Below are 55,932 nucleotides of genomic sequence, written 5' to 3'. Positions count from 1 at the left end.
GAACGAGGCGCCACCGGCCACCGGGTCCTCGTTCTCGCCGATCTTGGTGGAGCCCTTGTAGAGGGTCGTCTTCACCGACGTGTAGAGCGAGGAGCCCGCGTGCGTCTTGCCGTCGGCGAACAGCGGCAGGGAGCCGATGATCTCGTTGCCCTGGCGGAAGACGCCGTACTCGCCGCCGACGCGCGGGCCGAAGACGGCCGTGTTGAAGGTCTTCTCGTAGCTCTTGCCCGCCGCGAACTTCTGCGCCGCGCCCAGTGAGTAGCCCGCGTCGATCTGCGGCCAGCCCTCGTCGTCGACCCCGAACTGCTGCTCGAAGGTCATGCCCCACTTCACGGCGCCCGCCGTGGACAGGTACAGCGTGCGGCTGCTCGGCAGGGCCTGCGGGACGCTGATCGCGGAGCCGCCGGAGCTGCCGGGGAGGTAGCCGAAGGCGGTGATCGTGCCCTTCTTGTCCTTGGCCGCCGCGCCCATGTCCACCGTGACCGTGGCGAGCTCGGACGCCTTGTAGTGCTTGGTGTAGCCGGTCGCGACCTGCTTGACGCCGCCGCCGGCCACGGTGTCGTACTCGGCGTCGTCACCCTTGGTCCAGTGACCGCTCCACTGCTGGTGCAGCGAGCCGTCGGTGACCTGCGGCCCCAGGTGCGCGGACCGGAAGTTGGTGTACCCGCCGTCGAGGAACCAGCCGAAGGAGTAGCTGCCGTAGGCCAGGTCGACCGTGTAGTCGGGAGCGGCGAAGTAGGGCTTGGCGTCCGCCGACGGAACGGTGATGTCGACCGGCTTCGTCGTGCGCGCGTCCAGCGTCACCGTCGTGTCCTTGGTGATGCTCAGCTTCGGCTGGGCGATCCAGTCGGCGCCCTTGGTGAAGTCGGTCGGGTCGGCGTACATGCCGCTGTTCAGCAGGTAGCCGCCCTTGGGGACACGGAGCTTGACCGTGCCGGACGCGTCGAACGGGTCGAAGGACTTCCGGGCGGCGAGCCCCGAGACGCCCTCCAGGTCGGTGTCGTAGTACTTCGGGGCCTGCCCGTCGCGCCCGACGTGCTTCAGCGTCAGCTCGTACGACTCGATCTCGCGCTCGACCGCGGCCGCCGTGCGCACGGACTGCCCGCCGCCGGTCGCCACGACGTACGCCGAGTACGCGCCGTCGACCGTGCCGCCCAGCTTGGTGTCGATGGTCAGGTCGACCGCGGCGGTGCCGCCCGCGGGGACCTGCACCGTCTTGGCGCCGAGCGTGAAGAAGCCCGCGGGGGCCGGGGCGCCCTTGGGGTTCGTGCCCGCCACGGTGAGGTCGAGCGTGACGTCGTCCTTGCCGAGGTTCTTGTACGTCACCTTCTTCGTGGCCGGCTTGTCGTCGGTGTGCGGCCACTGCTGGGTCTCGAAGGTGAGGGAGACCGGCTCGGCGACGACCGTCTGCTTGATGGCCTTGTCGACGGCGATGCGTCCCGAACCCTGCTGGAACGGCGTGTACGCGCCGCCCTTGGTGGACGCGGTGAGCGCGCCCTTGAGCTCGGCGTACTTCCAGTCCGGGTGCTGCTGCTTCAGGAGGGCCGCGGCGCCCGCCACGTGCGGGGTGGCCATCGACGTGCCGGAGATCGTCAGATAGCCCTCGGGCCGCTGGCCGACCTCCTGCTCGATGACGCTGCCCGGCGCCGCGGCGGCGGTGATGTCCACGCCGGGGGCCGTCACGTCGGGCTTGATGGCGCCGTCGCCGACGCGCGGGCCCTGGCTGGAGAAGTCGGCGAGCTTGTCGGCGTCGTCGACCGCGCCGACCGTGAGGGCCGCGTCCGCGCTGCCCGGGGAGCCGACGCTGCCGGGCTCTCCGTCGTTGCCCGCCGCGATCGCGAAGAGGATGCCCTTCTCCGCGGAGAGCTTGTCCACCTGGGCTTCGAGCGGGTCGACGCCGGGGGTGTCGCCGCCGCCCAGGCTCAGGTTCACGATGTCGGCGCCCTGTTCGGCCGCCCACTCCATGCCCGCGAGGATCCCGGAGTCGTCGCCGTAGCCGGTGTCGTCGAGAACCTTGCCGTTCAGGAGCTTGGCGCCGGGCGCCACGCCCTTGAACTTGCCGCCCGACTTCGCGCCGGTGCCGGCCGCGATGGACGCGACGTGGGTGCCGTGGCCGTAGCGGTCCTTGGCGTCCGCCGCGCGCGTGAAGTTCTTCTCGCCGACGACCTGGTCCTTGAGGTCGGCGTGCGTGGCGTCGACGCCGGTGTCCAGGACGGCGACCTTGACGCCCTTGCCGTCGAACCCGGCCGCCCAGGCCTTGTCGGCGCCGATCTGCTTGACGCTCTTGTCCAGCCGCGCCTTGCGGACGCCGTCCAGCCACACGCGGCTGACGCCGGACGCCGTGGCGCCGCCCTTCTCCGCGATCAGCGCGGACCACAGGTCGCCGGCGTCCCGCTTCGGGGTGGTGATGGCGTCGGCGTTGAGGGACTTCAGGGTCCTGCGGACCGTGGTGTCCCCCGCGGCGCGCACATCGGCCCTGGCCCCTGCCGCGGCGCCCCGGTAGCCGACGATCAGCTTGAGGCCCTTCTGCTGGGCCCTGCGGTTGTCCTTCTTGCTGAGCTCGGTGATGTCGAAGAGCCGCTGGTCGAGCTTGCCGTCGGCTATCAGACGCCGGGCGTCGGCCGGGATCGCGAGCGTGTGCCCGCCCACGCGCTTGGTCAGGACGGGTATCTTCTCCCGCCCCTCGGCCCGCTCGAAGCCGACGACTCGGCCCTTGGAGTCGGCGGTGACGCGGTCACCGGTGATGAGGGTGATGCGGTGCGTGGCCGCTCCGGCGCCCTGGAGGCCGCCCCCCGACGACGCGGCGGGCACCGGCGCGTCCGGCGACTGCTTCGCCGCCGACGCCGGGCTGGTCATGCCCGCGGCAAGGGCCACGGCCGCCGCTGTGGCGATCGTGGCCCCATAGGCTCTCTTCACTTTTCTGCGCAAGTCTCCCCCTGGAGGTCAAGGGGCTCCCGCCCCTGAGCGAGGAAGTATCGCCCAAGGTCGAACATTTGCTCAATAGTGCGGCAGGAGTGAAGAGTTGCTCACTGAGGGGTTCGCTCGGTGACCTTGATGCGGCCGCGCCGGATCGTCGCCAGGCGGGGTGCCTTGCGGGCGATGGCGCTGTCGTGGGTGACCATCACGAACGTCAGGCCGTGCTCCGTCCAGAGCCCTTCGAGCAGGTCCATGATCTCGTCGCGCATGGACTCGTCGAGGTTGCCGGTCGGCTCGTCGGCAAGGAGTACCTTCGGCCGCTTGACCAGGGCGCGGGCGATGGCCACGCGCTGCTGCTGGCCGCCGGACAGCTCGGCGGGCAGATGGCTGCGGCGTTCGCCGAGGCCCACGGACGCCAGTGCGTCGGCGGCGCGTTCACGGCGGTCGGCGGCGCCGAGCCCCAGCGGGACGAGCGCCGTCTCGACGTTCTCCTGGGCGCTGAGCGTGGGGATCAGGTTGAAGGACTGGAAGACGAAGCCGATGGACTCGGCGCGCACCTTGGTCAGGCGCGCCTCGGGCAGCGCGGCCAGGTCGACGCCGTCGAGCTCGACGCTGCCGGACGTCGGCCGGTCGAGTCCGCCGAGCATCTGGAGGAGCGTGGACTTGCCGCCGCCCGTGGGCCCCTGGATGACGAGCCGGTCACCGTCGCCGATGGCCAGGTCGACCCCGGCGAGCGCGTCGACGGTCTCCTTGCCCCTGCGGTACTGCTTGGTGACGTCCTTGAGCTGGTACATGGTGTGACTCCTGCGATACGTGAGGGGGTGGGCGGCTCGGGCGGGGTCGCTGGAGCCGCCTACTCGACGCGGCGCAGGGCGTCCGCCGGCCGCAGCCGCGAGGCGCGCCAGCCGCCGAAGGCGCCCGCGACGAGACCACCGGCCACGGCGAGGCCGACGGCGAGCGCGATGGTGGTGGCGCTGACCGGAGCGGTGAGGGAGATGTCCAGGGCCTTGGCCGCGGACTCACGCATCGCGCCGCCCGGACCGCCGCCGGGGCCGCCGCCCATGAGGCCACCGGACTGCCCGCCCGCCGAGCCGAGTTCCGCCGTCAGGGTGGGGCTGACCGCCGTGACCGCGTACGCGCCGCCGAGGCCGACGACTATGCCGAGCACACCGCCCACCAGGCCGTTGACGACCGCCTCGCCGACGACCTGCCGGGTGACACGGCCGCTCTTCCAGCCGAGGGCCTTCAGGGTGCCGAACTCCCGTACGCGCCGGCTGACCGCGGACGACGTGAGGAGGCCCGCGACCAGGAAGGCGGCGACGAGCACGGCCACGGACAGCCAGGTGCCGACGCTGGAGGCGAGGTCGGAGGCGGTGGAGAGGGAGCCCGAGACGGTGTCGGCGAGGTCGGCGGAGGTGGTCACGGTCGTCCCGGAGACGTTCTTCTGGATGGCGCTCTTGACGTCGTCGATCCGCTGCGAGTCCGCGGCCTTGACGTACACCGTGGTGATCTTGTTCTTCGCGTCGGCGAGGGTCTGCGCGCGCTCGAGCGGCAGATAGAGGTTGGCCGCGGCGTCCCCGCTGTCGGGGGTCGCGATGCCCACGACCTCGATCTTGGTGCCGGAGATCGTGACGGTGTCCCCGACGGCGAGCTTCTTCTCCTTGGCGTACGAGGCGTCGGCGACGGCCACCTTGGCGTCGGACTCCGACCCCGTGAACGTACGCCCCTTGCTGATCTTCGAGGACGTCAGCGGACCGAGGCCGAGCTTGCCGACGTCCGTGCCGTAGACGCTGTAGGAGTCGACGTCGAAGTCGGCGCCTCCGCCGCGCACCCGGCCCTGCTGCTGCCCGCCGTCACCGCCGCTCCCGGGCGGCTGCGCCTTGCCGGTGGCTTCGGGCGCCTGCTCGAACTCGCCGCGCTCGAACCGGCCGTCGACCTTCATGACCTGGAGGCTCAGACCGCCGACGGCGTCCGCGACCCCGCTCTGCCCGCCGACCTCGGCGACGGTGGCCGAGGACAGCGTCTGGAAGCCCTGCACCATGACGCGGTCGCTGCTCTGCTCCTCGCTGCCGCCGCCGTCACCGGGGGCCTTGGCGTCGAACTTGAAGCGCGGGCGGCCGCTCTGCCCGCTCCCCTCCTTCGGGGGCGTCGCCGCCTTGGTGACGGTCATGTCCGTGCCGAGCCCGTAGAGCGACTCCAGGACCTTGCCCTGCGCCTGCTTCATGCCGGACGACACGGAGCTGACGACGATGACCAGCGCGATGCCGAGCGCGAGACCGGAGGCCACGACGAGGGCCGCTTTTCTGCGGCGGCGCAGCTCGCGCCTCAGGTAGGTGAAGAACATGTGCGTGAAGCTAAGTACGCGCCGTGATGAACGGATAAGGGCGGCATAAGAGAACCATGAGAAGCCCGAACGGCGGTGGCCCGCACCCCCCGTGGGGGGTGCGGGCCACCGCCGTTCGCTCCGGTGCGTCCCTGAGAGTCCTCAGACGGCCGAACCGGCCTTCCACTGCGCCCAGTCCATGACCCAGCCGTTGAAGCCGTTGTCGGGCTGGACCGTCTTGTCGCCGGTGTTCCGGACGTCCACGACGTCACCGACCATCGAGTTCTCGTAGAACCAGGCACCCGGGGTGCTCTTGTCGTTCGCGCCCTTGGCGTCTTCCAGGCCGACACAGCCGTGGCTGGTGTTGGCGCCGCCGAAGATGGACTTCGCGCCCCAGTAGTTGCCGTGGATGAACGTGCCCGAGTTCGACAGACGCATGGCGTGCGGCACGTCCTTGATGTCGTACTCGCCCTTGCCGTCGTCGTCCGTGAAGCCGACCGTCGCGCCGTTCATCCGGGTCTCCTTGAACTTCTCGGAGATCACCATCTTGCCGTTGTACGTCTTGTTCTCCGGGGAGCCCGCGGAGATCGGGATGGTCTTGACGACCTTGCCGTCCCGCATGACCTTCATCTGCTTCGTCTTGGCGTCGACGACGGAGACCTGGTTACGGCCGATCTTGAACTGGACCGTCTTCTCCTGGACGCCGGTGACGCCGTCCGCGCCCTCGACGCCGTCCAGGGACAGCTTCAGGGTGACCGTGGAGTTGCCCTGCCAGTAGTCCTGGGGGCGGAAGTCGATGCGGTTGTTGCCGAACCAGTGGCCGACGACCTCCTGGCCGCTGCTGGACGACACCTTGATGTTGGACTGGACGTCCTTCTTGTTGGTGATCGCCTTGTCGAAGTTGATCGACACCGGCATGCCCACGCCGACCGTGGACCCGTCCTCGGGCGTGAAGTTCCCGATGAAGCTGTTGGCCGGCGAGACCGTCGTGAACTTCGAGTTCTCGTGCGCCTTGCGGCCCTCGGAGTCCTTGGCGGTGGCGGAGATCTTGTACGTGGTCGCGCGCTCCAGCTGGCCGGTGGGCTTCCAGCTCTTCTTGTCGGCAGCTATCTGCCCCTCGACCGCGGTCCCCTCGGCCGACGTCATGGTGACGTCCGTCAGGGAACCCTTGCTCACCTTGACCACGGCAGCGCTGTTGATGCCCGCGTTGTCGGAGCCGTCCTTCGGCGCGATCTTGATGTCCGCGTCGGACGTCTTCTTGGCGGCTGCTTCGTCGACCTGGTTCTGCGACTCCTTGCCGCCGCCGGCACTGTTCTTGTCGCCGTCGTCGCTGCTGCAGGCCGAGAGCACCAGGACGCCGCCGACCAGAGCGGAAACGGCCGCAAGACCCTTGCGACGTCCGCGCTGCCGCCTACTGTCCGTCATCACACGCTTCTCCATCGTTGCCGAAATCCCCAACACGCCATGAACGTCGAGAGTCCCCGTAGTCCCGCATAACGTCCTGCCCGGTTCATCCCGTTCCACTTCTGCGGAAGATGTGGGGAACACCACGTCCCGCGATGTACCGGTGACACCCGTGCACCACTGAGACGACGGAACCCCGGGCGGCGGTTGCCGTCCGGGGCTACGGGTTCCGTTTTTTCCGTCCGGCAGACGTACTACTTTCCGTCCACCGCCTACAACCCCCGGCTACCGGCGCCGCCCCCGACGACAGCCTCTCCGGCCGCGTCATCCTCGTCGTCGTCATCATCCTCGTCGGGGTCCCAGTCCGGCGAATCGGGGTCGTAGTCGATCTGCTCGCTGCTCCAGGAGGCCTGCGCGAGCTCCACCCCGGGCACCTCGCTGACCAGGTCGAAGGGATCCACCAGATAGGCGAGTGCCTCGGCGTCGTCCTCCTTGACGGCCGCCTCGGCGTGCTGCCGCTCCTCGGCGGGCATGTGCTCGTCCTCCGCGATCCGGCGCAGGGCGGAGGACGCCAGTTCGCCGGAGTCGTCGACCTCGACCACCAATTCGACGCGGAGGCGTACAAAACGTGATGTCTCTGATGTGCTCATGCGTCGGAGCGTACGACCCATGACCCCCGCGACTTTCCCGCGACCCGCGCCTTTCATTACCATCGCCCCACACGGCCAATTCGCCAGCACCACAAGGGGGATCCGATTCCGTGTCCGCACGTCGATCGTTGCTCACCGCCACTGCCGCAGGGGCCCTCCTCGGGGGCCTGTGGTTCGTTCCCTCCGCGAATGCGTCGGCGACCTTCAGATCTCCCGAGGCCCCCGAGGCCCCCCGGGTGGTCCACACCGAACAGCACCGCGCGACGCTGAACTCGAAGGACACCGCAGACAGCGCAGCTGCCGCAGCCACCGCCACCAGCGCCTCCGCCACGCAGGACCGCCTCGCCGACACCGGCGCCGGCGTGGACACGACGCCCTATCTGATCGGCGGAACGGCGTTCCTGGGCCTCGGCGCGGGCTTCGTCGCGTACTCGGTGCGCCGCGAACGTCAGGGTCCCGCTTACTAACGTCAGGGTCCCGCTTACTGAGGGGCGCTCGCCGCGGGCCGCGCGCCCGGACGCCGGGGGCCCGCCCCCGTACGCGCCGGGCACTCGGGTGACCCGGCCGCGCGGCACCGCGGCCTGATCCGGGGCGAGGGCTAGGCATGCGGGTATGAGATTCGAGCCCCGGAACAAGAAGCCCGGCACCCTCCGCTCCCGCCACCTGCGCCTCGTCGGCGCCCTGTGCGCCGTCGCGGCGTCGGCGGCGCTGGTGACGGGCTGCGGGTCGGACGGCGGCACCTCGTCCGCCGGCGACGCCACCTCGGAAGCGGCGAAGTCCGTTCCGCGGGAGGCGCCCTCGGAGAGCCCCACGGGCGGCGCGTCCCTCACGCAGGACCAGCAGGAGCGCAAGGCGCTGCTCGCCGCCACCAAGGTCACCTGGGACAAGGCCGCCGCCACCGCGGTGGACAAGGTCCCGGGCGGCAAGCTGACCGACCTCGATCTGGAGGGCGCGGACGACGGCGACGACGGCGACGACGACGATGACGACGCCGCGAGCCAGAGCCCCGGCTCCAGCCCGAGCCCGAGCGGCAGCGCGGGGGCCCCGCAGTGGGTCGCCGAGGTCGCCGAGAAGGACGGCACCGTGCACGACGTCCGCGTCGACGCGGTCTCGGGCAAGGTGATCAGCTCCGCGCCCGACGGCGACCAAGAGGCCGACGACAAGAAGGAGACGGCCGACCGCCTCGCCCGCGTCGAGCAGTCGCCGGAGCAGGCCGCGAAGGCCGCGACCGACAAGAAGAAGGGCACGGTCACGTCGATCGGCCTGGACGACGACGACAGCGACAAGCTGGTCTGGTCCGTGGACGTCGTCACCAAGGACTGGAACAAGACCGACTTCGAGATCGACGCGGTCAAGGGCGACATCACGCACGAGCACGTCGACCGCGACTGACGCGCCGTCACCACGTGTGCGGGGCCGCCGTCAGCAAGCCCGAGGGGCGCCGTCACGGGTGACGGCGCCCCTCGTCGGCGTACGGGATGCCGGGGTCAGGCCAGCGGGCCCGTGATCGGCTCGACCGCGGCGAGCAGCGCGCCGGAGCGCACGAACGCGTCGGCCGCCGCCAGGTCCGGTGCGAGGAAACGATCCGGCCCCGGGCCCTGGACGCCGGCCTTGCGGATCGCCTCGATGACCGCACGGGTCGCCGGGGCGGGCACGAGGCCCTCGCGGAGTTCGACCGCGCGCGTCGCCGCGTACAGCTCGATCGCGACGATGCGGGTCAGGTTGTCGACCGCCGTGCGCAGCTTGCGGGCCGCGGACCAGCCCATCGAGACGTGGTCCTCCTGCATCGCCGAGGACGGGATCGAGTCGGCGGACGCCGGGACGGCCAGCCGCTTCATCTCGCTGACGAGCGCCGCCTGCGTGTACTGGGCGATCATCAGGCCCGAGTCCACGCCCGCGTCGTCCGCGAGGAACGGCGGCAGGCCGTGCGAGCGGTTCTTGTCGAGCAGCCGGTCCGTGCGGCGCTCGGCGATGGAGCCGAGGTCCGCCGCGGCGATCGCGAGGAAGTCCAGGACGTACGCGACCGGGGCCCCGTGGAAGTTGCCGTTCGACTCGACGCGGCCGTCGGGCAGGACGACCGGGTTGTCGACGGCGGCGGCGAGCTCGCGCTCGGCGACCGTGCGGGCGTGGGCGACGGTGTCCCGGCCCGCGCCGGCGACCTGGGGCGCGCAGCGCACCGAGTACGCGTCCTGCACGCGCGGCGCGTCGTCCTGGTGGTGGCCGGTGAGGCCCGAACCGGCGAGGACCGCGAGCATGTTGGCGGCGGAGGCGCCCTGGCCCGGGTGGGGCCGGATGGCGTGCAGCTCGGGGGCGAGGACCTTGGCGGTGCCGAGGAGCGCTTCGAGGGTCAGGGCCGCGGTGACGTCCGCGGACTTGTAGAGGGCGTCGAGGTCGGCGAGGGCCATGACCAGCATGCCGAGCATGCCGTCGGTGCCGTTCAGGAGGGCGAGGCCCTCCTTCTCGCGCAGCTCGACCGGCGTGATGCCGTGCGCGGCGAGCAGCTCGCCGGCCGGCTTCAGCTCGCCGTCCGGGCCTTCCGCGTCCCCTTCGCCCATGAGCGCGAGGGCGCAGTGGCTGAGCGGCGCGAGGTCGCCGGAGCAGCCGAGGGAGCCGTACTCGTGCACGACGGGCGTGATGCCCGCGTTGAGCACGTCGGCCATGGTCTGGGCGACCTCGGGGCGTACGCCGGTACGGCCGGAGCAGACCGTCTTCAGGCGCAGGAACATCAGGGCGCGCACGACCTCGCGCTCGACGCGCGGGCCCATGCCGGCCGCGTGCGAGCGGACGATGTTGCGCTGGAGCTGGGCGCGCAGGTCCGGCCCGATGTGCCGGGTGGCGAGGGCGCCGAAGCCGGTCGAGACGCCGTAGACGGGCTCGGGCTTGGCCGCGAGGGCGTCGACGATCTCCCGCGCTGCGGCGAGGGCGGTGACGGCGTCGGCCGACAGCTCGATGCGGGCGTTGCCGCGTGCGACGGCGACGACGTCCGCCGCGGTTGTCCCGGACGTCCCCAGGACCACGGTGTGCATATCCATATTCAGCAGAGTACGGATTGAATCGCCGAGTGTCACGGTCGGATCCGGGGTTGGCCACTTACTCCCCTCGCGTCCCCTGGGCCCGGGATTCCTCAGCGCGTCCCCCGCCCGTCCTCCCGGGTGGGGTGCGGGTCTGGTCCCCGGCCCCGGAAGTGGCGCCTTTCGCCTGCCGGGGGCGCGTCCGCCGAGTTGGCGAGGCGCACCACCGGGTCGTCCGCGCCCTCGCGGCCCGCGACCACCGGCTTCGGCGCTCGCGCCGCCTTCGCGCGGTACTGGGCCGCGTCCGCGAGGCGGAACAGGCGGCGGGCCGAGCGGACCTCGCCGATCGGGTCCTGCGTGGAGGCGACCCCGCACGCGACCCCGTCCCCCAGCTCCAACTCGGCGGCCCGTACGCACAGTTCGTCCGCGACCCGCACCACCTCGTCGGCGGAAGGACCCACGGAGAGCAGGCAGAACTCGTCCCCGCCCAGCCGCGCGGCCAGCGTCCCCGGCAGCATCGCCCCGCACAGCGAGAGCACCGAACCGAAGCGTTCGAGGAGGCGGTCGCCGACCGCGTGGCCCCGGGTGTCGTTGACCCACTTGAGCCCGTTCACGTCGCACACCACCAGGCTCACCACCGTCCCGTCCGCCCGGTGGCGCTCCACCGCCTCCTCCAGGCGCAGATCGACCGCGCGCCGGTTGGCAAGACCCGTCAGGGCGTCGGTGAAGGCGAGCCTGCGGGCCTCCTCCAGGCGTTCGGTCTGCGCGATGCCCGCCGCGACGACCGAGGCGAGCACCGTCGCGAAGTCCGCGTCCGCACGGCCGAAGGGCGGCGCCCCCACCGGCCGCGCCACGTACAGCTCGCCCCACGCCCGCCCGTGCAGCACGATCGGCGCGACCACGCAGCAGCCGCGCCCGCGCCTGCGCAGGGCGGCGACCCGCTGGTGGCAGTAGCCGGGGGCGGTGGCCTCCGAGGGGCCCCGGGACGTCTCGACCCAGGCGTGCGGCTCACCGCCGCCCGCCCACCGCTCGTGCAGGAACTCGGTGATCTCCGGGAACTCGTTCACGGGGTACGCCTCGCGCTCCGGGAACTCTTTCTCCCCCTCGGCCCGTTCGCCCACGTTCACGAGCACCCTCAGCCGCCCGAGGTCGCGCTCCCAGACGGACAGGGCCGCGAAACTCCCGGACAGCGCACGGCACGCGCCGCGCGCTGCCGCCCGCCAGGACTCACGCGGAGTGTGCGCGGCGGCCATCCCCTGCGCCAGCACGACCACGGCCCGCAGCCGGACATCCTCTCCCATCTCCCTAGGCTAGGAGATTTACGACAATTTGGGCGTTTGGAACATTACACAGCGTGTGGGGCGGGCGCCGGCTTCACTCCCCGGGCCACTGCGGCGTGCGCTTCTCGTTGAACGCCGCCACCCCCTCGGCCCGGTCGCCGGAGAAGGCCACCGAGCGCCAGGCCGCGTCCTCGACCTCCAGACCGGCCCGCAGGTCAAGGCCGTGCCCGAGCCGCAGGGCCCGCTTGGCGGCGCGCAGCCCCACCGGGGAGTTCGCGGCGATCCGCCCGGCGAGCGCGAGCGCCTCCGTACGGTCCTCGCCCTCGCCCACGAGCTGGTCCACGAGGCCCAACTCCCGCGCCTCGCCCGCCTCGAGGCGCCGCGCGGTGAAGATCAGCTCGGCGGCCCGCGCGGCCCCCACGCGGCGCGGAAGCAGCTGCGTGCCGCCGCCGCCCGGGATCACGCCGACCGACACCTCGGGGAGGCCGACCACGGCGGTCGGGTCGGCGACGATGAGATCGCAGGCGAGCGCGAGCTCGAAGCCGCCGCCGAGCGCGAAGCCGTGCACGGCCGCGACGGTCGGCATGGGCAGCTCCAGTACGCCGGTGTAGGCGGCCCGCGCGGTGGGGCGCTGGCGCACCAACTCGGCGTCGGTGAAGGAATTGCGCTCCTTCAGGTCCGCCCCGACGCAGAAGGCCCGCTCATGGGTGGAGGTGAGGACCACGACCCGGGCGTCGCGGTCATCGGCGAGGGCCGCGCAGGCCGCGCCGATGGAGCGGGCCATGTCCGTGGACACGGCGTTCATGGCCTTGGGCCGGTCGAGTACGAGCTCGGCGACGTAGGCATGCCGCCTGACACCGACGAATTCCCCGAACCGCTGCTCGCCACCCATTGCATTCCTCCACGTCCGGTTAACGCTCGTTACCGCATTGCAGGAGGATCATGTCATCGCGGCACGGCGCCGGGAGGGGCGTGCCGGAAAATTCCGTGCCGCGCACGGGATGCGGGCAGGGCTCAGCCGCGGCGGGCGAGCAGCCAGGGCTCCACGACGCCAAGGCCGCGCACGGGCCGCTGCCACATCGGCTGGAGGGCGAAGCGGTAGGAAGGCGGCTCGGTGCCCTCCTTCTCGGCCAGCTCGGCCGCTTCCGCCGCCTCGGTCTCCGAGGCGGGGGCGTCACCGGTCCGCGTCAGCTCCTCGGCGAGCGCGCCGTCCACCAGGACGGCGTCCCGCGGCGCTATCGACGTGAGGCGGCTCGCGAGGTTCACCGTGGTGCCGAAGACGTCGCCCATCCGGGTCGTGACCGTGCCGAAGGCGATGCCGACGCGCAGCTCGGGCATCGTCTCGTCGTTCGCCATGGTCTCGATGAGCCGCAGCGCGATCTCCGCGGCGACACCGGCGTTGTCGGCGGCGTACAGGACTTCGTCGCCCAGCGTCTTGATGAGCCGGCCGCCGTGCGCGGCCACGAGGTCGGCGGCCGTGGTCTCGAAGGCCTCGACGAGTTCGCCGAGCTCCTCCTCCTCCATGCGCCGGGTCAGCCGCGTGAAGCCGACGAGGTCGGCGAACCCGACGGCGAGGCGCCGGTCGACCATTTCCTCGTCGTCCGCGGCCTGGACGACGCGGCCGGTGGCGGCGGCGAGCTGGCGCCGCCAGACATAGACGAGGAACTCCTCCAGCTCGGGAAGGAGCAGCTCTATCAGCGGATACGTGACTTCGGTCCGCGTCATGCCCGGCTCGGGCGGCTCCGTCAGGCCCTCCAGGAAGGAGTCGATCTGCCATTCGGCCAGGCGGGCGGTGGTCTGCCCGGTGGACCGGGCCACCTGCACCGCCATGGCCTCGCTGAGCAGGCCCGCCTCGACCAGGCCGGCGAGGCGGCGCAGGGCGAGCACGTCCGCCTCGGTCAGGGCCTTGGCCTGGCCCACGTCGGGGAAGCCCATGGCCCGCCAGAAGCGGGAGGCGAGCTCCATGGAGACGCCGGCGCTGCGGGCCGCCTGGAACGGGGTGTAGCGGCGGTCGGCGCCGAGGATCAGCCCTTCGAGGCGCAGCGCGAGGGGGTCCTTGTCCGGGTCTCCCGGTTTCTCGTCCCCGGAGTCCATCGAGTCGAACGCGTGGCTGACGGAGCCAGCTGTTCGCCCGGGCTCACCGTCGGGCGATGCACCCGTGCCGGAGCCCGTGTCGTCGACGGTCACGCCTGCTGCCCTTCCGATCTGCCGCGGTCAGGTATCGACCGGCGCCAACTTTACGGCAGGTGTGCCGCAGCTCACGCCTTTCCCGGCGGGGCGCCTCGGACTGTGGGTATCCCGAAGCCACCTCGTCGAACACCCACCCGCCCATTTGCCCCGCAACCTCACCTGAACGAACACCCTCCCCCACGCAATCCCCCGTCCTCGAACCACCCCTGCCACCCGTCGCCCGCCCGCACTCCCGCGCACCCCTACGCGCCCCGCAAATGCACCACGTCCCCCGCCCCCACGGGCTCCTGCACCCCTTCCCCCGTGGCCAGCACCAGGCGGCCGTCCGCGTCCACCGCCACCGCTTCCCCCGTGATCGAGCGGTCGCCCGGGAGTTGCGCGCGGACCTTGCGGCCCAGCGTCGCGCAGCCCGCCGCGTACGTCTCCTGGAGGCGGGAGGCCGCGGGGTCGCCCTCGGCGGTGCGCCAGTCCCCGTACCACTGCTCCAGGGACCGCAGCACGGCCCGCAGCACCGTGTCCCGGTCCGTCGTCGCCGCCCCGGCCAGCGCGAGGGACCCGGCCCCCGGCACCGGCAGCTCGATCGCGCGCAGGGTGACGTTGATGCCGATGCCGACGACCACGCCCCCGCCGTCGGCGGACCCCGCCCGCTCGGCGAGGATCCCGCCGGCCTTGCGCTCCTCGCCCGCCACCGTCACGAGCAGGTCGTTGGGCCACTTGAGGGCCGTGTCCACCCCGGCGGCGCGCGAGAGGCCCGTGGCGACGGCGACCCCGGTCAGGAGCGGCAGCCACCCCCAGCGCTCGACCGGGACCGCGGCCCCCGGCTTCAGGAGCACGGAGAAGAAGAGGCCGGAGCGCGGCGGCGCCGACCAGCGGCGGTCCAGGCGCCCGCGCCCCGAGCTCTGCTCCTCGGCGACCAGGACCGCGCCCTCGGGCAGCTCGTCCGCGCGGGCGGCCAGATCCGTGTTGGTCGAGCCCGTCGCGGGCACCACCTCCAGAGAGGTCCACAGCCCCCCGTCGCGGACCAGCGCCCGCCGCAGCGCGGCGGCGTTCAGCGGCGGCCGGTCGAGATCGGACCAGCGCCCGCCGCCGGGAGAGCCGGAGGGCGCGCCGGAAGAGGTGCCGGAGGGGTCGCCCGAAGGCGTACCGGAAGGAGTGTCCGAGGAGTCGTCTGAAGCATCTCGCGGCGTCATGCAAGCCACCTTAGGTGTGGTAAACGCCGCACTGCCGATCCGTAGGCACGCCGATACCCTACGAGTCAGTAGCAAGCGAGTCACCAGCAGCCGCAAGCCGCCAGTCGCCCCTTTGAGCAGGCAGGGAGCCGCATCCCTATGTCCGAGCCGGAAGAGCCCAACGTGCCCGTGCCCAGCGCCGCAAGCGATACCCCCACCACCCCCGACACGGGCGACGCGGGGATCGACATCCATACGACTGCGGGAAAACTCGCCGATCTCCGGCGCCGCATCGAGGAGGCCAAGCACGCCGGTTCGGCTCGCGCGGTCGAGAAGCAGCACGCCAAGGGGAAGTTGACGGCGCGTGAGCGCATCGAGCTGCTCCTGGACGAGAGCTCCTTCGTCGAGTTCGACGAGTTCGCCCAGCACCGCTCCACCGACTTCGGCCTGGAGGCCAACCGCCCGTACGGCGACGGGGTCGTGACCGGTTACGGCACCGTCGACGGCCGCCCGGTGGCCGTCTTCTCCCAGGACTTCACCGTCTTCGGCGGCGCCCTCGGCGAGGTCTTCGGCCAGAAGATCGTGAAGGTCATGGACTTCGCCCTGAAGACCGGATGTCCGGTCATCGGGATCAACGACTCCGGCGGCGCCCGCATCCAGGAGGGCGTCATGGCCCTGGGGATGTACGGGGAGATCTTCCGCAGGAACACCCACGCCTCCGGTGTGATCCCGCAGATCAGCCTGGTCGTCGGCCCGTGCGCGGGCGGCGCCGTCTACTCCCCCGCGATCACCGACTTCACGGTGATGGTCGACCAGACCTCGCACATGTTCATCACCGGGCCCGACGTCATCAAGACGGTCACCGGCGAGGACGTCGGCTTCGAGGAGCTGGGCGGTGCCCGCACCCACAACAGCACCTCGGGCGTCGCGCACCACATGGCGGGCGACGAGAAGGACGCGATCGAGTACGTCAAGTCCCTTCTCTCCTACCTGCCGTCGAACAACCTCAGCGAGCCGCCCGCCTTCCCCGAGGAGGCGGACCTGGAGCTGACGGACGAGGACCGCGAGCTCGACACCCTCATCCCGGACAGCGCCAACCAGCCGTACGACATGCACACGGTGATCGAACACGTCCTGGACGACGCCGAGTTCTTCGAGACGCAGCCGCTGTTCGCGCCGAACATCCTCACCGGCTTCGGCCGGATCGAGGGCCGCCCGGTGGGCATCGTCGCCAACCAGCCGACGCAGTTCGCCGGCTGCCTGAACATCGACGCATCGGAGAAGGGCGCCCGCTTCGTGCGCACCTGCGACGCGTTCAACGTCCCGGTCATCACCTTCGTCGACGTGCCGGGCTTCCTGCCGGGCGTCGAGCAGGAGCACACGGGCATCATCCGCCGCGGCGCGAAGCTGATCTACGCGTACGCCGAGGCGACGGTCCCGCTGATCACCGTCATCACCCGCAAGGCGTTCGGCGGCGCGTACGACGTCATGGGCTCCAAGCACCTGGGCGCCGACCTCAACCTCGCCTGGCCGACCGCGCAGATCGCGGTGATGGGCGCGCAGGGCGCGGTCAACATCCTGCACCGCAAGACCATCGCGGCGGCCGAGGCCTCCGGCGACGTGGAGGCCACCCGCGCCCGCCTGATCCAGGAGTACGAGGACCGCCTCCTCAACCCGTACACGGCCGCCGAGCGCGGTTACATCGACGCGGTGGTCATGCCGTCGGAGACCCGCTCCCACCTGGTGCGCGGCCTGCGTCAGCTGCGCACGAAGCGGGAATCCCTGCCCCCGAAGAAGCACGGCAACATCCCCCTCTAGACCGTGCCCCAGCGAGGAGAGCGAGGAGAGCGTTCATGATCAAGGTCGTACGGGGCAATCCGACCCCTGAGGAGCTCGCCGCCGCGCTCGCGGTGGTCCAGGCGCGCGCCGCGGCGGTCGCGAACCAGCCGTCCGGCGCGCCCGCGGTGCTCGACGCCTGGGCGGACCCCGCGCGCGTGGCCCGCGACCGGCTGCCCGCGCCGGGACCGACGTCGTGGGGCCGCACCTACTGGCCCGGGTGAGACTGATGGGCCCTGATGAGCCCTGACGGGGCCCACTGCGAATGAGTGGCATGGGCCGGGGCGCCTGAGTACGCGTACTCAGGCGCCCCGCGCCCGCCGCGCGCAGTATCGGACTCATGCTGTGGTCCGACCCTGAGAACAACCCGCCCAAGGACATGCGGGACATGCAGGCGAAGATGCGCCGTGCCGGTCTCGTCCTCGCCCTGGCCATGGTCGTGGCGATGTTCGTCCTGGGCCTGCACTGAGGATTCGCCCGCCGGGGCTCGCTACGCTGACCGCATGAGTGATCAGCCCCGCCGTCTCGTCCTCGCCTCCCAGTCCCCCGCCCGGCTCGGCCTCCTGCGCCAGGCCGGTCTCGCCCCCGACGTGATCGTCAGCGGGGTCGACGAGGACGCGATCTCCGCACCGACCCCCGCCGAACTCGCCCTCGCGTTGGCCAAGGCCAAGGCGTCGGTCGTCTCGGCGCGCCCGGACGCCAAGGGCGCCCTGGTGGTGGGCTGCGACTCGGTGCTCGAACTGGACGGCGAGGCGCTGGGCAAGCCCGCCGACGCCGAGGAGGCCACCGCCCGCTGGAAGGCCATGCGCGGGCGCGCGGGCGTCCTCCAGACCGGGCACTGCGTGTACGACACCGCGAGCGGCCGCCACGTGGCGGCGGTGGCCTCGACCGTCGTGCGCTTCGGCGATCCCTCGGACGAGGAGATCGCCGCGTACGTGGCCAGCGGCGAACCGCTGCACGTGGCGGGCGCGTTCACCCTCGACGGCCGCTCGGCGCCCTTCGTCGACTCCATCGAGGGCGACCACGGCAACGTCATCGGGCTCTCGCTGCCGCTGCTGCGCCGCCTTTTGTCCGAATTGGGCGTGGGCATCACGGAGTTGTGGGCGAAGTAGGCCCCGCCGGCACCCGGACGCGGGGCCCGCGAGGGCTCAGGCGGGCTGTGGGGCGCCGTTCTCCGGCGCGCCGCCGCCCGCTGCCCCGTCGCTCCCGCGAGCCGCGTCGGCGCCCTCCACGGGCTTCTTGTCGTACGCCACGAGCGTCAGGACGATCAGGCCGAGCACGACCATCATGAAGACGAAGGCGGGCCAGCCCACCAGGCCGACGGAGAACGCCCCGAGCAGCGCGTGCACCACGGCGGCGCTGATCAGGAGCAGCCGGCCGATGCGGCCCGGCGCGCGGTCGCGGATCGCCGAGCGCAGCATGACGACGGCGCACAGCGCGAGGTAGAGGCCGAAGAGGCCGCCCGCGATCCACGTCGACACGGACATCGCGTGCGGGTCGAGGCCGGCGAGCGACATGTCCTGGTTGCTGACGACGAGTCCGAGGAACCAGTTGAGCCACGCGATGCCCACCGCCTCCACCAGGAGCACGATCGCGCCCACCCAGGCAACCGGTCTACGCGCCACGGCGCCCACCCTCTTCCGCTGTTACCGCCAGTACGTGCCAGACATCGTGAACGCTACTAACGGGTAAACCGGGGGACAAGGGCTCGGCCCAAGGCAAAGAATCATTGGGCCATTCGTAGGGACTCGACAAAGAATGCCGCCTCGCCGCAGCGCGCTCTCACAGAGACCTTGACCACATCGGCGCGTTAGTCTGCCCGCAAGGGACCCTGCACACCGTGGTGCGACAAGGGATTTCGCGGACGGGCAGGCCCCGGATCACGCTCCGTGTGGGCAAGCTCACCATTGGGGACGGGTCGAAAGGTCGTGTCGGCAGTCCCTAAACTCGGCTTGTTTCAAGGAGGGAGCCATCGTGCGCAAGGTGCTCATCGCCAACCGTGGCGAAATCGCTGTCCGCGTTGCTCGGGCATGCCGGGATGCAGGGATCGCGAGCGTAGCCGTCTACGCAGATCCTGACCGGGACGCTCTGCATGTACGTGCGGCAGATGAGGCGTTCGCGCTGGGCGGTGACACTCCGGCCACCAGCTACCTGGACATTTCCAAGGTTCTGGCAGCGGCCAAGGACGCGGGGGCGGACGCGGTCCACCCCGGTTACGGCTTCCTTTCGGAGAACGCCGACTTCGCGCAGGCCGTCCTGGACGCGGGCCTGATCTGGATCGGCCCGCCGCCGCAAGCCATCCGCGACCTGGGCGACAAGGTCGCCGCCCGGCACATCGCGCAGCGCGCGGGTGCCCCGCTGGTCGCCGGTACGCCGGACCCGGTCAGCGGTTCCGACGAGGTCGTGGCGTTCGCCGAGGAGAACGGCCTGCCGATCGCGATCAAGGCCGCCTTCGGTGGCGGCGGACGCGGCCTGAAGGTCGCCCGGACCCTCGAAGAGGTGCCGGAGCTGTACGACTCCGCGGTGCGCGAGGCCGTCGCGGCCTTCGGCCGCGGCGAGTGCTTCGTGGAGCGCTACCTCGACAAGCCGCGGCACGTGGAGACCCAGTGCCTGGCCGACCAGCACGGCAACGTGGTGGTCGTGTCGACCCGTGACTGCTCGCTCCAGCGCCGCCACCAGAAGCTCGTGGAGGAGGCGCCCGCGCCGTTCCTGAGCGAGGCGCAGAACGCCGAGCTGTACGCGGCGTCCAAGGCGATCCTGAAGGAAGCCGGCTACGTCGGCGCCGGCACCGTCGAGTTCCTCGTCGGCATGGACGGCACGATCTCCTTCCTGGAGGTCAACACCCGTCTCCAGGTGGAGCACCCGGTCACCGAAGAGGTCACCGGCATCGACCTGGTCCGCGAGATGTTCCGCATCGCCGACGGCGAGGAACTGGGGTACGGCGACCCGGAGATGCGCGGTCACTCCTTCGAGTTCCGCATCAACGGCGAGGACCCGGGCCGCGGCTTCCTGCCCGCCCCCGGCACCGTGACCGTGTTCGAGCCGCCGTCGGGTCCGGGCGTGCGCCTGGACGCGGGCGTGGAGTCCGGCAGCGTCATCGGCCCGGCGTGGGACTCGCTCCTCGCCAAGCTGATCGTGACCGGCGCGACGCGCCAGCAGGCCCTCCAGCGGGCCGCACGCGCCCTGGACGAGTTCACCGTGGAGGGCATGGCCACGGCCATCCCGTTCCACCGCACGGTGGTCAGGGACACGGCCTTCGCCCCCGAACTGACCGGCTCCGCCGACCCGTTCACGGTCCACACCCGGTGGATCGAGACCGAGTTCGTCAACGAGATCCCGGCGTTCGCCGCGGCGGCCGACACCGAGACGGACGAAGAGCCGGGCCGCGAGACGGTGGTCGTCGAGGTCGGCGGCAAGCGTCTTGAGGTCTCGCTCCCCTCCTCGCTGGGCATGACCATCGCCCGCACCGCGGCGGCGGGCGGCGCCCGCCCCAAGCGGCGCGCGGCGAAGAAGTCCGGCCCGGCGGCCTCCGGTGACACCCTCGCCTCCCCGATGCAGGGCACGATCGTCAAGATCGCCGTCGAGGAGGGCCAGGAGGTGCAGGAGGGCGACCTGATCGTCGTCCTGGAGGCCATGAAGATGGAACAGCCCCTGAACGCCCACCGGTCGGGAACGATCAAGGGCCTCACGGCGGAGGTGGGCGCGAGCCTGACCTCCGGCGCGGTCATCTGCGAGATCAAGGACTGACCCTGCCGCTTGTCGCGTGACCGCCGGGCGGGCTGGGGACTCTCCAGCCCGCCCGGCGTGCGAGGACGGGAGCGGCGGAGCCGGTGATCGGCGGTATGCGGGCTTCGGGCAGACTTGAGGCACGCGTAGGCACGCGTACGTTCGGGTCGGGTCAGGGAGGCACGCCATGGCAGAGGCAGTGAGCCCGCAGGAGCGCCACCGCTCGAAGAGAGCGGATGCGCGCCGCAACTACGACCGGCTCCTGGCGGAAGCCCGTGCCGCCTTCGCGGAGCACGGCACGGACGCCTCCCTGGAGGACATCGCCCGGCACGCGAACGTGGGCATCGGCACCCTCTACCGCCACTTCCCCAACCGGCACGCCCTGATGAGCGCCGTCTTCGAAGAGGCGGTGAGCGACCTCCTGGACCGCTCCCGCGCGCTGCTCCAGGATCCGCAGCCCTGTTCGGCCCTCGTGACGTGGCTGCGCGCCATCATCACTCATGCGGGTGAGTACCGCGGGCTCTCCCGCGCCCTCATGTCGGCGTCGCACGACGACAGTTCGGCACTCTCCCGATGCAGCCGGCCCATGCGTGAGGCGGGCACGGCCCTGCTCGTACGAGCACAGCGGGCCGGTGCCGTACGCCCCGGTGTGTCGATCGGCGATCTGATGCAGCTGACCAACGCGATCGCGCTGGCCGCCGAAGAGACCCCGGAGGAGCCGGAGTTGGCCGACCGTCTCCTGATGCTGACCCTGCGCGGCCTGAAGGCCGAGGGGTCGGCGCCCGATGAGCCCGGCGAACCGGGCCCGACGGCCGGCTCAGCGGCGGCGTAGATCCGCCACCCGCGCGGCCCGCTCCCCGGGCTGCTGCTCCCCGAGCACCGCACTGCGCAGCTGCGCCCCGGGACTCTGCCCGTGACCGCCGTGGTTACGGCGCTGACCCGGCAGTGGCACGTCCCGGCGCGGCTGCCGCGCCGGGACGGGATCCACCCCTGGTCCGGAGCCCGCGCCCGCGCTCCCGCCCGCGACGGCGATCTGCACGCCCTGGTCCGCCAGGGCTTGCAGTTCGGTCGCCGCACGGTCGTCGTGCGGGGGCGGCTCGTCCGTGACCAGGCGGGTGATGACGTCCGTCGGCACCGTCTGGAACATCGTGTCGGTGCCCAGCTTGGTGTGGTCGGCGAGGACCACGACCTCGGCGGCGGCCTGGACTAGCGCGCGGTCCACGCTCGCCGAGAGCATGTTGGACGTGGAGAGCCCGCGCTCGGCGGTCAGACCACTGCCCGACAGGAAGGCGCGCGAGACCCGCAGGCCTTGCAGGGACTGTTCGGCCCCGCTGCCCACGAGCGCGTAGTTGGAACCGCGCAGGGTGCCGCCGGTCATGACGACCTCGACGCGGTTGGCATGGGCCAAGGCCTGTGCCACCAGGAGGGAGTTGGTGACGACGGTCAGACCGGGTACCCGCGCGAGCCGTCGGGCCAGCTCCTGCGTGGTCGTACCCGCTCCGACGACGATGGCTTCGCCTTCTTCGACGAGTCCCGCCGCGAGATCGGCGATGGCCGTCTTCTCGGCGGTCGCGAGATGTGATTTCTGCGGAAAGCCGGACTCCCGCGTGAATCCGCCCGGCAATACCGCACCGCCATGTCTGCGGTCGAGGAGTCCTTCTGCCTCCAGCGCGCGCACGTCCCGCCGTACGGTCACTTCTGAGGTCTGGACGACGCGGGCGAGCTCCCGGAGCGATACAGCTCCGTTGGCCCGCACCATTTCGAGGATCAATTGGCGACGTTCTGCAGCGAACACGAAACTGACAGTAACCCCAACGACCGTCTGCTTTCAGCAGTTTGCGCCGAATTACAGAAGTTGTTCGCACGACAGGGTGGGAAGTGGTATAGGCGCCTACTCGCCCCGCCTATGCCGGGCGAATGGGCGACGACAGCCCGTGACCTGCGGGGAGTTGTTACCCCGGACCGACTCCGATCATTCGGCGTTCAACCGACGATCGGTCCGCGATCAGGCTTCGCCCGCCGACTTCCGGGTGTGCAGCTGCCGGGCGACCTCGGCGATCGAGCCCGAAAGGGAGGGATACACGGTGAACGCATTCGCGATCTGCTCGACCGTCAGATTGTTGTCGACCGCGATCGAGATGGGGTGGATCAGTTCCGAAGCGCGCGGCGCGACGACCACACCGCCCACCACGATGCCCGTACCGGGACGGCAGAAGATCTTGACGAAGCCGTCGCGGATGCCCTGCATCTTCGCGCGCGGGTTGCGCAGGAGCGGCAGCTTGACGACGCGGGCGTCGATCTTGCCGCCGTCGACGTCGGACTGGCTGTAGCCGACGGTCGCGATCTCGGGGTCGGTGAAGACGTTCGACGACACGGTCTTCAGGTTCAGCGGCTGCACCGCGTCGCCCAGGAAGTGGTACATCGCGATGCGCCCCTGCATGGCGGCGACGGAGGCCAGCGCGAAGATCCCGGTGACGTCACCGGCGGCGTACACGCCCGGCGCGGAGGTGCGCGAGACCTTGTCGGTCCAGATGTGCCCGGAGTCCTTGAGCTTGACCCCGGCCTCCTCCAGGCCCATGCCGCTGCTGTTCGGGATGGCGCCGACGGCCATCAGGCAGTGCGTGCCGGAGATGACGCGGCCGTCGTTGAGCGTGACCTCGACCCGGTCGCCCACGCGCTTGGCGGAGGCGGCGCGCGAGCGGGACATGACGTTCATGCCGCGGCGCCGGAAGACGTCCTCCAGGACCGCGGCGGCGTCCGGGTCCTCACCCGGCAGCACGCGGTCGCGGCTGGAGACGAGCGTGACGTTCGAACCGAGGGCCTGGTAGGCACCGGCGAACTCCGCGCCGGTGACACCGGAGCCGACCACGATGAGCTCCTCCGGGAGCTCGTCCAGGTCGTACACCTGCGTCCAGTTCAGGATCCGCTCGCCGTCGGGCTGCGCGTCCGGGACCTCGCGCGGGTGCCCGCCGGTGGCGATCAGGACGGCGTCGGCGACGAGGGTCTCCTCGGTGCCGTCGGCCGCGCGCACGACGACCTTGCGCGAGCCGTCCGTGTCCTGCTGGCCCTCCAGACGGCCGCGGCCGCGCAGCACGCGCGCGCCCGCCCGCGTGACGGACGCGGTGATGTCGTGGGACTGGGCGAGCGCGAGGCGCTTCACACGGCGGTTGACCTTGCCCAGGTCGACGCCGACGACGCGCGCCGGGGTGTCGATGTGCGGGGTGTCGTCCGCGACGATGATGCCGAGCTCCTCGTACGAGGAGTCGAAGCTGGTCATCACCTCGGCCGTGGCGATCAGAGTCTTCGACGGGACGCAGTCGGTGAGCACCGACGCCCCGCCCAGACCGTCGCAGTCGACGACGGTCACCTCCGCGCCGAGCTGGGCGGCAACGAGTGCCGCCTCGTATCCGCCGGGTCCGCCGCCAATGATCACGATCCGAGTCACGTACTCCATTGTCCCGCACGCTTCAAGGTGCTTCGCCCCGGGGGCTCCATCCGGGCCGTTCTCCCCGCGAGCAGGGCACTTCCGTGACGGAAGTGACGCACGCGTCGCCTGCCGTACCCTCGACGACATGTCGCTCTACGCCGCGTACGCCGGCAATCTGGATCCGCGGCTCATGTCCCGCCGCGCCCCGCACTCGCCGCTGCGCCAGACGGGCTGGCTGAACGGCTGGCGGCTGACGTTCGGCGGGGAGCACATGGGGTGGGAGGGCGCGCTGGCCACCATCGTGGAGGCGCCCCGCTCACAGGTCTTCGTCACGCTCTACGACGTCGCCCCCATGGACGAGGACTCCATGGACCGCTGGGAGGGCGTGGGGCTCGACATCTACCGCAGGATGCGGGTGCGGGTGCACACCCTGGACGGCGAGGAACCCGCCTGGGTGTACGTCCTCAACGGATACGAGGGCGGCCTGCCGTCGGCGCGCTACCTGGGGGAGCTGGCCGACGCGGCGGAGACGGCGGGGGCGCCGCACGACTATGTGATGGAGCTCAGGAAGCGGCCCTGTTAGGCGCCTGCCTCGATCGGCTCTTTCCGTCTCCGGGGGCTCTCGTCGGAAACGACAAGACAACGATCCGAATCCCGTGAGCATCGTCATCTACGCGCGTAGGGCGTGAGCGGCTACTCTCGTCCGCGTGAACGCTTCAGTTATTCCGGACGACATCCAGGGCGACCCCTACGCCGCCGCCGACACCGCCGCCGCGCGCCTGCGTGAGCTGACGGGCGCCGAGACCCACGACGTAGCCCTGGTGATGGGCTCCGGCTGGGCGCCGGCGGTGGACGCGCTCGGCGCGCCCGACGCCGAGTTCCCCGTCACCGACCTGCCCGGCTTCCCGATGCCGGCGGTCCAGGGGCACGGCGGCCGCATCCGATCCATCAAGATCGGTGAGAAGCGCGCCCTCGTCTTCCTGGGCCGCACCCACTACTACGAGGGCCGTGGCGTCGCCGCCGTCGCGCACGGCGTGCGCACCGCGGTGGCCGCGGGCTGCAAGACGATCGTGCTGACGAACGGCTGCGGCGGTCTGCGCGAGGGCATGCGCCCCGGTCAGCCGGTCCTGATCAGCGATCACCTCAACCTGACGGCCACCTCGCCGATCGTCGGCGCGAACTTCGTGGACCTGACGGATCTGTACTCGCCGCGGCTGCGCACCCTGTGCAAGGAGATCGACCCCTCCCTGGAGGAGGGCGTCTACGCGCAGTTCCCCGGCCCGCACTACGAGACCCCGGCCGAGATCCACATGGCCCGCACGATCGGTGCGGACCTGGTGGGCATGTCGACGGTCCTCGAGGCGATCGCCGCACGCGAGGCGGGCGCGGAGGTGCTGGGCATCTCCCTGGTCACGAACCTCGCCGCGGGCATGACGGGTGAGCCCCTGAACCACGAGGAGGTGCTCCAGGCGGGCCGCGACAGCGCCACCCGCATGGGAGAGCTCCTGGGCAAGGTCCTGAACCGCGTTTAGCGGGCGGGGGCGCCTTGCCTGGCAGGGCGCCTTGGCTGGGCCTCGCCTTGCCCGGCGTGCTTCTTGCCCCCCGGCTGTGCTTGGCGGCCCGTAGCCGGGGTGCCCGCACATGCTTTCCCGCCCGCCCACCCGTTTGCCCGGCGGTGGAACAGGGGGGTGCACCCCCCTGGCACCCCGGGCTTTCCCGCCCGCCGTTGCGCACCCCCCGTCACCCCGGGGTAATCGGGTGGGTGGGCGGGAAAGATCCGTCGCGCAGCGGCGGGACAGGAGCGACCGCCGGACCCGCACCGGCCCACACGCGAAACGCCCCCCGCAGGGGACCCGCACTAATAACTCCGCATACGAGAGGCTGACGTCACGTGCTGGACGACTCTGAACTCATCGCGCGGGCCCAGGCCTGGCTGGCCGAGGACCCGGACCCCGAGACCCGCGAGGAACTCGCGAAGCTCATCGACGCCGAGGACACCGAAGAGCTGGCGGCCCGCTTCAGCGGGACCCTCCAGTTCGGCACCGCCGGCCTCCGCGGCGAACTCGGCGCGGGCCCCATGCGCATGAACCGCTCCGTGGTCGTCCGCGCCGCCGCCGGCCTCGCCGCGTACCTCAAGGACAAGGGCCGGACCGGCGGTCTGGTCGTCGTCGGCTACGACGCCCGCCACAAGTCCGCGGACTTCGCGCGCGACACGGCCGCCGTCATGACCGGCGCCGGACTCCGGGCCGCCGTCCTGCCCCGCCCGCTCCCCACCCCCGTGCTCGCCTTCGCCATACGGCACCTCGGCGCGGTCGCGGGCGTGGAGGTGACGGCGAGCCACAACCCGCCGCGCGACAACGGCTACAAGGTCTATCTGGGCGACGGCTCCCAGATCGTCCCGCCCGCGGACGCGGAGATCGCGGCCCGGATCGACGCGGTCGCCACCCTGCACGACGTCCCCCGTCCCGACAGCGGCTGGGAAACCCTCGGGGACGACGTCCTGGAGGCCTACCTGGCCCGCACGGACGCCGTCCTGTCCCCGGGCTCCCCCCGTACGGCCCGCACCGTCTACACGGCGATGCACGGCGTCGGCAAGGAGACCCTCCTCGCGGCGTTCGCCCGGGCGGGCTTCCCCGCCCCCGTCCTCGTCGCCGAACAGGCCGAGCCCGACCCGGACTTCCCCACGGTCGCCTTCCCCAACCCGGAGGAGCCGGGCGCGATGGACCTGTCCTTCGCGACGGCCCGCGCGGCGGACCCGGACCTGATCATCGCCAACGACCCGGACGCGGACCGCTGTGCCGCGGCGGTCAAGGACGGGGCGGACTGGCGCATGCTCCGGGGCGACGAGGTCGGCGCGCTCCTGGCGGCCCACCTCGTGCGCCGCGGCGCCCGCGGCACCTTCGCCGAGTCGATCGTCTCCTCGTCCCTGCTGGGCCGGATCGCCGGGAAGGCGGGCCTCCCGTACGAGGAGACCCTCACCGGCTTCAAGTGGATCGCCCGCGTGGACGGCCTGCGCTACGGCTACGAGGAGGCCCTCGGCTACTGCGTGGACCCCGAAGGGGTACGCGACAAGGACGGCATCACGGCGGCGCTCCTGCTCACCGAGCTGGCGTCCGAGCTCAAGGAGCAGGGCCGCACGCTCCTCGACCTCCTGGACGACCTGGCCGTGGAGCACGGTCTGCACGCCACCGACCAGCTGTCGGTCCGCGTGGAGGACCTCTCCCTGATCGCGGACGCGATGCGCCGCCTGCGCGAGCAGCCCCCGACGTCGCTCGCGGGCCTGCCCGTGACGAAGGCCGAGGACCTGACGCGCGGCACGGAGACGCTGCCGCCCACGGACGGCCTGCGCTACACGCTGGACGGCGCCCGCGTCATCGTCCGCCCGAGCGGCACGGAGCCGAAACTGAAGTGCTACCTGGAGGTGGTCGTCCCGGTGCCGGAGCGGTCCGCCCTGCCCGCCGCCCGCTCCGAGGCCGCGGAACGCCTCGCGACCATCAAGCGCGACCTGTCCGCCGCCGCGGGCATCTAGCGACCCGCGCGGGCGGGTGGCGCAGGGCCGCCACCCGTCCGAGTGGTTGAGTCGGCGCAGCCGCCGCAGCTCTCTCGTGCGCTGCCGGTCCCCCGGGAAGGGTGACCGGCAGCGCACGATCACGTTCCAGGAGCTGCCGCAGTGCCGTACGGACCCTCCCCAGAGACCTCGACCGCGTCGGTGCCCGCCGCCGGACCCCGGATCGTCTCCCCGGCCCGCCGCCCCCGCAGCGCCCCGGGACGGCCCCCGGACCGCCCGGCGCGCGTCGCCCGCGCCCTGCGGCACGCCTCGCCCGCACTCCTCGCGTATGCCGCCGTACGCCTCTTCGGCGCCCTGGTGTTCGCCCTCTGGGCCCGGGGGGAGCGCCGGGACGTCTGGCATCTTCTCGCGGAGTCGTGGGACTGCGACTGGTATCTGAAGATCGCCGACCAGGGGTACGCGCACACCCTGGGGACGCAGGTCGACGCGAACAACCTCGCCTTCTTCCCGCTGCACTCCCTGCTCATCAGGGCGGGCAGCCTGGTCGTGCCGGAGCCGCGCGGCGCGGTGGGGCTCGCGGTCTCCGTCGGCTGCTCGTTCCTGGCGGCGTGGGGGATCTTCGCGGTGGGCGAGCGCCTGTACGGCCGCAGGACCGGCGTCCTGCTCGCCGCCCTCTGGGGGTCGCTCCCCGTCGCTCTCGTGCAGTGGATGGGCTACACGGAGTCCCTCTTCACGGCGCTCGCCGCCTGGTCCCTGTACGCCGTGCTCACCGGCCGCTGGATCTGGGCGGGCGCGCTGGCCGCGCTCGCGGGCCTGACCCGCCCGACGGGCGTGGCGCTCGCGGCGGCCGTCTCCCTGACGGCGCTGCTCGCACTGGTCCGGCGCCGCGGGCTCCTGCGCCGGGGGGAGGCCCCGCGTGCCCTCCTGGGCGCCCTGCTCGCCCCGCTCGGCTGGCTCTCGTACGTCGGCTGGGTGGGGCTGCGCCTGGGCCGCTGGGACGGGTACTTCGCCGTGCAGGAGCTGTGGCACAACGAGTGGGACGGCGGGGTGGGGACGTGGCGGACCGTGCGGGACCTGCTGTCGGCCCAGCGCCCGCAGCTGTTCCTGATCATGGTGACGGCGACGCTGCTGGCGTCAGCGGTCCTGTACGTCCTGTCGGTGGGCGACCGGCAGCCGCTGCCGCTGCTGGTCTTCACGGGACTGCTGCTCCTGATCGTGCTCGGCAGCAAGGGGGTCTACTTCCCCCGGGCGCGCTTCCTGCTCCCCGGCTTCCCGCTGCTGCTGCCGCTCGCGGTGGCCCTGGCCCGCGCCCGCACGCAGGTCGCCGTGACGGTGCTGACGGCCGCGGCCCTGACGTCGGCGGCGTTCGGGGGCCACATGCTGCTGGCGTGGATGGGCCCGCCGTAGGGAGGCACGGGAGCGGGAGTCCTCCTGGTTCCTGGTTCCGGGCTCCTGGGTGCCAGGCCTCAGGCGACGGCGAGCACGACCGCGAGCAGCACCGCTCCGGCCACGGCCGGGGCGATGATCTCGTACCCCCAGCGGACCACGGGCTCGCCCTGCGCGGACAGCGCACCGGCCCGCTGCTCGGAGAGGTCGCGCAGGTCGTCCATGATCTGGTCGCCGGCGGCGCGCAGGGAGTCCGGGTGCCCGGGGTGATGCGCGGTCGCGACGCTCGGGTCGCCCGCTGCGGCCCCCTGCGACTTCCTGCGGGCGACCTTCTTGCGGCCCCTCAGGGAGACGGGGATGGCCCAGAGCTGGTACTTGGTGCCCGACTGGGTGAAGACCTCGTTCGAGTACCCGGAGCGCAGCCCCGAGACCGACGCCCACGGGAGCGTGATGGTCCGGAAGGGGTTGCGGATGCGCAGCCGGTCGTCGTTGGCGTACACGGCGGGGCGCACGGTGAAGGCGACGACGAGCGGCACCGCGAGGAGCAGTCCGGCGAGTGCGAGCCACGGGGTGCGGCCCTCCCCCCGGATGATCGCGTCGATGCCGAGCCAGCCGCCGAGGGCGAGCAGCAGGACGCCTCCGGCGATACCGCCGGACGACCGGAAGGTCCGGTCCTTGTACTGGGGCTCCGCCGCGGAGGGCTGGGGGTCGGTCATACCCCTGATTCTGCCTGAACCCGCCGGGAGGCCCTCAGGGGCGCCCTCACAAAGCGCGGGCGCCCCGGCCGGGACCCACCCCGACCCACCCCCTGTACAGCCGCTACGCGCGTAGATATGCTCCCCTCGTGACCATGCCCACTGCACCCGCAACTCCGCACGCACTGTCCGACGCCACCGCGTCGGACCGCACGCTGCGCCGCTTTCTCCACGGGCTGCCCGGCGTCGACACGGTCGGCCTCGAGGCGCGTGCCGCGGCGCTCGGCACCCGTTCGATCAAGAGCACGGCGAAGGCGTACGCCATCGATCTCGCCATCTCCATGATCGACCTGACGACGCTGGAGGGCGCCGACACCCCGGGCAAGGTCCGGGCGCTCGGCGCGAAGGCCGTGAACCCCGATCCGACCGACCGCGGCACACCACGGACCGCCGCGGTCTGCGTCTATCCGGACATGGTGGCCACCGCCAAGGAAGCCGTCGGCGACAGCGGGGTCAAGGTCGCCTCCGTCGCGACCGCCTTCCCCGCGGGCCGCGCCGCCATCGACGTGAAGCTCGGTGACGTCCGCGAGGCCGTCGCGGCGGGTGCCGACGAGATCGACATGGTCATCGACCGCGGCGCCTTCCTCGCGGGCGACTACATGACGGTGTTCGAGCAGATCCGCGCCGTCAAGGAAGCCTCCGGCGAGGCCCGCCTCAAGGTCATCTTCGAGACCGGCGAGCTGTCGACGTACGACAACATCCGCCGCGCCTCCTGGATCGGCATGCTCGCGGGCGCCGACTTCATCAAGACCTCGACCGGCAAGGTCGGCGTCAACGCCACCCCCGCCAACACCCTCCTGATGCTGGAGGCCGTGCGCGACTTCCGCGAGCAGACCGGGGTGCAGATCGGGGTGAAGCCCGCGGGCGGCATCCGCACCTCCAAGGACGCGATCAAGTTCCTCGTCCTGGTGAACGAGACCGCGGGCGGGGACTGGCTGGACAACCACTGGTTCCGCTTCGGCGCCTCGTCGCTCCTCAACGACCTGCTGATGCAGCGCCAGAAGCTGGCCACGGGCCGCTACTCCGGCCCCGACTACGTCACGGTGGACTGACCTATGACTACCTCGCCCTTCGAGTACGCCCCCGCGCCGGAGTCCCGCTCCGTCGTCGACATCAAGCCGTCGTACGGCCTGTTCATCGACGGCGAGTTCGTGGAGGCCGCCGACGGCAAGGTCTTCAAGACCGTCTCGCCCTCCACCGAAGAGGTCCTCTCCGAGGTCGCGCGGGCCTCGTCCGAGGACGTCGACCGTGCGGTGAAGGCCGCCCGCAAGGCCTTCGAGAAGTGGTCGGCGCTGCCGGGCACCGAGCGCGCCAAGTACCTCTTCCGGATCGCCCGGATCATCCAGGAGCGCAGCCGCGAGCTGGCCGTCCTGGAGACCCTGGACAACGGAAAGCCCATCAAGGAGACGCGCGACGCGGACCTCCCGCTGGTCGCCGCGCACTTCTTCTACTACGCGGGCTGGGCCGACAAGCTCGGCCACGCGGGGTACGGCGCCGATCCCCGCCCGCTCGGTGTCGCGGGCCAGGTCATCCCGTGGAACTTCCCGCTCCTGATGCTCGCCTGGAAGATCGCCCCGGCTCTCGCCACGGGCAACACGGTCGTCCTGAAGCCCGCCGAGACCACGCCCCTGAGCGCCCTGTTCTTCGCGGACATCTGCCGCCAGGCGGGCCTGCCCAAGGGCGTCGTCAACATCCTTCCCGGGTACGGCGACGCGGGCGCGGCCCTCACCGCCCACCCGGACGTGGACAAGGTCGCCTTCACCGGCTCGACCGCCGTCGGCAAGGCCATCGCGCGCCAGGTCGCGGGCACGGACAAGAAGGTCACGCTCGAACTGGGCGGCAAGGGCGCCAACATCGTCTTTGACGACGCCCCCGTCGACCAGGCCGTCGAGGGCATCGTCACCGGCATCTTCTTCAACCAGGGCCAGGTCTGCTGCGCCGGATCGCGCCTCCTCGTCCAGGAGTCGGTCCAAGGCGAGGTCCTTGACGCGTTGAAGCGCCGCCTGACCACCCTGCGCCTCGGCGATCCGCTGGACAAGAACACGGACATCGGTGCGATCAACTCCGCCGAGCAGCTCGCCCGCATCACCGCCCTGACCGAGACCGGCGAGGCCGAGGGCGCCGAGCGCTGGTCCGCCCCGTGCGAACTGCCGTCCTCGGGCTACTGGTTCGCGCCGACGCTCTTCACGAACGTCACGCAGGCGCACACGGTCGCACGCGACGAGATCTTCGGCCCGGTGCTCTCGGTGCTGACCTTCCGCACGCCGGAAGAAGCGGTCGCCAAGGCCAACAACACCCAGTACGGCCTCTCCGCGGGCATCTGGACGGAGAAGGGCTCGCGCATCCTCGCGGTCGCCGAGCGCCTCCGTGCGGGCGTCATCTGGGCCAACACGTTCAACAAGTTCGACCCGACCTCGCCCTTCGGCGGCTACAAGGAATCGGGTTACGGCCGCGAGGGCGGTCGCCACGGCCTGGAGGCTTACCTCGATGTCTGAGCAGCGTTTGAGCGTCTTCAAGACCTACAAGCTGTACGTCGGGGGCAAGTTCCCCCGCAGCGAGAGCGGCCGGGTGTACGAAGTGACGGACTCGAAGGACAAGTGGCTGGCCAACGCCCCGCTGTCGTCCCGCAAGGACGGGCGTGACGCGGTCGTGGCCGCGCGCAAGGCGCAGGGCGGCTGGGCCGGCAAGACGGCCTATCTGCGCGGCCAGATCCTCTACCGCGTCGCGGAGATGCTGGAGGGCCGCAGGGACCAGTTCGTCCGCGAGGTCGCCGATGCGGAGGGCCTGTCCAAGTCCAAGGCCGCCGCGGTCGTGGACGCCGCGATCGACCGCTGGGTCTGGTACGCGGGCTGGACCGACAAGATCGCCCAGCTCGCGGGCGGCGGCAACCCCGTCGCGGGCCCGTTCTTCAACCTCTCCTCGCCCGAGCCGACCGGCGTGGTGGCGGTCGTCGCCCCGCAGAAGTCGTCGTTCCTCGGCCTGGTCTCGGTGATCGCCCCGGTGATCGCGACGGGCAACACGGCCGTGGTGATCGCGAGCGAGTCCGCCCCGCTCCCCGCGCTCTCGCTGGGCGAGGTGCTCGCCACCTCCGACCTGCCGGGCGGCGTCGTGAACATCCTGTCCGGCCGGGCGGCGGAGATCGCCCCGTCGCTCGCCGCGCACCAGGACGTGAACGCCATCGACCTGGCGGGCGTCGAGGACGGCGTCCTGGCCAAGGAGCTGGAGATCGCGGCGGCCGACAACTTGAAGCGCGTCGTCCGTCCACAGCCTGTGGACTGGTCGGCCGACCCGGGCACGCACCGTCTGACGGCCTTCCTGGAGACCAAGACGGTCTGGCACCCCACGGGTTCGCTGGGCGCCTCCGGCTCCTCGTACTGAGTCCGCAAGCCCCGCACCCCCGCACCGAGCCGTCCCGCACGGCGAAGCCCCGGCCCTCCTCCGTCCAGGAGGACCGGGGCTCCGCCTTGTCACCGTGGCAGGACCTAGCCGGGCAGCAGCCCCGCGGCGGTGCTCACCACCGGCAGGTCGTTCAGCGAGGCGCCCTTGGCCAGTGGCGCCGTCAGGGGCGCGGTGGAGACCGGCTTGAAGTCCGCGATGCTGGTGCCCACCGCGTTGTCCAGCGGGTCCACGCCGGTGCCCGCGAGCGGGTTGAGCTTCAGGTCCTTGGTGGGGCCGATGCCGCCCGCGGCGACCTCCTGCACCGCCACGAGCATGCCCTCACCGGCCGCCGGCAGGTTGTCGGACGCGGGAGCCGCGGGTGCCGCCGGTGCGGCGCTCGCCGTCGCCGCACCGCCGATGCCGAGCGCGGTGCCCGCGACGGTGACCGTGAGGCCCGCCCGCAGCAGTGCGCGGGAGAGGTGCTTGGAGGCTGTTGCGTGCCGTGCCATGGGTACCGCCCGAATCCTCTTGGGTAATCAGATGCGCACGTAGCGTAGTTGAGGGGGGTTGCGGGCACCAAAGCCCTACCCTTCGGGTCCCCTGGGCGGCGCAATGCAGCACACTGTTCTCTCGTGAGTTCCCATCCCCCGATACCCACCCGAGTCGTGCTGCTCGCCGGTCCCTCGGGCTCAGGCAAGTCGTCGTTCGCCGTCCGCTCCGGGCTGCCCGTCCTGTGCCTCGACGACTTCTACAAGGAGGGCGACGATCCGACGCTGCCGCAGGTCCCCGGCAGCACGGACATCGACTGGGACTCCCCCGCCTCCTGGGACACGGAGGCCGCCCTCGCCGCGATCGACGAGCTGTGCCGTACGGGACGTACGCGCGTCCCCGTCTACGACATCGCCACCAGCTCGCGCACGGGCGAGACCACGCTGGACATCGAGCGCACGCCGCTGTTCATCGCCGAGGGGATCTTCGCCGCCGACATCGTGGAGCGGTGCCGGGCGGCCGGTGTGCTCGCCGACGCGATCTGCCTGCGGGGACGGCCGTCCACCACGTTCCGGCGGCGGCTGCTGCGTGACCTGCGCGAAGGCCGCAAGTCCGTGGCCTTCCTGCTGCGGCGCGGCTGGCGGCTGATGCGGGCCGAGCGCGCGATCGTCGCCCGGCACACCGCGCTGGGCGCGCACCCCTGCGGCAAGGACGAGGCCCTGGGCCGGCTCGCGGCGGCCGCCGCCGGACGGTGCGTGAAGGCCGGCGCCGAGGCGGCGTAACCGGCACGGGGGTGCGGGATCCGCGCGGCCCGGCGGTCGCCCGGACCACCGGGCCGGAGCCGGGCGGCCGTGCACAGCAGAAGGACCGGAAAGACCCCCCGGCCTTCCGGTCCCGCCACTTTTCCCCCGTGGATCCCCCGTGATCCCCGTTTTCCCCCGTGGATCCCCCCACTTCCGCCGCTTCCCCCCGGGAGCGGCGGCCCCCATGATCCCTAGGCGACCAACTCGCCGAAGGACTCTTCCTGGTCACGGCCGAAGCTGAGGACGTCGTCCTCGCGCAGCCGGCGCAGGGAGCGCCAGATGCTGGACTTGACCGTGCCCACGCTGATGTCGAGGATGTCGGCGATCTCGGGGTCCGTGCGGCCCTCGTAGTACCGCAGGACCAGCATCGTCCGCTGCAGTTCGGGGAGGCGGGCCAGGGCCTGCCAGAGAACCGCGCGGAGTTCGGTGCCCCGCATCGCGTCCGTGTCGCCCGCTGTCTCCGGCAGCTCCTCGGTCGGGTATTCGTTGAGCTTGCGGCGCCGCCAGGCGCTGATGTGCAGGTTGGTCATGGTCCGGCGGAGGTATCCGCCGACCGCGGCCTTGTCGCTGATCCTGTCCCAGGCGCGGTACGTCGAGAAGAGGGCGCTCTGGAGCAGGTCCTCGGCCTCGAAGCGGTCACCGGTCAGGTGATAGGCGGTTGCGTACAGGGAGGCACGACGCTCCTGGACGTAGGCGGTGAACTCCGCCTCCGACACCGAGGTGCGCTCCCCCGTGTCCTCCCTGTACGCGGCTCCCCCGTGAGCCCCCCCATCGGTTCCCCCGTTGTCCCCGCGGGTCGCCCCCGGGAACGCGTCAACCACCGTCATGTACGCGGTGTGCTGACGCCCGGTGCCGCGAGCGCACCCCCGCCCGCTCACGGCACCGGACTTCTCGTGCCTCTCGGCAGGCCGGATCACGTCGTGGAGACGCGTGATTACTGCGCTTGAGCTGGTGCTGTGCAGTGTGTTCATCTCGCGCCCCCCGTCGGTGGAGTCCGGCTTTTCCGTGTGACCAGAACTCTGCCCGACCCACTTCATGACGGTGTCCGCCGACTGTCACAGGCCTGCAACAGGCGGTCCGTATGTAGGGGAGATGTGAGGATGGGGGCCCTCACCGGCCCTTTGAGGGCCCGGGGAGGCTCCAACAGTCGAACTGTGCCCCTGCCATGGGACAGAATGACGTCCGTGCCTTCCCTGTTGCTGATCGAGGACGACGACGCCATCCGTACGGCCCTTGAGCTTTCGCTCACCCGCCAAGGGCATCGGGTGGCTACTGCTGCCACCGGCGAGGACGGCCTGAAGCTGCTCGGCGAGCAGCGGCCGGACCTGATCGTGCTGGACGTGATGCTGCCGGGCATCGACGGGTTCGAGGTGTGCCGTCGCATCCGGCGCACCGACCAGCTGCCGATCATCCTGCTGACCGCGCGCAGCGATGACATCGACGTGGTCGTCGGACTCGAGTCCGGTGCCGACGACTACGTCGTCAAACCCGTGCAGGGACGGGTGCTCGACGCCCGTATCCGTGCGGTGCTGCGGCGCGGTGAGCGCGAGGCCAACGACGCGGCGACGTTCGGTTCGCTCGTCATCGACCGTGCCGCGATGACCGTCACGAAGAACGGCGAGGACCTCCAGCTCACGCCGACCGAGCTGCGGCTGCTCCTGGAGCTGAGCCGCAGGCCCGGACAGGCCCTGTCGCGGCAGCAGTTGCTGCGTCTGGTGTGGGAGCACGACTACCTCGGCGACTCCCGGCTCGTCGACGCGTGCGTGCAGCGCCTGCGCGCGAAGGTGGAGGACGTGCCGTCCTCGCCGACCCTGATCCGTACGGTGCGTGGCGTCGGCTATCGGCTGGACACTCCTCAGTGACCAAACCGCAGGACAAGCTCCGCGGCTGGGCCGCGGCGCGCAAGGCGATCATGTCGGGGCTGCGCTTCACGAGCCTGCGGCTGCGGCTGGTCGTGGTGTTCGGCCTGGTGGCGCTCACCGCCGCCGTGACGGCGTCCGGCATCGCGTACTGGCTGAACCGCGAGGCGGTCCTGACGCGTGCGCAGGACGCGGCCCTGAAGGACTTCCAGCAGGAGATGCAGACCCGGGCCGGCGCGCTGCCGCCCAACCCGACCCAGGACGAACTCCAGCAGGCCGCGGGCACGATGGCCAACAGCAGCCAGCGCTACAGCGTGCTGTTGATCGGGAAGAACCCCGACGGCGACACGATCGTCGGCTACTCCGACCTGGACGCCTTCACGCTCGCCGACGTGCCCAAGTCGCTGCGCGAGACGGTGAACAAGGAGCAGCCGCTCACCTCCGGCAACAAGAGCCCGTACCACCTGTACTGGCAGCGGACCGTCGACGGCGGCACCCCGTATCTCGTGGGCGGTGCCAAGGTCATCGGCGGCGGTCCGACCGGTTACATGCTCAAGTCCCTGGAGCCCGAGGCGAAGGACCTGAGTTCGCTGGGCTGGTCGCTGGCCATCGCCACGGGGCTCGCGCTGATCGGCTCCGCGCTGCTCGCGCAGGCCGCGGCGACCACCGTGCTCAAACCGGTGCACCGGCTCGGCGTCGCCGCGCGGCGGCTGGGCGAGGGCAAGCTGGACACGCGCCTTCGGGTGTCGGGCACGGACGAACTGGCCGATCTGTCGCGGACGTTCAACCGGACCGCGGAGAGCCTGGAGAAGAAGGTCGACGACATGAGCGCCCGTGACGAGGCGTCGCGGCGCTTCGTCGCCGACATGTCGCACGAGCTGCGTACGCCGCTGACCGCGATCACCGCGGTGACGGAGGTGCTCGAAGAGGAGCTGGACGCCGAGACCGGGTCCGTCGACCCGATGATCGAGCCCGCCGTGCGGCTCGTCGTCAGCGAGACCCGCCGGCTGAACGACCTGGTGGAGAACCTGATGGAGGTCACCCGCTTCGACGCGGGCACGGCCAGGCTCGTCCTGGACCACGTCGACATCGCCGACCAGATCACGGCCTGCATCGACGCCCGTGCCTGGCTCGACGCGGTGGAGCTGGACGCGGAGCGCGGCATCATGGTGCGGCTCGACCCGCGCCGCCTGGACGTCATCCTGGCGAACCTCATCGGCAACGCGCTCAAGCACGGCGGCTCCCCGGTGGAGGTGTCGGTGCGGCTCGCGGGCGAGAAGCTCGTCATCGCGGTGCGTGACGGGGGTCCCGGCATCCCCGAGGACGTGCTGCCGCACGTCTTCGACCGGTTCTACAAGGCGAGCGCGTCCCGGCCGCGGTCGGAGGGCAGCGGGCTGGGGCTCTCCATCGCCTTGGAGAACGCCCACATCCACGGCGGGGAGATCACCGCCGCGAACTCGCCCGAGGGCGGTGCGGTGTTCACGCTGTGGCTGCCGCGCGACCCGTCGGCGCTGCTGCCGCGGGACGAGGCCGCGGAGGGCACGGACGGCGACGACGCCGTCGAGGGAGAGGCACGATGAACCGCCGATGGCCGCGTGCCGTGCTTCTCGCCGCCGCGCTGACCGCGACGCTCGCCGGGTGCGGGATCCGCTCGACGGAGGTGCCGACGGACTTCGGGCCCGGCCCCTCGCGGGTGCCCTGCGTGATGTCCGGGTCGAGCATCGCCTCGCAGTCCACCAGCGGGGTCCCCGTGCAGGTCTTCCTGGTGTGCGCGGCGCAGCTGGTGACCGTGGACCGCTCGGTGCGCATCCCCACCGAGAAGGCGACGACGGACCGGGTCCGGATCGCGCAGGCGCTCCTGGACGAGCTGTCGCAGCCCCCGTCGGCCCCGGAGAAGCAGGCGGGCTTCGCGACCGACGTCCGGGGCGGCACGGTGGTGCGCGGGCCCGGGAAGGGGGATCCCGCGGACGCGCTGCGGTTCAGCACCTCCCCGGAGGATCTTTCGGCGTTCGCACTGGCACAGATCGTGTGCACGTTCGCGGACAGCGCGGCGGCGGGCGACGACCGTGACGTGATCATGGGCGGTCCCGGAGACGCGCCCCTGCGGCGCTACGAGTGCACCCAGGCGGTCCGCCAGCGCCCCGGGACGGTGGCTCCGCCGACGGAGACGGTGAAGTAGCCGAACAAGACAGTCACGGTGTGCGATCAGGACAGTGCCGCGTACCGGGATGAGATGCGCGGAACCGATCCTGCCGCTAGGCGCGTCTTGGGGGGCGTGCGTCAAGGCTCGGGCGGCCACGGGGCCGCCATCCGCTTCCGTGCGACAGGAGGATTCCTCCTCGTCGCGCATCTTCTGTTCGTCGGATGGTTCACGCTGCGTCCCCTGGACGTGCCCTGGGTCAGCGCGGCGAACCTTCAGCCGTTCGCCGGCATCAAGGCGGATCTGGCGCTCGGACCGCTCCAGGCCGCCCGGCAGATAGGCGGTGGTCTGCTCCTCCTGGCCCCGCTCGGCGTGCTGCTTCCGCTCGCCGGTGGCCGGGTCCACGTGTCACCGCTCGGTTCGCTGGTGCGGACGGTCGCGGCGGGCGCGCTGATCTCGCTCGGCATCGAACTGCTCCAGACCGGGGTGCCCGGGCAGGTCGTCGACATCGACTCGCTGTTCCTGAACGGCGTGGGCGTGGCCCTGGTGCATCTGGCCGTGGTGCCCGCGGCCAGGGCCAGACTCCGCCGCCGTACGGACGGGGTGGAGCACGCGCCCCTCCTGCGGGAGGAGGCGTCTCAGGGTCCGACCCCGACGATTCCCAGGGTCGGGATCGCACCCTAGAGCGACGCTTCGTCCGCTTCGCGACCGTAGCTTTGAGTCATCGGGGAAACGCCCCGGACCTCAGCCGCACGGTTCACGAAGGAGCCACCATGACCGCCCTTGCCCGCCCCACCCACGGCCGGATGATCGGCGGAGTGTGCGCCGCCCTCGCCAAGCGCTTCGGTACGTCGGCGACCACGATGCGCGTGATCTTCGTGCTCTCGTGTCTTCTTCCGGGCCCGCAGTTCCTGCTCTACATCGCGCTCTGGGTCCTGTTGCCCTCCGAGGGCAAGGCCAGGCAGGCCGCCTGGTGATCCGGCGGCCCACGCCGTCACCCGTGCACGCCGATGGGGCGCGCCCTTGCGACAAGGGTGCGCCCCATCGGCGTACGCGCGGACCGCGAGGTCAGCCGAGCGGCAGACCCTGGAGGGGCAGGCCCTGGGTCGGCAGCGAGCCGGCGACCGGCAGGCCGCCGAGCAGGCCGGAGACCGGGTCGGCCGGGGCGGGCTTGCCCCGGTCGGCGGCGGCCTTGGTGCTCTCGCCGAGCTTGTCGACGGTCGGTGCGGCGGCCTGGAGGGTGCTGCCGAGCGCGTTCTGGCCGGCGGAGACCGCCTCGGGGCCACCGGCGGGCAGGTTGTCGGCGACCTGGTCCATGGGGAGCACGGAGGTGGCGGAGCCCAGGGCGCCCGTGGCGTCGGGCAGGGCCGGCGCGGCGTTGGCGGCACCCGCGCCCGCGGCGGCGAAGGCGGCGCCGAGAGCGGCGACACCGAGGGTCTTGGCGGCAGACTGCTTCATGTTCAATGCGTCCTTGATGACGGGGACTTTTGAGCGGCCCAAGACCGTAAACATGTGAAGGGGCAGTCCGCAAACAGCAAAACGCGGCCCGGAATTAATGTTCCCGGCCGCGTCCGTATTGCTTCAATTCCTGTTACATGTCGACAGAAGCCCTGGTGGAGGCGGTCTGACGGAACAGCCATTCGGACTTCAGCTCGGCATATCCGGGCTTTATGACGTCATTGATCATGGCCAGGCGTTCATCGAAAGGAATGAACGCTGATTTCATCGCATTGACTGTGAACCACTGCATGTCGTCGAGCGTGTAGCCGAACGTGTCGACCAGGTGCTCGAATTCGCGGCTCATGCTGGTGCCGGACATCAGGCGGTTGTCGGTGTTCACCGTGGCCCGGAAGTGCAGCTTGCGCAGCAGCCCGATGGGGTGCTCGGCGTACGAGCTCGCGGCGCCGGTCTGGAGGTTGGAGCTGGGGCACATCTCCAGGGGGATGCGCTTGTCGCGCACGTAGCTGGCGAGGCGGCCGAGCTTCACCGTGCCGTCGTCGGCGACCTGGATGTCGTCGATGATCCGCACGCCGTGGCCGAGCCGGTCGGCGCCGCACCACTGGAGGGCCTGCCAGATCGACGGCAGGCCGAAGGCCTCGCCCGCGTGGATCGTGAAGTGGTTGTTCTCGCGCTTGAGGTACTCGAACGCGTCGAGGTGCCGGGTGGGCGGGAAGCCCGCCTCCGCGCCCGCGATGTCGAAGCCGACCACTCCGTTCTGAGGGCCGGGGCCGCGGTAGCGGTTGGCGAGTTCGGCGATCTCCAGGGCGCGGGCCGCGTGCCGCATGGCGGTGAGCAGCGCGCCCACGCGGATGCGGTGGCCGCTCGCCTTCGCGCGCCGCTCGCCCTCCCGGAAGCCTTCGTTGACGGCCTCGACGACCTCTTCGAGGGTGAGGCCCTGCTCCAGGTGCTGCTCGGGGGCGTACCGGATCTCGGCGTAGACGACGCCGTCCTCGGCGAGGTCCTCGGCGCACTCGGCGGCCACGCGCTTGAGGGCGTCCTTCGTCTGCATCACCGCACAGGTGTGCGCGAAGGTTTCCAGATAGCGCGGCAGCGAACCGGAGTCGGCGGCCTCCCGGAACCAGATCCCCAGCTTGTCGGGGTCGGTCTCGGGCAGTGACTCGTACCCGGACGCGCGGGCGAGGTCGACGATCGTGCCGGGGCGCAGGCCGCCGTCGAGGTGGTCGTGCAGGAGCACCTTGGGGGCGCGGCGGATCTGGTCGGCGCTGGGCGTTTCGCGGTCCGTCTGACCGGCTTTGGTGGTCTGGCTCGTCATCTCGGCACTCTAGCGCCTACGCGCGTAGATCGCCGGGTGGATCTCACGGGTCGATACGTAACAGTGACCCCGCGGACGGGTGGCGTACACCATCGCTTCTGACACTGTTCTGTCATGGCACAGCAAGCGACGCCCGATTCCGCGCGCGCGGCCAGGCTGGGGCGCGTGATCGGCACCCGGCCCTCGGCGGTCAGCGGCGTGGTGCTGCTGCTCCCCGGCGGCCACGAGACCTCCGCCCGCAAGCCGTCCCCCTTCGCCGCGGCAGCGATGCGCGCGCTGGGCAGCAGGCTCGCCCAGGACGGCCGGAGCGAGGGGCTCGCCACGCACGTGGTGCACTACCGCTGCCGCGGCTGGAACGGCGCGCAGGCCGAACTCGCGCGGGACGCCGAGTGGGCGGCGGACGAGATCGTCCGGCTGTACGGCGACGTCTCGATCTGCCTGGTCGGCAGGGACATGGGCGGTCGGGCGGCCTTGCGGGCCGGTGGCCACGACGCGGTCAATTCCGTTCTGGCGCTGGCACCCTGGCTCCCCGAGGACGACGTGGCCGCCACCCCCGAACCGGTGAGACAGCTCGCGGGACGCCGCGTCCTGATCGTGCACGGCACGAACGACGAGCGGACCGACCCCGAGCTCTCCTTCCGCCTCGCGGAGCGGGCGAAGAAGGCCAACCGGGAGGTGTGCCGGTTCGAAGTCCACTCCGACGGCCACCGGTTGCAGCAGCATCAGTCCGAAGTCCAGGCGCTGGCTTCGGACTTCGTCATGGGGTCGCTCTTCGGGCACGCGTACGCCCGCCCGCTGGAGGACGCGCTCGCGGCCCCGCCGCCGCTGGGGCTGCGCATGCCGCTCGCCGCGGGGTTCGGGGACTCGATGCGGCACTGAGCGGCCGCTACTCCGGCAGCAGCCGGCCGCGGCGCCCCAGGAGGAACTTCTTGAAGGCCGCCACCGGGGGCGTGTCCGGATGGCCGTCGAGCCAGGCCACGCCGATCTCGCGGACCGCCCGCTGGCCCGTCACCGTCAGCTCGACGACTCCCGGCCGCGGGACGGCGGGCGGCGGCAGGAGGGCCACCCCGAGGCCCGCCGCGACCAGGCCCCGCAGCGTCTCCGCCTCCTCGCCCTCGAACGCGATCCGCGGCGTGAAGCCGGCCTCCTGGCAGAGGTCGTCCGTGATGCGCCGCAGGCCGTAGCCGGGCTCCAGGGTCACGAAGACCTCCTCCGCGGCCTCCGCGAGGCGCACCCGCTTCCGGGACGCGAGGCGGTGGTCGTCCGGCACGACCAGGCGCAGCCGCTGCTCGTCCAGGCGGCGGGCCACGAGGTCGGGGGCGTCTGGCACGGGCGAGGTCAGGCAGAGGTCGAGCTCGCCCGCCCGGAGCCGCTCGATCATCGCCTCCCCGTAGTTCTGCACGAGGCTGAAGCGGATCCTCGGGTGGTCCGCGCGGAAGGCCCGGATCAGGCCCGGGACGGTCTCCGAGCCCATGGTGTGCAGGAACCCGAAGGCCACCTTGCCCGACGCCGGGTCCGCGTCGGCCCGTACGGACTCGGCGGCGCGCTCCACCTCGCCGAGCGCCCGCTCGACGGAGGCGAGGAACGTGCGGCCCGCCGGGGTGAGCGACACCGTGCGGCCGTGCCGCGCGAACAGGTCGACCCCCAGGTCCTGTTCGAGGCGCACCAGCGCGCGCGAAAGGGTCGACTGCGGGACCTGCATCTCCTGTGCGGCCCGCGTCACGTGCTCCGTGCGCGCGACCCCCGCGAAGTACGCGAGGCGCGGCGAGAGCAGCGCGGACCACGACTCCGGGGTCAGCCCCGCGGGCGCCGACGCGACGGCCGCCCCGATGTCTCCCGTGTAACTGCTCTGCGACAGAGGCCGCCCTGAACTGCGCTCATGCACCATGGGAACGATTATGGCCAATCCATGCATTGGACGGATGAGTCGTGTGTGCCTACGTTCGACGTATGCCTCCTGCCAGTAGCGGGGCGTCCGTCACCCACGCGGCCGCCCTCACCCCGTCGTCGCCTCCCACTGATCCCGCCGCTCCCGCCGACACCCGTCTGAACCCCGGCGGTCCCGGCTACCGCCGGATGAGCTTCGCCCTCTTCCTCGCCGGTGTCGCCACCTTCGCGCTCCTCTACTCCACGCAGGCGCTGCTCCCCCTCGTCTCCGCCGACTTCGGCGTCAGCGCGAGCTCCGCGAGCTGGACGGTGTCGGCGGCCACGGGCGCCCTGGCCCTCTTCGTCCTGCCCCTGAGCGCGCTCAGCGAGCGGTTCGGGCGGCGGACGCTGATGACTCTCTCGCTGACCGTCGCGGTGGTCGTGGGGCTGCTCGTCCCCTTCGCGCCCTCCATAGGCGCGCTCATCGCCCTGCGTGCCGTCCAGGGCGCGGCGCTCGCCGGTCTCCCGGCCTCCGCGATGGCCTTCCTCGCCGAGGAGGTCAGGCCCAAGGCGCTGGTCGCCGCGATCGGCATGTTCGTGGCGGGCAACTCCATCGGCGGCATGAGCGGGCGCATCATCACCGGCTGGGTCGCCCAGGCCTGGGGCTGGCGCGTGGCCGTGGGCGTGGTGGGCGTCGTGGCGGTCCTGTGCGCCCTCGCCTTCCGCGCGCTGCTCCCCGCGCCGCGCCACTTCACGGCGGGCTCGCTCAACCCCAAGGCGCTCGGCAGGACGATCCGTTCGCACCTGTCCAACCCGCTGCTGTGCAGGCTGTACGCGATCGGCGCGCTGTTCATGACGGTGTTCGGCGCGGTCTACACGGTGATCGGCTACCGGCTCACCGAGGCGCCCTTCTCGCTCCCCCAGGGCATCATCGGCTCGATCTTCCTGGTCTACCTCGTCGGCACGGTCTCCTCGGCCGCCGCGGGCAAGCTGGTGACGCGGCTCGGGCGGCGCGGGGCGCTGTACCTGGCGGTGAGCACGACGGCCGGCGGGCTGCTGCTCTCCCTGTCCGAATCGCTGGCCATGGTGCTGCTCGGGCTCGTCCTGATCACCGCGGGCTTCTTCGCGGGCCACGCGGTCGCCTCCTCGTCCGTGAGCCGTACGGCCACCGCGGGGCGCGCGCAGGCTTCGGCGCTCTACCAGTCCGCGTACTACCTGGGCTCCAGCGCGGGCGGCACGCTCGGCGCGGTCGCCTTCCACGCGGGGGGCTGGGCCGGGACGGTGGGCCTGGGGCTGCTCGCGGTGCTCGGGGTCGTCTCGCTCACCGTCTGGGGGTCGCACGCGGCCCGCGTCCAGGAGCGGGAGCAGCGGCGGCGGGGGCTCGTGGCCGCGCACTGAGCCACCTCTCCCGCCTGCGGGTTTTCCGACTCCGGGGGCCGTTGTCAGTGGGCTGCGGTAGCTTCCGAAGTGCCGGGACTTTCGTGGCAGCCGCAGGGGTGGGTTGGGATGACTGACATCGCAGGGACGACGTCGGAACTGGACGTCACGCTGGAGAAGCACCGGGTCGAGCTGACCGGGTACTGCTATCGCATGCTGGGGTCGGCCTTCGAGGCCGAGGACGCGGTGCAGGACACGATGGTCCGCGCCTGGCGGAGTTACGACAAGTTCGAAGGCCGCTCCAGCCTGCGGTCCTGGCTGTACCGCATCGCGACGAACGTCTGCCTGGACATGCTGAACGCCGGCAACCGCCGCGCCCGCCCCATGGACCTGACCGCGGCGGCGCCGCTGGCCCAGGCCGCACTCACGCCCCGCCCGGACAACGTATGGCTGGAGCCGATGCCGGACGCCCGCGTGCTGCCCTCGCCCAGCGACCCCGCGGAGGCCGCGGTGGCGAAGGAGTCGGTGCGGCTCGCGTTCGTGGCGGCCCTCCAGCAACTGCCGCCCAAGCAGCGGGCGGTGCTGATCCTGCGCGAGGTCCTGGCCTGGAAGGCCAGTGAGGCGGCGGAGCTCCTCGACACCTCGGTGGCCTCCGTCAACAGCGCGTTGCAGCGGGCGCGGGCGACGCTGGCCGAGGGCCCGGCCGACGACACCGCCGTCTCCGACCCCCTGGACGAGGAGCAGCAAAAGCTCCTCGAGCGGTACGTCGCCGCCTTCGAGGGGTATGACATGGCGGCCCTGACGGCGCTGCTGCACGAGGACGCCATCATGACGATGCCCCCGTTCGACCTGTGGCTGCGCGGCACGTCGGACATCACGGGCTTCATGTCGACCATCGGCGCCTCCTGCGCCGACAGCCGGCTCGTCCCGGTCGAGGTCAACGGCACGCCGGGCTTCGCCCACTACAAGCCCGACCCCGAGAAGGGCGGGTTCGCGCCGTGGGCGGTTCAGGTCATCGAGATCTCAGAGGGGCGGATCGCGGGCTTCCACTGCTTCCTGGACACGCCCCGGTGGTTCCCGCTGTTCGGCCTGCCGCTCCATCTCGACCTCCATGGGGAGCCCGACGAGGTCCAGTAGCTCGCACAGGTGCGGGGCCGGATTCCGCAGGCGGATCCGGCCGCCCGCTCTGCGGGCGGTGAGCTGGAGTCTGGCCAGGGCGTCCACGGCCGCGAGGACGGGCGGGCCGAGGCCCGCCACGTCGCACACGAGCACGTCCGCGCCGGTCGCTCGCAGGGCGGCGCCGGCCTCCTCGCAGAGGCGGTGCGTGGCTTCTTTGTCGAGGGTTCCGGTGAGGGTCAGGTCTGGCTGCGGTTTCGGGTTCACGTGGGGATGACTGGCCCTCGGCGCGAAACTCATCGGTAGGTACGTGACCCCCACACCAGGTACGTGACCCCCACACCTGTCCTCACGTGCCGGGCGGGCCGGAGGTCCGGCCCGCCCGGCACGTGAGGGCGTCTTGCCCGAAGGCTCAGGCGATGCGGTCCAGGACGATCGGCGTGGCCGTGAAGGCCGTGCCCTCCGGGGCGATGTCGAAGGAGCCCTCCACCGCCTGCAAGGCGTACGCGAAGCGCTCGGGGGTGTCCGTGTGCAGCGTCATCAGCGGCTGTCCCGCGCGGACCTGAGCGCCCGGCTTCGCGTGCAGCTCGACGCCCGCGCCCGCCTGCACCACGTCCTCCTTGCGGGCCCGCCCCGCGCCCAGGCGCCACGCGGCGACACCGACGTCGTACGCGTCGAGGCGGGTCAGGACGCCGGACGACGGCGCCGTCACGACGTGGGTCTCGCGGGCCACCGGCAGGGTCGCGTCCGGGTCACCGCCCTGGGCGGAGATCATCCGGCGCCACACGTCCATCGCCGAGCCGTCGGCCAGCGCCTTCGCCGGATCCACGTCCGTGAGCCCGGCCGCGTCCAGCATCTCCCGCGCCAGCGCGAGGGTCAGCTCGACGACGTCCGAGGGGCCGCCGCCCGCCAGGACCTCCACCGATTCGCGGACCTCGAGGGCGTTGCCCGCCGTCAGGCCGAGCGGCGTGGCCATGTCCGTGAGCAGCGCCACCGTGCGTACGCCGTGGTCCGTGCCGAGGCCCACCATCGTGGAGGCCAGCTCGCGCGCGTCCTCCAGGGTCTTCATGAAGGCGCCGGTGCCGACCTTCACGTCCAGGACGAGCGAGCCCGTGCCCTCGGCGATCTTCTTCGACATGATCGAGGAGGCGATCAGCGGGATCGCCTCTACCGTGCCGGTCACGTCCCGCAGCGCGTACAGCTTCTTGTCCGCGGGGGCCAGGCCGTCGCCCGCGGCGCAGATGACCGAGCCGACGGAGTCCAGGACGGAGAGCATCTCCTCGTTCGAGAGGAGGGCGCGCCAGCCCGGGATCGACTCCAGCTTGTCCAGGGTGCCGCCGGTGTGGCCGAGGCCCCGGCCCGAGAGCTGCGGCACGGCCGCGCCGCACGCGGCGACCAGCGGGGCGAGCGGCAGCGTGATCTTGTCGCCGACACCGCCCGTGGAGTGCTTGTCGGCCGTGGGGCGGGCCAGGGACGAGAAGTCCATGCGCTCGCCGCTCGCGATCATCGCGGCGGTCCAGCGGGCGATCTCGCCGCGGTTCATGCCGTTGAGCAGGATCGCCATGGCGAGGGCGGACATCTGCTCGTCGGCGACCACACCGCGCGTGTACGCGTCGATGACCCAGTCGATCTGCTCGCCGCTCAGCTCGCCGCGGTCCCGCTTCGTACGAATCACGGAGATGACGTCCATGGCATAACCCCTCTTTGCGCCTAAAACGGTGAGCGTGACTCTACGCGCATAGAGCCACGCGATGAAGACGGCCCCCACCCGGCCTGAGGCAACGGGCAGGGGCCTTGCGTCAGTTGAGGTGCTGCGGTCCGAACGGGTCCGGCAGCATCTCGCCCAGGGTCCGGACGCCCGCGGCCGTCTCCAGGAGGAGCGTCGCGCCGCCGAACTCGTAGAGCAGCTGGCGGCAGCGGCCGCAGGGCATCAGGATCTCGCCCTTGGCGTCGACGCACGTGAAGTGCGTCAGACGGCCGCCCCCGGTGAGCTGGAGCTGCGAGACGAGGCCGCATTCGGCGCACAGGCCGAGGCCGTACGACGCGTTCTCGACGTTGCAGCCCGACACCGTGCGGCCGTCGTCCACCAGGGCCGCGGCACCGACCGGGAAGCCCGAGTAGGGCGCGTACGCACGGGACATGGCCTCGCGCGCAGCGTCCCGCAGCGCGTCCCAGTCGGTCTCGGTCACGTTCCTTGCCCCTTTCGGTAGGGCTGGCCGTCCGCCTTCGGCATCCGCAGGCGCTGGGCGGAGAGCGAGAGCACCAGCAGCGTGACGACGTACGGCGTCGCGGTGACGACCTGGTTGGGCACCTCGTCGGTCAAGCCGTACCACGCGAACATCAGCGCCGAGACGGCCGCGGTGATCGCCGCGGGGACGTAACGCTTGCGCCATACGAGGTACGCCGCGCCGATGACCAGCAGGATCGCGAGCAGCAGGAGCAGTGCGTGCACGTTCGTGCCGCCGCCCCGGAGCTTCAGGCTGTCGGTGTAACCGAACAGTCCGGCACCGAGCGCGAGGCCGCCGGGCATCCAGTTGCCGAAGATCATCGCCGCGAGGCCGATGTAGCCGCGCCCGCCGGTCTGGCCCTCCAGGTAGATGTTCGAGGCGACCAGGGAGAGGAACGCGCCGCCCAGGCCCGCCAGACCACCGGAGATGATCACCGCGAGGTACTTGTACTTGTAGACGTTCACGCCGAGGGACTCGGCGGCGACCGGGTTCTCGCCGCAGGAGCGCAGCCGCAGACCGAACGACGTGCGCCACAGGACCCACCAGCTCAGCGGCACCATCGCGACGGCGATGACGGTGAGCGGCGAGAGGTCGGTGAACAGTCCGCCGAGCAGGCCGGCGAGGTCCGAGACGAGGAACCAGTGCTTCTCGTTGAGGTCCTGGAGCCAGTCGGACAGACCCGGCACGGAGAACTCGCCGAGCGAGTCGACCGGGGGCGACTGCTTGGACGTACCGCCCTCCTTGCCCTCGAAGGCGAAGGTGGAGAGGTAGCGGGTGACGCCGAGCGCCAGAATGTTCAGGGCCACACCGGAGACGATGTGGTTGACGTTGAAGGTGACCGTGACGATCGCGTGCAGCAGACCGCCGAGCGCGCCGCCGAGGATGCCGAACAGGATGCCGACCCACGGGCCCCACTGGTAACCGGCGAACGCGCCGAACCAGGTGCCGAGGATGAGCATGCCCTCCAGGCCGATGTTGACCACGCCCGCGCGCTCGGCCCACAGACCGCCGAGGCCCGCGAGGCCGATCGGCACGGCGAGCCGCAGTGCGGTGGACATCTGGCCGGTGGAGGTGATGCCGTCCGCGTCGGTGATCAGCCGGACCACCGAGGTCAGGACGAGGACGCCCGCGATGATCAGCAGGAGGACGGGGAGCGAGACGCGGCGGCGGCCCGGTGCGGGCTGCTTGGCCGGGGACTTGGCTACGGTTGCCGAGCTCATCGGGCAGCCACCTCCTTCACGGTGTCGTTGTTGCCGCCGTCGGCGCCGCGGGCCGCGGCGGCCAGCTCCTCGCCCACGCGGCGCTGCTGACGGCTCAGGCCCCAGCGGCGTACGGCCTCGTAGGAGACGACGACCGCGATCACGATGAGGCCCTGCATGATCACCGCGATCTCCTTGTCGTACGCGACCGGCTGCGCGTAGTCCAGGGCGGGCGACGCCTTGTCGAGGAAGGCCCAGAGCAGCGAGGCGAACGCGATGCCGACCGGGTTGTTGCGGCCGAGGAGCGCGATGCCGATGCCGGTGAAGCCGAGCCCCGCGGGGAAGCTGAGGCTGTAGGTGTGGGTGTCGCCGAGCAGGATCGGCATGCCCGCGAGGCCCGCGACCGCGCCGGAGATCAGCATCGCGCTGAGCACCATGCGCTTGGCGTTGACGCCGGAGGCCGCGGCGGCCGACGTGGAGGCGCCGGTGGCGCGCAGGTCGAAGCCGAAGCGGGTGCGATTGAGGATCAGCCAGTACAGGACACCCGCGAGCGCGGCGATGATCACGAAGCCGTAGATCTCGCCGGACTCGCCCATGCTGATGCCGGGGAACCAGCCGGACTCGTGCATCTCGCCGGTGGTCTGGTTGTTGCCGACCGGGACACCGAAGTTGTCGGTGAGGGTCAGATAGCCGATGACGCTCGTCGCGATCGCGTTGAGCATGATCGTCGCGACGACCTCGCTGACCCCGCGGGTGGTCTTGAGGATGCCCGCGATGCCCGCCCAGAAGGCGCCGGTGAGCATGGCGACCAGCATCAGGAGCGGTATCTGGAGCGGGGCCGGCAGCGCGACGTGCGCGCCGACGACCGCGGTGGTCATCGCGGCGAGGCGGTACTGCCCGTCCACGCCGATGTTGAACAGGTTCATGCGGAAGCCGACGGCCACCGCGAGCGCCGCCAGGTAGTACATCCCGGCCTGGTTGATGGTCAGGACCTGGACGTCGGAGTAGCTGATCTGCTCCAGCATCAGGGTGTACGGCTCGATCGGGTTCTTGCCCGAGGCCAGCAGCACGACCGAGGTCAGCGCCACGGCCACGACCAGGGCGATGACCGGCCCGGCCACCGCGAGGAGCACCCGCTCCTTGTCGAACTTCTTCATCGGGCCTCGTCCTCCGGGGCGTCGGCGCCTTCTTCTACGTGCTCCAGGTGGCCGGAGGCCGCGCCGGTCATGGCCGAGCCGAGCTCCTCCGGCGTGACGGTGGCCGGATCGGCGTCGGCGACGAGCCGTCCGCGGTAGATCACGCGGAGGGTGTCGGAGAGGCCGATCAGCTCGTCCAGGTCCGCCGAGATCAGCAGGACGGCGAGTCCTTCGCGGCGGGCCTCGCGGATCTGGTCCCAGATCTGGGCCTGCGCGCCGACGTCCACCCCGCGGGTGGGGTGGGCGGCGATCAGGAAGCGGGGCTTGTGGCTCATCTCGCGGCCGACGATCAGCTTCTGCTGGTTGCCGCCGGAGAGGGACGCGGCCGTGACGTCGATGCCGGGGGTACGGACGTCGTACGCCTCGACGATGCGCCGGGTGTCGGCCTGGGCGCCCTTGGGGTCGAGCCAGAAGCCGCCCTTGCCGCGCGAGTTGGGCTTCTCGGTGATGTGCCCGAGCATGCGGTTCTCCCAGAGCGGCGACTCCAGGAGGAGGCCGTGGCGGTGGCGGTCCTCGGGGATGTAGCCGACGCCCTGCTCGCGGCGGTGGCGGGTGGCCATGGCGGTGATGTCCTGGCCCGCCATGCGGATGACGCCGGAGTCGGCGTGCTTGAGGCCGATGAGCGCGTCGATCAGCTCGGTCTGGCCGTTGCCCTCGACACCCGCGAGGCCGAGCACTTCGCCCTCGTGGATGGTGAAGGAGATGTCGTCGAGGAGGGCGCGGCCCGACTCGCCGTCGGCGAGCAGCTTCAGCTCCTCGACCTCGATCATCGCCCGCTCGGTGACCGTCGACTCGGCGGTCTCCGGGGTGGGCAGCTCGCTGCCGACCATCAGCTCGGCGAGCTGGCGCGGGGTCGTCTCGGACGGGACCGCCGTGCCGACGGTCGTGCCGCGCCGGATGACGGTGATGTCGTCGGCGACGGACAGGACCTCGCCCAGCTTGTGGGAGATGAAGATGACGGACAGGCCCTCGGACTTCAGCTCGCGCAGGTTGTCGAAGAGCGCGTCGACCTCCTGCGGCACGAGGACCGCGGTCGGCTCGTCCAGGATGAGCGTCGTGGCGCCGCGGTAGAGGACCTTGAGGATCTCCACGCGCTGGCGGTCGGCGACGCCGAGGTCCTCGACCATGGCGTCGGGGCGCACCCCGAGGCCGTACCGGTCGGATATCTCGGCGATCTTGCGGCGGGCGGCGGCTCCGATGCCGTGCAGCTTCTCGCTGCCGAGAACGATGTTCTCCAGGACCGTGAGCTGGTCGGCGAGCATGAAGTGCTGGTGGACCATGCCGATGCCGCGCGCGATGGCGTCGGCGGGGCTGGCGAAGGTCACCTGGGTGCCGTCGACGGAGATGGTGCCCTCGTCCGGCTTCTGCATGCCGTAGAGGATCTTCATCAGGGTCGACTTGCCCGCGCCGTTCTCGCCGACGAGGGCGTGCACGGTGCCCTTGCGGACGGTCAGGCGGATGTCGTGGTTGGCCACGACGCCGGGGAAGCGCTTGGTGATGCCGGTGAGTTCAACGGCAACCACCTGGGCGGAGGTCTTGCCCGTGTCGGGGCTTGTGGACGCGTCGATGGCGCACTCTCCTCGGGAATCCTCAGGAAAGGGGCCACCTACGCGCGTAGCGCCCCTGGTTCGACGGGAGTTGGGCAGTGGGCCGCGCGAACGGGGCGCGGGGAACCATCGTCCCCCACACCCCGTTCCGCGGCCGTGACTTCGCCGTTAAGGCGCAGTCCCGTTACAGCGTGATCTTGACCTTGATCTTGCCGCTGATGATGTCCTGCTCGGCCTTCTTCACGGCGGCCTGCAGGTCCTTCATCTTCTGGAACTCGGGGTTCGAGTCGGCGAGCGCGACACCGCCGGACTTCAGGTCGGCACGGACCACGCCACCCTTGGCGTTGCCATCCTGGACCGACTTGGTCAGGTTGTACACCGCTCCGGCGACGTCCTTGGTCGCCGAGGTCAGGATGTACTTCTTGTACTTGGCCAGGGCCTTCTGCTTGTACTGGTCGGAGTCGACACCGATCGCCCACACCTTCTCGGCGGCGGCGGCCTCGATGACGCCCTGGCCCGAGAGACCGGCCGCGTGGTAGACCACGTCGGCGCCGCCCTCGATCTGGCCGCTGGCGCCCTCCTTGCCCTTGTCCGGGCTGGAGAAGCCGCCGTCCTCGGCCTTCTCGGTGAGCATCTGGCGCTTGATCTTGATCTTCGGGTCGACGGACTTGACGCCCTGGACGTAGCCGGCCTCGAACTTGCGGATCAGGTTGTTGTTCACGCCGCCGATGAAGCCGACCGTCTTGCTCTTGGTGGCCTTGGCCGCGGCGACGCCCGCCAGGTACGAGGACTGCTCCTCGTTGAAGACCAGGTCCGAGACGTTGTCCGCCTCGATGGTGGCGTCGTCGACGATGCCGAAGCTGACCTTCGGGAACTTCGCGGCCACCTCCTTGACGGCCGGGGCGTAGGCGTAGCCGATGCCGATCACCGGGTTGTAGCCCTGCTTGGCCAGCTCGGTGAGGCGCTGGGCCTTGTCGGCGTCGGACTCGCCGTCCGTCGGCTCGACGGCCTTCTTGCCGACCTTCAGGTCCTTGGCGGCCTTGTCCATGCCGGCGGTCGCGGCGTCGTTGAAGGACTGGTCGCCCTTGCCGCCGACGTCGTACGCGATGGCGACGCCCTTGCTCTTGCCGTCGCTCTTGGAGCCTGCGGCGTCGCTGGACGTGCCGCCGCAGGCGGTGGCGGAGACGGCGAGTGCGGCGGTGGCGACACCCGCGGCGGCGATTCGGGAAACCCGGCGCATAGAGAGGAACTCCTTATGTACAAGCAAGCACAAGCACGTACGAGCGCCTCACCTGGCGCTGATTTCGCCGCAGCGTAACGCGCGTAGACCTGACATAAGAACCCTTCTGTCCCGTCCGTTATCGAGCTGTGGCCGCGAGGTTGCGGGAGCGTGTACGCACTGTGGGGCGCCCCTCACCGCACGGGGCGCCCCACCTGTCGCGGACCGGGTTACGGGACGGTCTTGACCGTGACCTTGCCGTCGACGATGTCCTTCTCGGCCTTCTCCACGGCGGCGACCACGTCCTTCATCGCCGTGTACTTCGGATTGGAGTCGGCGAAGCCGACGCGTCCCGACTTCAGGTCGTAGCGCTGCTCACCCGTGATCGGCTTGCCCTCGACGACCGACTTCGTGAGGTCGTAGACGGCGCCGCCGACGTCCTTGAGGGCCGAGCCGAGGATGTAGTCCTTGTACTTGGCCAGGGCCTTCTGCCGGTACTGGTCGGAGTCGACGCCGATCGCCCACACCTTCTGGGAGCCGGCCTCCTGGATCACGCCCTGCCCGGAGAGGCCCGCCGCGTGGTACAGCACGTCGGCGCCCGACTCGATCTGGCCGCTGGCCGCGTTCTGGCCCTTGTCGGGGCTGCTGAAGCCGCCGTCCTCGGGCTTCTCGGTCAGATACCGCTTCTCGATCTTGATCTTGGGGTCGACGGACTTGACGCCCTGGACGAAGCCCGCCTCGAACTTGTGGATGAGGTTGATGTCGACGCCGCCGATGAAACCGACGTGGTCGGCCTTGGTCGCCTTCGCGGCGGCGACACCTGCCAGATAGGACCCCTGCTCCTCGTGGAACACCAGGTCGGCGACGTTGTCGGCCTTGACGGTGTTGTCGTCGATGATCCCGAAGGTGGTCTTCGGGAACTTCGCGGCGGCCTCCTTGATGGCGGGGGCGTAGATGAATCCGACGCCTATCACCGGGTTGTAGCCCTGCTTGGCCAGCTGCTCGATGCGCTGCACCTTGTCGGCGCTGGACTCGCCGTCGCCCGGCTCCATGTCCACGCCGCCGATCTTGAACTCCTTGCGGGCCTTCTCGTACCCGGCGTAGGCGGCGTCGTTGAACGACTGGTCGCCCTGGCCGCCGATGTCGTACGCGAGGCCGATGCCCTTGTCCTTGTACTCCGAGGAACCGCCGGCCTTGTCGTCCTTGCCGTCGTCCTGTGACGCCTCGCTGCTGGTCTTGCCGCACGCTGAGGCCGCGAGGGCGAGGGACGCCACCACCACGGCCACTTGGGAGAGCTTCGATCCCCGGGTTCCACGAGATCCTCGACGAAGACGCATAGGACGCACCCCTTACGTTCCCCAAAGCACCCTTGACGGGCCTGATTTCGGCGCACAGTAACGCGCGTAGAAAGGGAGGGGAACGGGGTATCGCGCGGCCGTTACCTATTCGTGCCGAGGGCCGGTTACGTCCGGGTGAACGGGCCCGACGTAACCGGCCGATAGCGGTGGTTACCTAGCGCACGCCGTCGATCAGTGCCGCCGCCGTGAAGAGCTCCACGCCCGCGGTGATCGCCGACTCGTCCGCGTCGAAGTCGCCCTGGTGCAGATCCCGGACGGTGCGCTCGCCGGGCGTCCGCACGCCCAGGCGGGCCATGGCGCCCGGCACGTGCTCCAGGTACCAGGAGAAGTCCTCGCCGCCGAGGCTCTGTTCGGTGTCCTCGACGGAGTACGGCCCCCGGCGCAGCTCCATGGACTCGCGCAGCAGGTCCGTCACCTCGGGGTCGTTCACCACGGGCGGCACGCCGCGGATGTAGTTCACCTCGGACTTGGCGCGGTACAGGTCGGCGATCTCCTGGATGGCGCCGTGCACCAGGTCGGGCGCCTTGCGCCAGGCGTCGAGGTCCAGGCAGCGGACGGTGCCGGAGAGTTCGGCGTGCTGCGGGATGACGTTGCAGGCGTGGCCCGACTCGATGCGGCCCCAGGTCACCGCGAGCCCCGAGCGGGCGTCGATGCGCCGCGCCACCAGGGCCGGGACCTCGGTGACGACCTTGGCGGCGGCGGTCACCAGGTCGGTGGTGAGGTGGGGGCGCGCGGTGTGCCCGCCGGGGCCGTCGAGGGAGACCTCAAGCCGGTCGCAGGCGGAGGTGATCGCCCCGGCCCGCAACCCGATCTTCCCGGCGTCGACCCGGGGGTCGCAGTGCACGCCGATGATCCGCCCGACTCCGTCGAGCACGCCCGACTCGATGGCGTCGGGCGCGCCGCCGGGCAGGACCTCCTCGGCGGGCTGGAAGATCAGCCGTACGGGCCTGGGCAGTTGCCCCCGCTTCGCGAGCTCGGCCAGGACGAGGCCGGCCCCGAGCACCACGGTGGTGTGCACGTCGTGGCCGCAGGCGTGGGCGCGGTCGGGCACCGTGGAGCGGTAGGGGACGCCGAGCTTGGTGTCCGGGATGGGGAGCGCGTCGATGTCGGCGCGCAGCGCCAGCATGGGGCGTACGCCGTCCTCCCGTGCGGTGCCGATGTCACAGACGAGACCCGTGCCGATGTCCAGTACCCGGGGTTCGAGCCCCGCGCGCTCCAGCCGGGCCTTGAGCGCCGCCGTGGTGCGGAACTCCTGGTTGCCCAGCTCGGGGTGCATGTGCAAGTCGCGGCGGAAGGCGATGAGTTCGGTGCGCAAGGCGTCCGGGAGCGCACCGGGGAGCGCTTCCCCGGGGGCGTCCCCCGCTGTTTCCCCGGGCAGATCAGCCCCGGACCCTCGCTCGGACTCTCGTGACATCAGTTGGTTCACCCTCTGAAGGGTAGGGCGGCGCGTGGGTCAACTGACCCACGATCAACAAAAGTTCAGCCCGATAGGGTAAGAAAAAGTGGCCGCGTGGCGCATGGGCGCTAGTTGAGATGGGTAAACTCCCCGCTTTTTCAGGGGGGTAATGCCCTGGTCACATGCGCTCGCACACCCCTTCTCCGCCGTACGCGAGCTCGCCGGCGCCGTGCTCCGTCCAGACGGAACAGTGGCCCCGGCCCCTCCACAGGTACCACGGATGCCGGGGATGATGCGCGCTCAGCGGTCGCGGCGGGGCTCGCGGCGGGGTCCCGGGGGCCCGGGGGCGCGGTGTCAGGCCGTCGCGGCGATGCCCTGGGCCGCGGGGCTCACGGACGCCAGGCGGT

The 55,932-nt window shown here is 71.3% G+C and carries 53 protein-coding genes (2 of these 53 running past the window's edge); 24 read left to right on the top strand and 29 right to left on the bottom strand.

Going from position 1 to position 55,932, the window contains the following annotated elements:
- From QBL25_RS25860 to QBL25_RS25840, 5 genes are all read right to left on the bottom strand, one after another.
- Positions 1-2,916, bottom strand: partial view of a S8 family peptidase gene (locus tag QBL25_RS25860; RefSeq protein ID WP_409059353.1) — the 5' portion only. Its footprint begins 432 nt before the window's first position; only the first 2,916 of its 3,348 coding nucleotides appear in the window; it begins with the start codon at positions 2,914-2,916; its stop codon lies beyond the left edge, outside the window.
- Between the two features lie 110 nt (positions 2,917-3,026).
- Positions 3,027-3,710 carry an ABC transporter ATP-binding protein gene (locus QBL25_RS25855; protein ID WP_409059352.1) on the bottom strand — a complete coding sequence of 228 codons (684 nt, stop codon included), beginning with the start codon at positions 3,708-3,710 and terminating at the stop codon, positions 3,027-3,029.
- Positions 3,711-3,769: 59 nt separating this feature from the next.
- On the bottom strand, positions 3,770-5,260 hold the full coding sequence (locus QBL25_RS25850; RefSeq protein WP_409059351.1) for an ABC transporter permease: 1,491 nt from the start codon (positions 5,258-5,260) through the stop codon (positions 3,770-3,772).
- 141 nt (positions 5,261-5,401) lie between these two features.
- The gene (locus QBL25_RS25845) at positions 5,402-6,664 is read right to left on the bottom strand and encodes an Ig-like domain-containing protein (RefSeq protein WP_409059350.1); all 1,263 of its coding nucleotides are present in this window, start codon (positions 6,662-6,664) and stop codon (positions 5,402-5,404) included.
- Between the two features lie 251 nt (positions 6,665-6,915).
- Entirely contained in the window at positions 6,916-7,293 is a 378-nt protein-coding gene (locus QBL25_RS25840) for a hypothetical protein (protein WP_409059349.1), read from the bottom strand.
- Between the two features lie 110 nt (positions 7,294-7,403).
- On the opposite strand from QBL25_RS25840, the gene QBL25_RS25835 reads away from it, so the two are divergent.
- Both QBL25_RS25835 and QBL25_RS25830 read left to right on the top strand, forming a co-directional pair.
- Positions 7,404-7,760 carry a hypothetical protein gene (locus QBL25_RS25835; protein ID WP_409059348.1) on the top strand — a complete coding sequence of 119 codons (357 nt, stop codon included), beginning with the start codon at positions 7,404-7,406 and terminating at the stop codon, positions 7,758-7,760.
- A 145-nt stretch (positions 7,761-7,905) separates the two neighbouring features.
- Positions 7,906-8,685 carry a PepSY domain-containing protein gene (locus QBL25_RS25830; protein WP_409059347.1) on the top strand — a complete coding sequence of 260 codons (780 nt, stop codon included), beginning with the start codon at positions 7,906-7,908 and terminating at the stop codon, positions 8,683-8,685.
- A 95-nt stretch (positions 8,686-8,780) separates the two neighbouring features.
- Here QBL25_RS25830 and hutH read toward each other — a convergent pair whose 3' ends face one another.
- The 5 genes from hutH to QBL25_RS25805 form a co-directional block, all read right to left on the bottom strand.
- A complete protein-coding gene (hutH, locus tag QBL25_RS25825) occupies positions 8,781-10,319 on the bottom strand; it encodes a histidine ammonia-lyase (RefSeq protein WP_409062778.1) in 1,539 nt (512 codons plus the stop codon).
- A gap of 98 nt (positions 10,320-10,417) precedes the next feature.
- Positions 10,418-11,605 carry a diguanylate cyclase domain-containing protein gene (locus tag QBL25_RS25820; RefSeq protein ID WP_409059346.1) on the bottom strand — a complete coding sequence of 396 codons (1,188 nt, stop codon included), beginning with the start codon at positions 11,603-11,605 and terminating at the stop codon, positions 10,418-10,420.
- A 73-nt stretch (positions 11,606-11,678) separates the two neighbouring features.
- Entirely contained in the window at positions 11,679-12,476 is a 798-nt protein-coding gene (locus QBL25_RS25815; protein ID WP_409059345.1) for an enoyl-CoA hydratase/isomerase family protein, read from the bottom strand.
- 122 nt (positions 12,477-12,598) lie between these two features.
- Positions 12,599-13,771, bottom strand: a complete 1,173-nt coding sequence (locus tag QBL25_RS25810) for an adenylate/guanylate cyclase domain-containing protein (RefSeq protein ID WP_409059344.1) — start codon at positions 13,769-13,771, stop codon at positions 12,599-12,601.
- A 245-nt stretch (positions 13,772-14,016) separates the two neighbouring features.
- Positions 14,017-14,964 carry a biotin--[acetyl-CoA-carboxylase] ligase gene (locus QBL25_RS25805; protein ID WP_409059343.1) on the bottom strand — a complete coding sequence of 316 codons (948 nt, stop codon included), beginning with the start codon at positions 14,962-14,964 and terminating at the stop codon, positions 14,017-14,019.
- A gap of 138 nt (positions 14,965-15,102) precedes the next feature.
- Here QBL25_RS25805 and QBL25_RS25800 point away from each other — a divergent pair, with 138 nt between their 5' ends.
- The 4 genes from QBL25_RS25800 (at position 15,103) to QBL25_RS25785 (ending at position 17,891) form a co-directional block, all read left to right on the top strand.
- A complete protein-coding gene (locus QBL25_RS25800) occupies positions 15,103-16,761 on the top strand; it encodes an acyl-CoA carboxylase subunit beta (protein ID WP_409059342.1) in 1,659 nt (552 codons plus the stop codon).
- Positions 16,762-16,796: 35 nt separating this feature from the next.
- A complete protein-coding gene (locus QBL25_RS25795; RefSeq protein ID WP_344523511.1) occupies positions 16,797-17,003 on the top strand; it encodes an acyl-CoA carboxylase subunit epsilon in 207 nt (68 codons plus the stop codon).
- Between the two features lie 116 nt (positions 17,004-17,119).
- Positions 17,120-17,248, top strand: a complete 129-nt coding sequence (gene mmpB, locus QBL25_RS25790; protein ID WP_383284338.1) for a morphogenic membrane protein MmpB — start codon at positions 17,120-17,122, stop codon at positions 17,246-17,248.
- Between the two features lie 34 nt (positions 17,249-17,282).
- Positions 17,283-17,891 carry a nucleoside triphosphate pyrophosphatase gene (locus tag QBL25_RS25785; protein ID WP_409059341.1) on the top strand — a complete coding sequence of 203 codons (609 nt, stop codon included), beginning with the start codon at positions 17,283-17,285 and terminating at the stop codon, positions 17,889-17,891.
- A gap of 36 nt (positions 17,892-17,927) precedes the next feature.
- On the opposite strand, the gene QBL25_RS25780 is transcribed toward QBL25_RS25785, so the two are convergent.
- Positions 17,928-18,404, bottom strand: a complete 477-nt coding sequence (locus tag QBL25_RS25780) for a hypothetical protein (RefSeq protein ID WP_409059340.1) — start codon at positions 18,402-18,404, stop codon at positions 17,928-17,930.
- A gap of 349 nt (positions 18,405-18,753) precedes the next feature.
- On the opposite strand from QBL25_RS25780, the gene QBL25_RS25775 reads away from it, so the two are divergent.
- Both QBL25_RS25775 and QBL25_RS25770 read left to right on the top strand, forming a co-directional pair.
- Complete coding sequence (locus QBL25_RS25775) at positions 18,754-20,526, top strand: acetyl/propionyl/methylcrotonyl-CoA carboxylase subunit alpha (protein ID WP_409059339.1); 1,773 nt, start codon at positions 18,754-18,756, stop codon at positions 20,524-20,526.
- 166 nt (positions 20,527-20,692) lie between these two features.
- Entirely contained in the window at positions 20,693-21,337 is a 645-nt protein-coding gene (locus QBL25_RS25770; RefSeq protein WP_409059338.1) for a TetR/AcrR family transcriptional regulator, read from the top strand.
- Here QBL25_RS25770 and QBL25_RS25765 read toward each other — a convergent pair.
- Together QBL25_RS25765 and QBL25_RS25760 are read right to left on the bottom strand one after the other, a co-directional pair.
- Positions 21,323-22,300: a DeoR/GlpR family DNA-binding transcription regulator gene (locus QBL25_RS25765; RefSeq protein WP_409059337.1), complete on the bottom strand. Its 978-nt coding sequence runs from the start codon at positions 22,298-22,300 to the stop codon at positions 21,323-21,325. The two genes, QBL25_RS25770 and QBL25_RS25765, sit on opposite strands and share 15 nt — an antisense overlap.
- Positions 22,301-22,510: 210 nt before the next feature.
- Positions 22,511-23,959 (bottom strand): NAD(P)H-quinone dehydrogenase, encoded by a 1,449-nt coding sequence (locus tag QBL25_RS25760; RefSeq protein WP_409059336.1) that lies wholly within the window; start codon positions 23,957-23,959, stop codon positions 22,511-22,513.
- Between the two features lie 118 nt (positions 23,960-24,077).
- On the opposite strand from QBL25_RS25760, the gene QBL25_RS25755 reads away from it, so the two are divergent.
- From QBL25_RS25755 to QBL25_RS25740, 4 genes are all read left to right on the top strand, one after another.
- Positions 24,078-24,515, top strand: coding sequence for a gamma-glutamylcyclotransferase (locus tag QBL25_RS25755; RefSeq protein WP_249588135.1), 438 nt, complete (start codon positions 24,078-24,080; stop codon positions 24,513-24,515).
- 124 nt (positions 24,516-24,639) lie between these two features.
- Positions 24,640-25,464, top strand: a complete 825-nt coding sequence (locus QBL25_RS25750; protein ID WP_409059335.1) for a purine-nucleoside phosphorylase — start codon at positions 24,640-24,642, stop codon at positions 25,462-25,464.
- A gap of 362 nt (positions 25,465-25,826) precedes the next feature.
- On the top strand, positions 25,827-27,461 hold the full coding sequence (locus QBL25_RS25745) for a phospho-sugar mutase (RefSeq protein WP_409062777.1): 1,635 nt from the start codon (positions 25,827-25,829) through the stop codon (positions 27,459-27,461).
- 141 nt (positions 27,462-27,602) lie between these two features.
- The gene (locus tag QBL25_RS25740; protein WP_409059334.1) at positions 27,603-28,847 is read left to right on the top strand and encodes a glycosyltransferase family 39 protein; all 1,245 of its coding nucleotides are present in this window, start codon (positions 27,603-27,605) and stop codon (positions 28,845-28,847) included.
- A gap of 59 nt (positions 28,848-28,906) precedes the next feature.
- On the opposite strand, the gene QBL25_RS25735 is transcribed toward QBL25_RS25740, so the two are convergent.
- Positions 28,907-29,542 carry a PH domain-containing protein gene (locus QBL25_RS25735; protein WP_409059333.1) on the bottom strand — a complete coding sequence of 212 codons (636 nt, stop codon included), beginning with the start codon at positions 29,540-29,542 and terminating at the stop codon, positions 28,907-28,909.
- A gap of 134 nt (positions 29,543-29,676) precedes the next feature.
- On the opposite strand from QBL25_RS25735, the gene deoC reads away from it, so the two are divergent.
- The 3 genes from deoC to QBL25_RS25720 are packed head-to-tail and all read left to right on the top strand — an operon-like array spanning position 29,677 to position 32,959.
- Positions 29,677-30,633, top strand: a complete 957-nt coding sequence (gene deoC / locus QBL25_RS25730) for a deoxyribose-phosphate aldolase (protein WP_409062776.1) — start codon at positions 29,677-29,679, stop codon at positions 30,631-30,633.
- Between the two features lie 3 nt (positions 30,634-30,636).
- Positions 30,637-32,076, top strand: a complete 1,440-nt coding sequence (locus QBL25_RS25725; protein WP_409059332.1) for an aldehyde dehydrogenase family protein — start codon at positions 30,637-30,639, stop codon at positions 32,074-32,076.
- Complete coding sequence (locus tag QBL25_RS25720; RefSeq protein ID WP_409059331.1) at positions 32,069-32,959, top strand: aldehyde dehydrogenase family protein; 891 nt, start codon at positions 32,069-32,071, stop codon at positions 32,957-32,959. The genes QBL25_RS25725 and QBL25_RS25720 overlap by 8 nt, the downstream gene beginning before the upstream one ends.
- Positions 32,960-33,063: 104 nt before the next feature.
- Here QBL25_RS25720 and QBL25_RS25715 read toward each other — a convergent pair whose 3' ends face one another.
- Positions 33,064-33,468, bottom strand: coding sequence for a hypothetical protein (locus QBL25_RS25715; protein WP_409059330.1), 405 nt, complete (start codon positions 33,466-33,468; stop codon positions 33,064-33,066).
- Between the two features lie 123 nt (positions 33,469-33,591).
- Between QBL25_RS25715 and QBL25_RS25710 the strand changes: the two genes are divergently transcribed.
- The gene (locus QBL25_RS25710) at positions 33,592-34,230 is read left to right on the top strand and encodes a uridine kinase (protein ID WP_409059329.1); all 639 of its coding nucleotides are present in this window, start codon (positions 33,592-33,594) and stop codon (positions 34,228-34,230) included.
- 212 nt (positions 34,231-34,442) lie between these two features.
- On the opposite strand, the gene QBL25_RS25705 is transcribed toward QBL25_RS25710, so the two are convergent.
- Positions 34,443-35,222: a SigE family RNA polymerase sigma factor gene (locus tag QBL25_RS25705; RefSeq protein WP_409059328.1), complete on the bottom strand. Its 780-nt coding sequence runs from the start codon at positions 35,220-35,222 to the stop codon at positions 34,443-34,445.
- Between the two features lie 213 nt (positions 35,223-35,435).
- Here QBL25_RS25705 and afsQ1 point away from each other — a divergent pair, with 213 nt between their 5' ends.
- From afsQ1 to QBL25_RS25680, 5 genes are all read left to right on the top strand, one after another.
- Positions 35,436-36,113: a two-component system response regulator AfsQ1 gene (gene afsQ1 / locus QBL25_RS25700; RefSeq protein ID WP_030779097.1), complete on the top strand. Its 678-nt coding sequence runs from the start codon at positions 35,436-35,438 to the stop codon at positions 36,111-36,113.
- Entirely contained in the window at positions 36,011-37,690 is a 1,680-nt protein-coding gene (locus tag QBL25_RS25695) for an ATP-binding protein (RefSeq protein WP_409059327.1), read from the top strand. The genes afsQ1 and QBL25_RS25695 overlap by 103 nt, the downstream gene beginning before the upstream one ends.
- A complete protein-coding gene (locus QBL25_RS25690) occupies positions 37,687-38,289 on the top strand; it encodes a hypothetical protein (protein ID WP_409059326.1) in 603 nt (200 codons plus the stop codon). Before QBL25_RS25695 ends, QBL25_RS25690 begins: the two co-directional genes overlap by 4 nt.
- A 54-nt stretch (positions 38,290-38,343) precedes the next feature.
- Positions 38,344-38,934, top strand: coding sequence for a VanZ family protein (locus tag QBL25_RS25685; RefSeq protein WP_409059325.1), 591 nt, complete (start codon positions 38,344-38,346; stop codon positions 38,932-38,934).
- A gap of 89 nt (positions 38,935-39,023) precedes the next feature.
- Positions 39,024-39,227, top strand: a complete 204-nt coding sequence (locus QBL25_RS25680; RefSeq protein WP_160506836.1) for a PspC domain-containing protein — start codon at positions 39,024-39,026, stop codon at positions 39,225-39,227.
- 91 nt (positions 39,228-39,318) lie between these two features.
- Here QBL25_RS25680 and QBL25_RS25675 read toward each other — a convergent pair whose 3' ends face one another.
- Both QBL25_RS25675 and QBL25_RS25670 read right to left on the bottom strand, forming a co-directional pair.
- Positions 39,319-39,708, bottom strand: coding sequence for an ATP-binding protein (locus QBL25_RS25675; protein ID WP_409059324.1), 390 nt, complete (start codon positions 39,706-39,708; stop codon positions 39,319-39,321).
- Positions 39,709-39,841: 133 nt separating this feature from the next.
- Positions 39,842-41,023 (bottom strand): adenosine deaminase, encoded by a 1,182-nt coding sequence (locus tag QBL25_RS25670; RefSeq protein ID WP_409059323.1) that lies wholly within the window; start codon positions 41,021-41,023, stop codon positions 39,842-39,844.
- A 114-nt stretch (positions 41,024-41,137) separates the two neighbouring features.
- Here QBL25_RS25670 and QBL25_RS25665 point away from each other — a divergent pair, with 114 nt between their 5' ends.
- Complete coding sequence (locus QBL25_RS25665) at positions 41,138-41,902, top strand: alpha/beta hydrolase (protein WP_409059322.1); 765 nt, start codon at positions 41,138-41,140, stop codon at positions 41,900-41,902.
- Between the two features lie 7 nt (positions 41,903-41,909).
- Here QBL25_RS25665 and QBL25_RS25660 read toward each other — a convergent pair whose 3' ends face one another.
- The gene (locus QBL25_RS25660) at positions 41,910-42,911 is read right to left on the bottom strand and encodes a LysR family transcriptional regulator (protein ID WP_409059321.1); all 1,002 of its coding nucleotides are present in this window, start codon (positions 42,909-42,911) and stop codon (positions 41,910-41,912) included.
- A gap of 62 nt (positions 42,912-42,973) precedes the next feature.
- Between QBL25_RS25660 and QBL25_RS25655 the strand changes: the two genes are divergently transcribed.
- The gene (locus tag QBL25_RS25655; RefSeq protein WP_409059320.1) at positions 42,974-44,287 is read left to right on the top strand and encodes an MFS transporter; all 1,314 of its coding nucleotides are present in this window, start codon (positions 42,974-42,976) and stop codon (positions 44,285-44,287) included.
- A 108-nt stretch (positions 44,288-44,395) separates the two neighbouring features.
- Positions 44,396-45,403 (top strand): sigma-70 family RNA polymerase sigma factor, encoded by a 1,008-nt coding sequence (locus QBL25_RS25650; RefSeq protein WP_409059319.1) that lies wholly within the window; start codon positions 44,396-44,398, stop codon positions 45,401-45,403.
- Here the strand turns inward: QBL25_RS25650 and QBL25_RS25645 are convergent.
- The 10 genes from QBL25_RS25645 to QBL25_RS25600 all read right to left on the bottom strand — a co-directional run.
- On the bottom strand, positions 45,290-45,682 hold the full coding sequence (locus QBL25_RS25645; protein WP_409059318.1) for an STAS domain-containing protein: 393 nt from the start codon (positions 45,680-45,682) through the stop codon (positions 45,290-45,292). The two genes, QBL25_RS25650 and QBL25_RS25645, sit on opposite strands and share 114 nt — an antisense overlap.
- A gap of 112 nt (positions 45,683-45,794) precedes the next feature.
- Positions 45,795-47,072, bottom strand: a complete 1,278-nt coding sequence (locus QBL25_RS25640; RefSeq protein ID WP_409059317.1) for a thymidine phosphorylase — start codon at positions 47,070-47,072, stop codon at positions 45,795-45,797.
- Between the two features lie 109 nt (positions 47,073-47,181).
- Positions 47,182-47,571 carry a cytidine deaminase gene (locus QBL25_RS25635; RefSeq protein WP_409059316.1) on the bottom strand — a complete coding sequence of 130 codons (390 nt, stop codon included), beginning with the start codon at positions 47,569-47,571 and terminating at the stop codon, positions 47,182-47,184.
- Entirely contained in the window at positions 47,568-48,830 is a 1,263-nt protein-coding gene (locus QBL25_RS25630) for an ABC transporter permease (RefSeq protein ID WP_409059315.1), read from the bottom strand. Before QBL25_RS25630 ends, QBL25_RS25635 begins: the two co-directional genes overlap by 4 nt.
- Complete coding sequence (locus QBL25_RS25625) at positions 48,827-49,966, bottom strand: ABC transporter permease (RefSeq protein ID WP_409059314.1); 1,140 nt, start codon at positions 49,964-49,966, stop codon at positions 48,827-48,829. The genes QBL25_RS25630 and QBL25_RS25625 overlap by 4 nt, the downstream gene beginning before the upstream one ends.
- Positions 49,963-51,528 (bottom strand): ABC transporter ATP-binding protein, encoded by a 1,566-nt coding sequence (locus QBL25_RS25620; protein WP_409059313.1) that lies wholly within the window; start codon positions 51,526-51,528, stop codon positions 49,963-49,965. Before QBL25_RS25620 ends, QBL25_RS25625 begins: the two co-directional genes overlap by 4 nt.
- Before the next feature lie 208 nt (positions 51,529-51,736).
- Positions 51,737-52,792 (bottom strand): BMP family protein, encoded by a 1,056-nt coding sequence (locus QBL25_RS25615; RefSeq protein ID WP_409059312.1) that lies wholly within the window; start codon positions 52,790-52,792, stop codon positions 51,737-51,739.
- A 209-nt stretch (positions 52,793-53,001) separates the two neighbouring features.
- A complete protein-coding gene (locus tag QBL25_RS25610; protein WP_409059311.1) occupies positions 53,002-54,108 on the bottom strand; it encodes a BMP family protein in 1,107 nt (368 codons plus the stop codon).
- Positions 54,109-54,283: 175 nt separating this feature from the next.
- Positions 54,284-55,543 carry a M20 family metallopeptidase gene (locus QBL25_RS25605; RefSeq protein ID WP_409059310.1) on the bottom strand — a complete coding sequence of 420 codons (1,260 nt, stop codon included), beginning with the start codon at positions 55,541-55,543 and terminating at the stop codon, positions 54,284-54,286.
- A 336-nt stretch (positions 55,544-55,879) separates the two neighbouring features.
- Positions 55,880-55,932: the end of a hypothetical protein gene (locus QBL25_RS25600; protein WP_409059309.1), read on the bottom strand. 1,060 nt of this gene lie beyond the right edge of the window; 53 of the gene's 1,113 nt are visible here — the last part of the coding sequence; its start codon lies beyond the right edge, outside the window — the gene reads right to left on this strand; the stop codon is at positions 55,880-55,882.

The sequence above is a fragment of the Streptomyces sp. SYP-A7185 genome, from assembly GCF_046103685.1.
Lineage (GTDB): Bacteria > Actinomycetota > Actinomycetes > Streptomycetales > Streptomycetaceae > Streptomyces.
Note: the sequence above shows the minus strand (reverse complement) of the source record. Positions and strands in the feature narration are given on the sequence as shown.

What these genes read in the sequence shown, in the direction of transcription:
- QBL25_RS25805 (WP_409059343.1), bottom strand. Translation starts at nt 14,964, where the DNA reads ATGACGCCGCGAGATGCTTCAGACGACTCCTCGGACACTCCTTCCGGT.
- QBL25_RS25675 (WP_409059324.1), bottom strand. Translation starts at nt 39,708, where the DNA reads ATGAAGCAGTCTGCCGCCAAGACCCTCGGTGTCGCCGCTCTCGGCGCC.
- QBL25_RS25705 (WP_409059328.1), bottom strand. Translation starts at nt 35,222, where the DNA reads ATGAACACACTGCACAGCACCAGCTCAAGCGCAGTAATCACGCGTCTC.
- QBL25_RS25665 (WP_409059322.1), top strand. Translation starts at nt 41,138, where the DNA reads ATGGCACAGCAAGCGACGCCCGATTCCGCGCGCGCGGCCAGGCTGGGG.
- QBL25_RS25795 (WP_344523511.1), top strand. Translation starts at nt 16,797, where the DNA reads ATGATCAAGGTCGTACGGGGCAATCCGACCCCTGAGGAGCTCGCCGCC.
- QBL25_RS25785 (WP_409059341.1), top strand. Translation starts at nt 17,283, where the DNA reads ATGAGTGATCAGCCCCGCCGTCTCGTCCTCGCCTCCCAGTCCCCCGCC.
- QBL25_RS25855 (WP_409059352.1), bottom strand. Translation starts at nt 3,710, where the DNA reads ATGTACCAGCTCAAGGACGTCACCAAGCAGTACCGCAGGGGCAAGGAG.
- QBL25_RS25610 (WP_409059311.1), bottom strand. Translation starts at nt 54,108, where the DNA reads ATGCGTCTTCGTCGAGGATCTCGTGGAACCCGGGGATCGAAGCTCTCC.
- QBL25_RS25650 (WP_409059319.1), top strand. Translation starts at nt 44,396, where the DNA reads ATGACTGACATCGCAGGGACGACGTCGGAACTGGACGTCACGCTGGAG.
- QBL25_RS25605 (WP_409059310.1), bottom strand. Translation starts at nt 55,543, where the DNA reads ATGTCACGAGAGTCCGAGCGAGGGTCCGGGGCTGATCTGCCCGGGGAA.
- mmpB (WP_383284338.1), top strand. Translation starts at nt 17,120, where the DNA reads ATGCTGTGGTCCGACCCTGAGAACAACCCGCCCAAGGACATGCGGGAC.
- QBL25_RS25670 (WP_409059323.1), bottom strand. Translation starts at nt 41,023, where the DNA reads ATGACGAGCCAGACCACCAAAGCCGGTCAGACGGACCGCGAAACGCCC.
- QBL25_RS25770 (WP_409059338.1), top strand. Translation starts at nt 20,693, where the DNA reads ATGGCAGAGGCAGTGAGCCCGCAGGAGCGCCACCGCTCGAAGAGAGCG.
- QBL25_RS25630 (WP_409059315.1), bottom strand. Translation starts at nt 48,830, where the DNA reads ATGAGCTCGGCAACCGTAGCCAAGTCCCCGGCCAAGCAGCCCGCACCG.
- QBL25_RS25655 (WP_409059320.1), top strand. Translation starts at nt 42,974, where the DNA reads ATGCCTCCTGCCAGTAGCGGGGCGTCCGTCACCCACGCGGCCGCCCTC.
- QBL25_RS25830 (WP_409059347.1), top strand. Translation starts at nt 7,906, where the DNA reads ATGAGATTCGAGCCCCGGAACAAGAAGCCCGGCACCCTCCGCTCCCGC.
- QBL25_RS25760 (WP_409059336.1), bottom strand. Translation starts at nt 23,959, where the DNA reads ATGGAGTACGTGACTCGGATCGTGATCATTGGCGGCGGACCCGGCGGA.
- QBL25_RS25685 (WP_409059325.1), top strand. Translation starts at nt 38,344, where the DNA reads ATGCGCGGAACCGATCCTGCCGCTAGGCGCGTCTTGGGGGGCGTGCGT.
- QBL25_RS25815 (WP_409059345.1), bottom strand. Translation starts at nt 12,476, where the DNA reads ATGGGTGGCGAGCAGCGGTTCGGGGAATTCGTCGGTGTCAGGCGGCAT.
- QBL25_RS25850 (WP_409059351.1), bottom strand. Translation starts at nt 5,260, where the DNA reads ATGTTCTTCACCTACCTGAGGCGCGAGCTGCGCCGCCGCAGAAAAGCG.
- QBL25_RS25735 (WP_409059333.1), bottom strand. Translation starts at nt 29,542, where the DNA reads ATGACCGACCCCCAGCCCTCCGCGGCGGAGCCCCAGTACAAGGACCGG.
- QBL25_RS25720 (WP_409059331.1), top strand. Translation starts at nt 32,069, where the DNA reads ATGTCTGAGCAGCGTTTGAGCGTCTTCAAGACCTACAAGCTGTACGTC.
- QBL25_RS25840 (WP_409059349.1), bottom strand. Translation starts at nt 7,293, where the DNA reads ATGAGCACATCAGAGACATCACGTTTTGTACGCCTCCGCGTCGAATTG.
- hutH (WP_409062778.1), bottom strand. Translation starts at nt 10,319, where the DNA reads ATGCACACCGTGGTCCTGGGGACGTCCGGGACAACCGCGGCGGACGTC.
- QBL25_RS25625 (WP_409059314.1), bottom strand. Translation starts at nt 49,966, where the DNA reads ATGAAGAAGTTCGACAAGGAGCGGGTGCTCCTCGCGGTGGCCGGGCCG.
- QBL25_RS25690 (WP_409059326.1), top strand. Translation starts at nt 37,687, where the DNA reads ATGAACCGCCGATGGCCGCGTGCCGTGCTTCTCGCCGCCGCGCTGACC.
- QBL25_RS25660 (WP_409059321.1), bottom strand. Translation starts at nt 42,911, where the DNA reads ATGGTGCATGAGCGCAGTTCAGGGCGGCCTCTGTCGCAGAGCAGTTAC.
- QBL25_RS25640 (WP_409059317.1), bottom strand. Translation starts at nt 47,072, where the DNA reads ATGGACGTCATCTCCGTGATTCGTACGAAGCGGGACCGCGGCGAGCTG.
- QBL25_RS25800 (WP_409059342.1), top strand. Translation starts at nt 15,103, where the DNA reads ATGTCCGAGCCGGAAGAGCCCAACGTGCCCGTGCCCAGCGCCGCAAGC.
- QBL25_RS25680 (WP_160506836.1), top strand. Translation starts at nt 39,024, where the DNA reads ATGACCGCCCTTGCCCGCCCCACCCACGGCCGGATGATCGGCGGAGTG.
- QBL25_RS25715 (WP_409059330.1), bottom strand. Translation starts at nt 33,468, where the DNA reads ATGGCACGGCACGCAACAGCCTCCAAGCACCTCTCCCGCGCACTGCTG.
- deoC (WP_409062776.1), top strand. Translation starts at nt 29,677, where the DNA reads ATGCCCACTGCACCCGCAACTCCGCACGCACTGTCCGACGCCACCGCG.
- QBL25_RS25845 (WP_409059350.1), bottom strand. Translation starts at nt 6,664, where the DNA reads ATGACGGACAGTAGGCGGCAGCGCGGACGTCGCAAGGGTCTTGCGGCC.
- QBL25_RS25755 (WP_249588135.1), top strand. Translation starts at nt 24,078, where the DNA reads ATGTCGCTCTACGCCGCGTACGCCGGCAATCTGGATCCGCGGCTCATG.
- QBL25_RS25645 (WP_409059318.1), bottom strand. Translation starts at nt 45,682, where the DNA reads ATGAGTTTCGCGCCGAGGGCCAGTCATCCCCACGTGAACCCGAAACCG.
- QBL25_RS25615 (WP_409059312.1), bottom strand. Translation starts at nt 52,792, where the DNA reads ATGCGCCGGGTTTCCCGAATCGCCGCCGCGGGTGTCGCCACCGCCGCA.
- QBL25_RS25820 (WP_409059346.1), bottom strand. Translation starts at nt 11,605, where the DNA reads ATGGGAGAGGATGTCCGGCTGCGGGCCGTGGTCGTGCTGGCGCAGGGG.
- QBL25_RS25725 (WP_409059332.1), top strand. Translation starts at nt 30,637, where the DNA reads ATGACTACCTCGCCCTTCGAGTACGCCCCCGCGCCGGAGTCCCGCTCC.